Annotated in this window: 49 protein-coding genes and 2 pseudogenes (1 of these 51 only partly in view); 27 read left to right on the forward strand and 24 right to left on the reverse strand. The window is 57.1% G+C overall.

Going from position 1 to position 57,288, the window contains the following annotated elements:
- Window positions 1-242: 242 nt before the first annotated feature.
- Together VB797_RS24070 and VB797_RS24075 are read right to left on the reverse strand one after the other, a co-directional pair.
- Window positions 243-1,364, reverse strand: coding sequence for a glycoside hydrolase family 10 protein (locus VB797_RS24070; protein WP_323240274.1), 1,122 nt, complete (start codon window positions 1,362-1,364; stop codon window positions 243-245).
- Window positions 1,365-1,410: 46 nt separating this feature from the next.
- Window positions 1,411-2,229: a phytoene/squalene synthase family protein gene (locus VB797_RS24075; protein ID WP_323240275.1), complete on the reverse strand. Its 819-nt coding sequence runs from the start codon at window positions 2,227-2,229 to the stop codon at window positions 1,411-1,413.
- Window positions 2,230-2,541: 312 nt separating this feature from the next.
- Here VB797_RS24075 and VB797_RS24080 point away from each other — a divergent pair, with 312 nt between their 5' ends.
- On the forward strand, window positions 2,542-3,213 hold the full coding sequence (locus VB797_RS24080; protein ID WP_323240276.1) for a hypothetical protein: 672 nt from the start codon (window positions 2,542-2,544) through the stop codon (window positions 3,211-3,213).
- 248 nt (window positions 3,214-3,461) lie between these two features.
- Here the strand turns inward: VB797_RS24080 and VB797_RS24085 are convergent, their stop codons facing one another.
- Entirely contained in the window at window positions 3,462-4,868 is a 1,407-nt protein-coding gene (locus tag VB797_RS24085; RefSeq protein WP_323240277.1) for a TldD/PmbA family protein, read from the reverse strand.
- Window positions 4,869-5,006: 138 nt separating this feature from the next.
- Between VB797_RS24085 and VB797_RS24090 the strand changes: the two genes are divergently transcribed.
- On the forward strand, window positions 5,007-5,609 hold the full coding sequence (locus VB797_RS24090; protein WP_323240278.1) for a hypothetical protein: 603 nt from the start codon (window positions 5,007-5,009) through the stop codon (window positions 5,607-5,609).
- Here VB797_RS24090 and VB797_RS24095 read toward each other — a convergent pair.
- A complete protein-coding gene (locus VB797_RS24095; protein WP_323240279.1) occupies window positions 5,593-6,810 on the reverse strand; it encodes an extracellular solute-binding protein in 1,218 nt (405 codons plus the stop codon). The two genes, VB797_RS24090 and VB797_RS24095, sit on opposite strands and share 17 nt — an antisense overlap.
- A gap of 37 nt (window positions 6,811-6,847) precedes the next feature.
- On the opposite strand from VB797_RS24095, the gene VB797_RS24100 reads away from it, so the two are divergent.
- On the forward strand, window positions 6,848-7,090 hold the full coding sequence (locus VB797_RS24100; protein ID WP_323240280.1) for a DUF2283 domain-containing protein: 243 nt from the start codon (window positions 6,848-6,850) through the stop codon (window positions 7,088-7,090).
- A 158-nt stretch (window positions 7,091-7,248) separates the two neighbouring features.
- On the opposite strand, the pseudogene clpB reads toward VB797_RS24100, so the two are convergent.
- From clpB to VB797_RS24130, 6 genes and pseudogenes are all read right to left on the reverse strand, one after another.
- Window positions 7,249-9,829: pseudogene (clpB, locus tag VB797_RS24105) on the reverse strand (ATP-dependent chaperone ClpB); the annotation flags it as partial.
- Between the two features lie 366 nt (window positions 9,830-10,195).
- Window positions 10,196-10,939, reverse strand: a pseudogene (locus VB797_RS24110) (carbon dioxide-concentrating mechanism protein CcmK); the annotation flags it as partial.
- A 54-nt stretch (window positions 10,940-10,993) separates the two neighbouring features.
- Window positions 10,994-11,707 carry a hypothetical protein gene (locus tag VB797_RS24115; protein ID WP_323240282.1) on the reverse strand — a complete coding sequence of 238 codons (714 nt, stop codon included), beginning with the start codon at window positions 11,705-11,707 and terminating at the stop codon, window positions 10,994-10,996.
- Between the two features lie 24 nt (window positions 11,708-11,731).
- Window positions 11,732-13,534, reverse strand: a complete 1,803-nt coding sequence (locus VB797_RS24120) for a ribulose bisphosphate carboxylase small subunit (protein WP_323240283.1) — start codon at window positions 13,532-13,534, stop codon at window positions 11,732-11,734.
- Between the two features lie 186 nt (window positions 13,535-13,720).
- The gene (locus VB797_RS24125; protein ID WP_323240284.1) at window positions 13,721-14,023 is read right to left on the reverse strand and encodes a EutN/CcmL family microcompartment protein; all 303 of its coding nucleotides are present in this window, start codon (window positions 14,021-14,023) and stop codon (window positions 13,721-13,723) included.
- Window positions 14,024-14,049: 26 nt separating this feature from the next.
- The gene (locus VB797_RS24130; protein ID WP_323240285.1) at window positions 14,050-14,391 is read right to left on the reverse strand and encodes a carbon dioxide-concentrating mechanism protein CcmK; all 342 of its coding nucleotides are present in this window, start codon (window positions 14,389-14,391) and stop codon (window positions 14,050-14,052) included.
- Window positions 14,392-15,072: 681 nt separating this feature from the next.
- Between VB797_RS24130 and VB797_RS24135 the strand changes: the two genes are divergently transcribed.
- The 4 genes from VB797_RS24135 (at window position 15,073) to pgeF (ending at window position 20,823) form a co-directional block, all read left to right on the forward strand.
- Window positions 15,073-16,920, forward strand: coding sequence for an NAD(P)H-quinone oxidoreductase subunit F (locus VB797_RS24135; protein ID WP_323240286.1), 1,848 nt, complete (start codon window positions 15,073-15,075; stop codon window positions 16,918-16,920).
- Between the two features lie 45 nt (window positions 16,921-16,965).
- The gene (locus VB797_RS24140) at window positions 16,966-18,483 is read left to right on the forward strand and encodes an NADH-quinone oxidoreductase subunit M (protein ID WP_323240287.1); all 1,518 of its coding nucleotides are present in this window, start codon (window positions 16,966-16,968) and stop codon (window positions 18,481-18,483) included.
- 87 nt (window positions 18,484-18,570) lie between these two features.
- Complete coding sequence (locus VB797_RS24145) at window positions 18,571-19,695, forward strand: CO2 hydration protein (protein WP_323240288.1); 1,125 nt, start codon at window positions 18,571-18,573, stop codon at window positions 19,693-19,695.
- A 240-nt stretch (window positions 19,696-19,935) separates the two neighbouring features.
- The gene (pgeF, locus tag VB797_RS24150) at window positions 19,936-20,823 is read left to right on the forward strand and encodes a peptidoglycan editing factor PgeF (protein WP_323240289.1); all 888 of its coding nucleotides are present in this window, start codon (window positions 19,936-19,938) and stop codon (window positions 20,821-20,823) included.
- On the opposite strand, the gene VB797_RS24155 is transcribed toward pgeF, so the two are convergent.
- On the reverse strand, window positions 20,810-22,129 hold the full coding sequence (locus tag VB797_RS24155; RefSeq protein WP_323240290.1) for a dihydroorotase: 1,320 nt from the start codon (window positions 22,127-22,129) through the stop codon (window positions 20,810-20,812). The two genes, pgeF and VB797_RS24155, sit on opposite strands and share 14 nt — an antisense overlap.
- Window positions 22,130-22,389: 260 nt before the next feature.
- Here VB797_RS24155 and lepB point away from each other — a divergent pair, with 260 nt between their 5' ends.
- From lepB to VB797_RS24170, 3 genes are all read left to right on the forward strand, one after another.
- Window positions 22,390-23,166, forward strand: coding sequence for a signal peptidase I (gene lepB / locus VB797_RS24160; RefSeq protein WP_323240291.1), 777 nt, complete (start codon window positions 22,390-22,392; stop codon window positions 23,164-23,166).
- A 115-nt stretch (window positions 23,167-23,281) separates the two neighbouring features.
- Window positions 23,282-23,722: a photosystem II protein PsbQ gene (psbQ, locus tag VB797_RS24165; RefSeq protein WP_323240292.1), complete on the forward strand. Its 441-nt coding sequence runs from the start codon at window positions 23,282-23,284 to the stop codon at window positions 23,720-23,722.
- 31 nt (window positions 23,723-23,753) lie between these two features.
- Window positions 23,754-24,824 (forward strand): FAD-dependent oxidoreductase, encoded by a 1,071-nt coding sequence (locus tag VB797_RS24170; RefSeq protein WP_323240293.1) that lies wholly within the window; start codon window positions 23,754-23,756, stop codon window positions 24,822-24,824.
- Here VB797_RS24170 and alaS read toward each other — a convergent pair.
- The gene (gene alaS, locus VB797_RS24175; RefSeq protein WP_323240294.1) at window positions 24,808-27,441 is read right to left on the reverse strand and encodes an alanine--tRNA ligase; all 2,634 of its coding nucleotides are present in this window, start codon (window positions 27,439-27,441) and stop codon (window positions 24,808-24,810) included. The genes VB797_RS24170 and alaS overlap by 17 nt on opposite strands.
- Window positions 27,442-27,774: 333 nt before the next feature.
- Between alaS and VB797_RS24180 the strand changes: the two genes are divergently transcribed.
- From VB797_RS24180 to VB797_RS24190, 3 genes are all read left to right on the forward strand, one after another.
- Window positions 27,775-28,734, forward strand: a complete 960-nt coding sequence (locus VB797_RS24180) for a diguanylate cyclase (protein ID WP_323240295.1) — start codon at window positions 27,775-27,777, stop codon at window positions 28,732-28,734.
- A 304-nt stretch (window positions 28,735-29,038) separates the two neighbouring features.
- Entirely contained in the window at window positions 29,039-29,632 is a 594-nt protein-coding gene (locus VB797_RS24185; protein ID WP_323240296.1) for a DUF1517 domain-containing protein, read from the forward strand.
- Between the two features lie 101 nt (window positions 29,633-29,733).
- A complete protein-coding gene (locus tag VB797_RS24190) occupies window positions 29,734-30,621 on the forward strand; it encodes a hypothetical protein (RefSeq protein ID WP_323240297.1) in 888 nt (295 codons plus the stop codon).
- 11 nt (window positions 30,622-30,632) lie between these two features.
- On the opposite strand, the gene VB797_RS24195 is transcribed toward VB797_RS24190, so the two are convergent.
- Window positions 30,633-33,434, reverse strand: coding sequence for a glycogen/starch/alpha-glucan phosphorylase (locus VB797_RS24195; RefSeq protein WP_323240298.1), 2,802 nt, complete (start codon window positions 33,432-33,434; stop codon window positions 30,633-30,635).
- Window positions 33,435-33,753: 319 nt separating this feature from the next.
- Here VB797_RS24195 and VB797_RS24200 point away from each other — a divergent pair, with 319 nt between their 5' ends.
- The 3 genes from VB797_RS24200 (at window position 33,754) to VB797_RS24210 (ending at window position 36,072) form a co-directional block, all read left to right on the forward strand.
- Entirely contained in the window at window positions 33,754-34,233 is a 480-nt protein-coding gene (locus tag VB797_RS24200) for a hypothetical protein (RefSeq protein ID WP_323240299.1), read from the forward strand.
- 175 nt (window positions 34,234-34,408) lie between these two features.
- The gene (locus VB797_RS24205) at window positions 34,409-35,122 is read left to right on the forward strand and encodes a hypothetical protein (protein ID WP_323240300.1); all 714 of its coding nucleotides are present in this window, start codon (window positions 34,409-34,411) and stop codon (window positions 35,120-35,122) included.
- A gap of 65 nt (window positions 35,123-35,187) precedes the next feature.
- Entirely contained in the window at window positions 35,188-36,072 is an 885-nt protein-coding gene (locus VB797_RS24210; RefSeq protein ID WP_323240301.1) for a hypothetical protein, read from the forward strand.
- A 90-nt stretch (window positions 36,073-36,162) separates the two neighbouring features.
- On the opposite strand, the gene purF is transcribed toward VB797_RS24210, so the two are convergent.
- Complete coding sequence (purF, locus tag VB797_RS24215) at window positions 36,163-37,659, reverse strand: amidophosphoribosyltransferase (RefSeq protein ID WP_323240302.1); 1,497 nt, start codon at window positions 37,657-37,659, stop codon at window positions 36,163-36,165.
- A gap of 217 nt (window positions 37,660-37,876) precedes the next feature.
- Between purF and VB797_RS24220 the strand changes: the two genes are divergently transcribed.
- Both VB797_RS24220 and VB797_RS24225 read left to right on the forward strand, forming a co-directional pair.
- Window positions 37,877-38,788, forward strand: a complete 912-nt coding sequence (locus tag VB797_RS24220) for an ABC transporter ATP-binding protein (RefSeq protein WP_323240303.1) — start codon at window positions 37,877-37,879, stop codon at window positions 38,786-38,788.
- Window positions 38,772-39,575, forward strand: coding sequence for an ABC transporter permease (locus tag VB797_RS24225; RefSeq protein WP_323240304.1), 804 nt, complete (start codon window positions 38,772-38,774; stop codon window positions 39,573-39,575). Before VB797_RS24220 ends, VB797_RS24225 begins: the two co-directional genes overlap by 17 nt.
- 393 nt (window positions 39,576-39,968) lie before the next feature.
- Here VB797_RS24225 and ilvC read toward each other — a convergent pair whose 3' ends face one another.
- Complete coding sequence (ilvC, locus tag VB797_RS24230; protein ID WP_323240305.1) at window positions 39,969-40,964, reverse strand: ketol-acid reductoisomerase; 996 nt, start codon at window positions 40,962-40,964, stop codon at window positions 39,969-39,971.
- Window positions 40,965-41,211: 247 nt separating this feature from the next.
- Between ilvC and VB797_RS24235 the strand changes: the two genes are divergently transcribed.
- Window positions 41,212-43,074: an ATP-binding protein gene (locus tag VB797_RS24235; protein WP_323240306.1), complete on the forward strand. Its 1,863-nt coding sequence runs from the start codon at window positions 41,212-41,214 to the stop codon at window positions 43,072-43,074.
- Here VB797_RS24235 and VB797_RS24240 read toward each other — a convergent pair.
- Window positions 43,040-43,555: a hypothetical protein gene (locus VB797_RS24240; RefSeq protein WP_323240307.1), complete on the reverse strand. Its 516-nt coding sequence runs from the start codon at window positions 43,553-43,555 to the stop codon at window positions 43,040-43,042. The two genes, VB797_RS24235 and VB797_RS24240, sit on opposite strands and share 35 nt — an antisense overlap.
- 102 nt (window positions 43,556-43,657) lie before the next feature.
- Window positions 43,658-44,071, reverse strand: coding sequence for a hypothetical protein (locus VB797_RS24245; RefSeq protein ID WP_323240308.1), 414 nt, complete (start codon window positions 44,069-44,071; stop codon window positions 43,658-43,660).
- Window positions 44,072-44,134: 63 nt separating this feature from the next.
- Between VB797_RS24245 and VB797_RS24250 the strand changes: the two genes are divergently transcribed.
- On the forward strand, window positions 44,135-44,956 hold the full coding sequence (locus VB797_RS24250) for an NAD-dependent epimerase/dehydratase family protein (protein WP_323240309.1): 822 nt from the start codon (window positions 44,135-44,137) through the stop codon (window positions 44,954-44,956).
- Window positions 44,957-44,972: 16 nt separating this feature from the next.
- Here the strand turns inward: VB797_RS24250 and VB797_RS24255 are convergent, their stop codons facing one another.
- Window positions 44,973-45,629 (reverse strand): cytochrome b N-terminal domain-containing protein, encoded by a 657-nt coding sequence (locus VB797_RS24255; protein WP_323240310.1) that lies wholly within the window; start codon window positions 45,627-45,629, stop codon window positions 44,973-44,975.
- Window positions 45,630-45,767: 138 nt separating this feature from the next.
- Here VB797_RS24255 and VB797_RS24260 point away from each other — a divergent pair, with 138 nt between their 5' ends.
- From VB797_RS24260 to VB797_RS24270, 3 genes are all read left to right on the forward strand, one after another.
- Window positions 45,768-46,616 (forward strand): DUF6671 family protein, encoded by an 849-nt coding sequence (locus tag VB797_RS24260; protein ID WP_323240311.1) that lies wholly within the window; start codon window positions 45,768-45,770, stop codon window positions 46,614-46,616.
- Between the two features lie 97 nt (window positions 46,617-46,713).
- Entirely contained in the window at window positions 46,714-48,237 is a 1,524-nt protein-coding gene (locus VB797_RS24265) for a TldD/PmbA family protein (protein WP_416350928.1), read from the forward strand.
- Window positions 48,234-49,610 carry a TldD/PmbA family protein gene (locus tag VB797_RS24270; protein WP_323240312.1) on the forward strand — a complete coding sequence of 459 codons (1,377 nt, stop codon included), beginning with the start codon at window positions 48,234-48,236 and terminating at the stop codon, window positions 49,608-49,610. Before VB797_RS24265 ends, VB797_RS24270 begins: the two co-directional genes overlap by 4 nt.
- Before the next feature lies 1 nt (window position 49,611).
- Here the strand turns inward: VB797_RS24270 and VB797_RS24275 are convergent, their stop codons facing one another.
- Window positions 49,612-51,021 carry a GAF domain-containing sensor histidine kinase gene (locus tag VB797_RS24275; RefSeq protein WP_323240313.1) on the reverse strand — a complete coding sequence of 470 codons (1,410 nt, stop codon included), beginning with the start codon at window positions 51,019-51,021 and terminating at the stop codon, window positions 49,612-49,614.
- Between the two features lie 554 nt (window positions 51,022-51,575).
- Here VB797_RS24275 and VB797_RS24280 point away from each other — a divergent pair.
- Both VB797_RS24280 and ispD read left to right on the forward strand, forming a co-directional pair.
- On the forward strand, window positions 51,576-51,965 hold the full coding sequence (locus VB797_RS24280) for a hypothetical protein (protein WP_323240314.1): 390 nt from the start codon (window positions 51,576-51,578) through the stop codon (window positions 51,963-51,965).
- Between the two features lie 25 nt (window positions 51,966-51,990).
- Entirely contained in the window at window positions 51,991-52,668 is a 678-nt protein-coding gene (gene ispD, locus VB797_RS24285) for a 2-C-methyl-D-erythritol 4-phosphate cytidylyltransferase (RefSeq protein WP_323240315.1), read from the forward strand.
- 406 nt (window positions 52,669-53,074) lie between these two features.
- Here ispD and VB797_RS24290 read toward each other — a convergent pair whose 3' ends face one another.
- Window positions 53,075-54,010, reverse strand: a complete 936-nt coding sequence (locus VB797_RS24290; RefSeq protein ID WP_323240316.1) for a methylenetetrahydrofolate reductase — start codon at window positions 54,008-54,010, stop codon at window positions 53,075-53,077.
- A 219-nt stretch (window positions 54,011-54,229) separates the two neighbouring features.
- Between VB797_RS24290 and VB797_RS24295 the strand changes: the two genes are divergently transcribed.
- On the forward strand, window positions 54,230-54,583 hold the full coding sequence (locus tag VB797_RS24295) for a cupin domain-containing protein (RefSeq protein WP_323240317.1): 354 nt from the start codon (window positions 54,230-54,232) through the stop codon (window positions 54,581-54,583).
- On the opposite strand, the gene VB797_RS24300 is transcribed toward VB797_RS24295, so the two are convergent.
- From VB797_RS24300 to VB797_RS24310, 3 genes are all read right to left on the reverse strand, one after another.
- Window positions 54,568-54,930, reverse strand: coding sequence for a TIGR02588 family protein (locus tag VB797_RS24300; protein WP_323240318.1), 363 nt, complete (start codon window positions 54,928-54,930; stop codon window positions 54,568-54,570). The two genes, VB797_RS24295 and VB797_RS24300, sit on opposite strands and share 16 nt — an antisense overlap.
- 88 nt (window positions 54,931-55,018) lie before the next feature.
- Complete coding sequence (locus VB797_RS24305; RefSeq protein ID WP_323240319.1) at window positions 55,019-55,885, reverse strand: TIGR02587 family membrane protein; 867 nt, start codon at window positions 55,883-55,885, stop codon at window positions 55,019-55,021.
- 122 nt (window positions 55,886-56,007) lie between these two features.
- Window positions 56,008-56,484: an NUDIX hydrolase gene (locus VB797_RS24310; RefSeq protein ID WP_323240320.1), complete on the reverse strand. Its 477-nt coding sequence runs from the start codon at window positions 56,482-56,484 to the stop codon at window positions 56,008-56,010.
- Between the two features lie 64 nt (window positions 56,485-56,548).
- On the opposite strand from VB797_RS24310, the gene VB797_RS24315 reads away from it, so the two are divergent.
- Window positions 56,549-57,073 (forward strand): hypothetical protein, encoded by a 525-nt coding sequence (locus VB797_RS24315; protein ID WP_323240321.1) that lies wholly within the window; start codon window positions 56,549-56,551, stop codon window positions 57,071-57,073.
- A gap of 21 nt (window positions 57,074-57,094) precedes the next feature.
- Here VB797_RS24315 and VB797_RS24320 read toward each other — a convergent pair whose 3' ends face one another.
- On the reverse strand, window positions 57,095-57,288 hold the 3' end of the coding sequence (locus VB797_RS24320; RefSeq protein WP_323240322.1) for a Crp/Fnr family transcriptional regulator. 505 nt of this gene lie beyond the right edge of the window; 194 of the gene's 699 nt are visible here — the last part of the coding sequence; its start codon lies off the right edge, out of view — the gene reads right to left on this strand; its stop codon occupies window positions 57,095-57,097.

The following is a 57,288-nucleotide window of genomic DNA, read 5'->3' on the forward strand; positions in this document are numbered from 1 at the left end:
TAAGTATTTAATAAAACTCGATAGATCGCGTACACTGAATCCGCTTCCTGCTTTATCATATTTTTTAATGGAGATTTGGAAACGCACTATCAACAAATAATTTAGACTTCAGTTTCTATATATTCTTTTCAATCTGATGTTCAGATTGGTTTTTGATAATACAGTCCTTATATCACTACTATTTCACTTTCGTAAATTTACCTACGATAATCGAATAGCATAACTATCACTCAGAATTAGACCTACTCTCGCGCATCTATGCTTCTGTGAACATCTCGCGCATAGTACGCTTTAAGAAAGCTGGCAATCTCCCCGTTGTTCTGCCGCAAGCCCTCAAAGAAGAAATAGACCTCGCCTTGGATGCCGTTTTTGCGGTTGTAGTCAATGGCACGCTGGAGCTGAGTCGCATCGTTTTCGGTGCTGCCAGCCTTGATCACGATGCCTGGAAAGATGCGGTCGAGCTGGCTGGGATACTGCTGCACCAGCTTGTCAAGCTCGCGGGCATAGCTGCTGAAGTCGGCGCGGTAGATCTGGGGATGCAGCGTATCGACCAGCCCACCTTTCATCCAGCTTTGGACATCTTGCAGGTAGTAGTCCAAGGCCCAGGGTGAGAGATTGGGAGCCATAGAGAGCAGCAGATCAGGATTGATCGCTTTGACTGTACTCCGCAGCCTTGCCAAAAAATCGGTCAGCTTGGCGGCCCGAAAGTCGCGCCACTGAATCCAGGCAGGGTGACTCGGCGGCTGATCGGGCCGCTTGATCCAGCCCAGTCGGTGAGACAGCCGGGGCGGAGCCTGCGCGTACTGGGCGGTAAACTGGGTGATGGTTGCGGCATCATAGCCGCCGTTAAAGGGCGTAGCGGGCAGCCGATCATCGCCCTGAAAGCCCGCCACCGGATACTGCAAAACTTCGCAGATCAGGCTAATCAAAAAATTCTGCACTTCGGGGTCAAAGGCATTCATCCAGACCAGCGGATGGCCGCTGCGATTTACCAGCAGATGGCCCGCTTGATCCAGCCCGCCCCACTGCGGCTTATGGCTGAGAATATGGCCGCCGCTGAGATCTGCAGAGCAGGCAAAGCCATATTCAAACCAGGGAATGACGCTGAGGCCGACTGCGCTGGCTGCTTCTAGCATCTCCTGGAGCGGATCGCGGCTGCCGTAGAGCGGATCAATCCCGTACTCAGCCCCAAACTGCCGCTGCATCTCGGCGCTTTTGTACAGCGTCCAGCCCTTGTTCCAGACCACCGGATAGACCGTGTTGAAGCCGCTCTCGGCCAGCAGATGCATCGCCCGCTGGATGCGCTCCCGCGACCGCAACACCTTGCTGGCTACGTTCGTCAGCCAGACCCCCCGGACGGCCATTGCCAAGTTTTCCAAGCTCCTCTGAGTCAGGTCACTTCAGGGTCAGCTACTTCAGGTTGACCACCCGCGCAATCAGGGCCAGCACGTCGGTACGGCTCAGCTTCTCTCGGCCGTCAGCCAGCGCTTCTAGGGTGCCATGTGCCAGCGTCAGCGGAATGCGGCAGAATGTGAGGGCGGGGCCATCCGGTAGCGCCTGCGTGTAGGCATCGGCCAGGGCCAGATTGCGGCGGGCATAGGCCGTCATTTGGGCGGTATTCCAGCCTGTGGGAAAAAACGTGACGCCGCGCTGCCGATCTTCTGAATGGTTGCGCAGAATATTCACGGCCTGCAGCCCGCGCCCAAATCCAATCGCCTCCGTGCGGTTGGTGGTTGTGCCGTCATACCAGGCCCAGAGATCCGAGAGCAGCAGACCCACCGCTCCCGCGACGCCAAAGGTATAGCGGTCGAGATCGGCCTCGCTCTGCACCTGCCAGTTAACTTCAGCCCAGAGAGCCATCCGATCAGACATGGCGGCAGTCGCGTCCCAGATGCGGGGAGCAATGCCTTCGGGAGCCAGGATAGCCCATTCGCGCAGTCTGAGGGTGACTTCCGGCAAAACAGTGTGGGCTGCTCCAAAGCCGGTGGCAAAGGCATCTAGATCAAAGCCATTCACCCCAGACTGGAGCGTCTGGCTAATAGAGCGCAAGAGCTGGGCTTTGGTGGAGCCGCTGAGTTCGGCGTGATCTTCAATTTCGTCAATCGCTCGCATACAGAGATAGGCCGAAGCCACAGCTTCCTGGAGGCCGGACGGTAGCTGGCTGATGGGAATATAAAACGTGCGGCTGGTTTCTTTGAGAATTTCTAGGGCATCTCGACGCAGATCCATCTGTCTCTCCTAATGTACTCCTCACAACGTAAGCTGAGCCAGCCTGCAATTCTTCCGAAGCTGGATTGGCTTCAGCTTACGTGACAAGATACCCTCTTGTTCTGAGCCTGTCCATAGCTGGCCTAGAAGCTAAGCAAAACCGGCAGCAGCAGGTAGGTTTCGACCCGGTTTTAGCCCAACTCCAGCAGGTTTCTTCTCATCTGATGCTGATAATGGCAGACTGGTATTGTAAAAAGGATAAATCCAGCTTTTCAGCGCCCTACCGGCTCCTGATCTGCCCTAACCTGCGTTCCAACCTGCGCCCCAACTGCCATGAAGCCCAAATTCATTCTCCAAGCCGCTCTATTTACTGCTGTTTCAGCTCTGGGATGGCTGCTGCCGCTAGCTCAGGTGCGAGCCGATGAGCCAGGGCCTGCCGATGAGTCGGTGCCGGCTGATGAATTATCGCCCGTCAACTCACCCAGCGGCCAGGTGATTCCGTTTGCCTGCTACAACCGAGCGGGCAACCTGGTTTTTGTGACGGTCAACCCGCAGGATACGCTGGGCTGGGATCTGGGCTGCCGCGAGGTGCAATATACCAGCTCCGACGTTGATTCACCGCCAATCGACTACTTCCAGTGCTTTAACGTGAACGGCAACACGGTTCTGATCACGGTCGATGCTAAAGTCGCCAGAGATTTTGATCTATACTGCCGGCGGGTGGGAACGCGGCTCAGCAATCCCGTGGCGGTGCGTCCAACTTTCTATGAGTGCTTTACCGCGACCGGCGATCTGGCCTTTACCACGAGCTACCCTCAAGATACCTTTGGCTGGAAGCCGGGCTGCCGCGAATTGCAGTATCAGGCTGGATTTGTGGCCGAGCAGTCAGTCTTGCCCAGCAGCAGCTACGAATGCCTGGATACCAGCGGCAATGTGGCCTTTATTACTACCAATCAGCAGGAGGCCCGCCGCTGGCGGATTGGCTGCCGTGAGGTGAGGCTCTAGCAGCTGCTAGCAAGCCAGAGATTCGGGCCCAGAAAATACTAGAAAATTAGAAAATAAAAATAAAGGACGGCTTCGACCTATTGTGGCTGAATCGCCGTCCTCAGCTGATTGCAGACTAGGATCCAAAAATTGAATCGAAGCTTGCTCCAGAGTAGGCAGTTTGCCCCAGCAACCTGGTATCGCAAACTACAAAATTTCAGAATTCATGAGCTAACTACATTTCAAGATGCTGCTTTTGCATGATGCGGCTAGATCTCTTCCTCCGCCTCACCGCCCACCACCACCTCCCGAATCCGCAGGCTGGGGCCGCCGCAGCCCACCGCGAGGCCATTCTGTCCGCCCTTGCCGCAGCCGCCCGACTCATCCCAGTAGAAGTCATCTCCAATCGCCTCAATGTCGGCCAGCGTGCTAAATACATTGCCGGATAGGTTAACATCCCGCACGGGTTCGGCAATTTGGCCGTCGCGGATCATCCAGGCTTCACCCGCCGCAAAGGTAAACATCTCGCCGTTGGTCATGCCGCCTATCCAGTTGCGGGCATAGACGCCTTCTTCAATGCCGGAAAACAGGTCGGCTACGGGCGTCTGACCGCGCTCAATCCAGGTGTTGGTCATGCGCACCACGGGCGGGTAGTGGTAGTTGAGGCAGCGAGCGTTGCCTGTGACGGCTTCGCCCAGCTTGCCGGCAGTCTCGCGAGAATGCAGCCGTCCCACCAGCACGCCGTCTTGAATTAGCTGGGTGGTTGTGGCCGGCACGCCCTCGTCGTCATAAAAATAGCTGCCCCGATGTCCAGCCGGCGCGGCCCCATCAAAAATCTGCAGCTCTGGTGAGCCAAACCGCCGCCCCAGCGTCATCACCTCCATCAAGTCAGGATTCTCGTAGATCATATCGGCCTCCGAGAGATGGCCGAACGCCTCATGCACAAACAGCCCGGTCAAAATTGGGTCAATCACCACCGTGTAGGTATTGCCTTTGACAGCAGGCAGCGACAGGGCGTTGACGGCCCGCTGAGCCGCAAATCGCACCTGCTCGTCTAGCTGGGTCAGATCTTCGTAAGCTTTGCGAGAGCCGGTGGTTTCGCGGCCGGTCTGCACGGTTTCGCCATTGCGGGCGGTGGCGGCAAATCGCATCTCCACGTCAATCCAGGACTGCTCAATCAGCGTACCGTCAGAGGTGGCCAGCACCACCCGCTGATTGCTGTCGCCGTAGCGCACGGATGTCGTGGCGATCCGGTCATCGACGCTGCGCAGAATTTCGCCGTAGCGGCTGCAGAGCGCTTTTTTCTGCACCAGCGGAATCTGGCGCGGATCGGTGCCCAGCAGCGGCAGTTGACAGATCGCCTGGATCGGCTCAACCGGGGCCAAGATCGTTTCCTCATCGCCCACCAGCCGCGCTGCCGCGATTGCCGTCTCGATTTGTTCTGCTAAACTGGCCAGCCGGTTGAAGCTGGCAAAGCCCCAGCCGCCCTTGTAGCAAGCCCGCACCTGCCCGCCCACTGACAGCCCTTCGCTCAGGGTTTCGATTCTGTCGCCGCGCAGCAAAATATCGGTGCCTTCAGCTTCTTCCAGCCGAATTGCCAGATAGTCTACCTGCGAGCGGTAGCGGGCAATCAGATCGGCCAGTAAATTTTGAGTATCAGCGAGCGGAGTCGGCATGTTGAAGAGGTCTCTGCGAAGATTTGAGGGTTACTTGAGGGTTGAGTTTGAGGGTTGAGTTTGAGGATTGACAGGTATCTTAAATTTACAGCTAATCTGATAGAGCGCATCTTTTGTAACCCGTCTTGTAGAGTAACCATGCCGGATCTCTGTCGCTACAAACAGCATAGCGCCCTGCGTCACCTGATTGGGCTACCGCTGCTGGCAGTTTGGCTCAGCCTTGGCTCCGCAGCTCTGGCCGTTGACCGCGCCACGCTGGAGCTATTGACCGCGCCGCTTGAGCCAGCTCTGTTTCTGCCAGATGTACCGCTAGATCCGAGGATCGGCACGCCTGATCAAATTTCTCAAACTGGCCTGACGCCGCCCAGCCTCTGGTGGAAGCGCGACCAGTTTGACAGCAATTTGCTCACCTACTGGCTGTCCTATCCAACCGAGGCCGACAATCCGGGGCGGGTTGATCTGATCGTGGATCAGCAGGTCTGGGGCGGCTACAACTACCTGCAGCGCTATACGTTCATGAATCGGTTTGGCACGACGGCCAGCGACTTTGGCTACAACATGCGCGTGTTTAATCTGCAGGGTGAGCTGTTGGGAGCCTACATCTGTCAGTTTGGCAATCAGATTGACAATCCATTTGATCTGCGCTCTGACAGTCCATTTCAACCAGAGCCGGACTGCAATGTTTTTCTTAATCCCTACGGCAGGGGCGCATTTCGGGGCAGCGTTACTGGCGCATTTTGACCCAGAGACGGCGATAGGATTCGGCATCGCTGAGCGGCAGCAAAAACTCGCTGCGATCAATCACCTCTGGCGGCGGCAGCAACACCGTCCGCTGCTGCAGAGCGTTAGAAAGCTGGGCTCGATTAGCCAAAATCACGGGAGAAGCCGCACTGCTGAGCAGCGAAATCTGAGCGGCAATGTCCGGCTGCCAGCAGAATTCTAGCCACTGGGTGAGGCTGGGGTTAAGGCTGGGATTGAGGCTGACAGAGGTACCTGCCTGGTTCTCTGCCGCCTGATTTTCTACCGCCTGGGCTGCTGGGCGCACCCAGAGATCGGCACTCAGCAGGCTGCCGCTGGCGGGCGCTACTGCCGCAATGCGCCGATCCCGGTCGGCCAGCGGCAGCACTTCGCTAGACCAGCCGACCGCCAACCAGCTATCGCCGAGCAGCAGCGGCTGCAGATAGTCTGTGGAGCTATAAAACTTGACCTGCTGCTGGAGCTGCTCTAGCTCGGCGGCCAGCGTGGGAGCCTGATCTAAATTACTCAGATTGGCGGACTGGCCCAGCTTTTTGAGCGTCAGGCCAAGGGTGGCTCTGGCGCTGTCTGGCAGCGAAATCTGCCGCCGCAGTTCGGGTCGCCACAGGTCTGCCCAGTCGGTGGGCTGCCAGCCGAGCCGCTCAAACCGCTCGACGTTATAGGCGATTACCAAACTGCTCCAGCGATAGGGCGCGCCCCAGATTTCCCCGGTTGGGCTGAGCTGTCCCTGGCGGTCGCGGCGCACGAGCTGCTGCATGGCGGTGGGCAGCTGCTGCCAGCCGCTCAGCGTTTCGAGGGGCAGGGGCTGAATCAAATTCTGCTGGATGGCGGCGGCTAGCCAGTAGTCGCCCAGCAGGGTCAGATCATCAACTGGCAAGGGCCGATCGGTCCCTGGAAGCTGAATCCTAGCAGGAGCCGGCGGATTTTTCCAGGTTTGTAGCAGCTTAAACAGATCGGCGAGCTGCGGACTGACGACAAACCTAACGGCCTCTAGGCCGGCTGCCGCATCTGCTGCATCTGCTCTCTCGACCTGTAGACGGCGCTGAAACTCCTGCAAAATCTGCGCTGGCACAGACTGGGCCAAAACCCGCACCCGCAGACCCTGATCGGAGGCGCGGCATCCCCCCAGGAGCTGATTCAGGCCAAACAGCCCTGCTGCTAGGAGGAGCGATCGTCGGTTTAACATAAAATTCTCGACTACAATCTTCGGGATAGGCGATTTGATGGCGCAGAACCAGCCAGAGGAGGGAGGAATGAAGATCATCTACAGCCCCGCGACAGACGTAATGCGAATTATATTTCGCGATGTGCCGGTTGATGACTACAACGAAGAGCAGCCGGGCATCAAAATGGACTATGACCTAGATGATCAGCTGGTGGCGATCGAAATTCACAAAGCCTCGACCTTGATGGATGATCCGCGAGTGCTTGATCATCAGATTTTGCCATCAGATTTTGGAAGCTGAGGCATCTGGCGAGGCATCCAGCGTCAAAACGGGCTCAGCCGACTCCTGCGCGTTGCTCTCTAGAATTTCTGGCACTTCTGGTACTTCTGGCATCTCTGGCTCATGGCTGCCGTTGAGCTGGGCTTCTCTTTCAAATACCAGATGATGATCCACCAGATCGATCCGAACGGTATCTCCCTCGCTGAAGGTGTTTTCCAGAATTTTGGTAGCTAGCGGATTCTCAACTTCTTTCTGGATGGCGCGCTTCAGTGGCCGCGCCCCATAGACCGGATCGTAGCCGACATCAGCAATGTAGTTTTGGGCGGCGGCGGTGATCTCCAGGTTAATCTTCTGATCCGTCAGCAGGCGACGCACTCGCTGGAGCTGGATGCCAACAATCTGGCGCAGCTCTTTGAGGCTGAGCGGATGGAAGAGGATAATATCGTCAACCCGATTTAGAAATTCGGGCCGGAAATGGCCGCGCAGGGCTGTCATTACCCGACGCTGCATCTCTTCGTACTGGTTATCATCTCCGGCTACGTCCAGAATATATTCACTGCCAATATTGCTGGTCATCACCACGACCGTATTACGGCAGTCCGCCATGCGCCCCTGGGAGTCGGTAATCCGGCCATCGTCCAGCAATTGCAGCAGAATATTGAATACGTCGGGATGGGCTTTTTCCACCTCATCCAGCAGCAGCACCGAGTAGGGATGACGCCGAATGGCTTCAGAGAGCTGACCGCCCTCTTCGTAGCCGACATAGCCAGGCGGAGCCCCCACCAGCCGCGCCACCGAGTTTTTCTCCATATATTCGGACATATCCAGCCGCACCATTGCATCGTCTGAGTCAAACAGGCTTTGGGCCAAAGCGCGGGCTAGCTCGGTTTTACCCACCCCGGTTGGGCCGAGAAACATAAACGACCCGATGGGCCGACCCAGATCTTTCATGCCGGCCCGCGCCCGGCGGATGGCGGCTGAAACGGCCTCGACCGCCTCCTGCTGCCCAATCACCCGCTGATGCAGGTAGCTTTCGAGCTGTAGCAGCTTCTGGCGCTCAGATTCCATCAGCCGGTTGACCGGGATGCCCGTCCATTTGGCGACGATTTCGGCAATGTCAGCTTCGGTCACCTGCTCGCGCAGCAGCGTTTCGCCCCGCTTCTGGATCTCGACTAGGCTGGCTTCTTTGGCTTCGAGATCGCGGTGCACGGCCTCTAAGCGGCCATATTTGAGCTGAGCGGCAGTGTTCAGGTCGTAGTCGCGCTCGGCTTTGTCGATCTGGCGGCGCAGCAGCTCCTCTTCCTGGCGCAGGCTGTTGAGCTGGTCGATCAGCGCTTTTTCGGACTCCCACTGCGAGCTGAGCCGGGTTTGCTCTTGCTGCAGCTCGGCGATTTCTTGGGCAATTTTTTCCAGTCGATCCTGCGAGCTGCGGTAGGTGCGAATCACCATCGCCGACTGGCCTTCGCCCTCAATCGACAGCTTTTCCATCTCTAGCTGGATCAGGCGGCGGTCGATGGTTTCGAGTTCGACCGGCTTGGAGGTGATCTCCATTTTGAGCTGCGCGGCGGCTTCGTCCACCAGATCAATCGCCTTGTCTGGCAAAAACCGGTCGCTGATGTAGCGGTCAGAGAGCGTCGCGGCGGCCACCAGCGCTGAGTCGGCAATCTTGACGTTGTGGTGCACCTCATAGCGCTCTTTGAGGCCGCGCAAAATCGAAATCGTATCCTCCACGTTGGGCTGATCGACATAGACCTGCTGGAAGCGGCGCTCCAAGGCCGCATCTTTTTCGATATATTTGCGGTATTCATCCAGCGTCGTGGCCCCAATGCAGCGCAGTTCGCCGCGTGAGAGCATCGGCTTGAGCAGGTTGCCCGCGTCCATCGTGCCCGACGAGGCACCGGCTCCCACCACCGTATGCAGCTCGTCGATGAACAGCACCACCTGTCCTTCGGAGCTAGTGACTTCGCGCAGCACCGCCCGCAGCCGATCTTCAAACTCACCCCGGTATTTGGCCCCGGCAATCAGCGATCCCATATCGAGGCTGATCAGGCGGCGGTCTTTCAGCGATTCGGGCACGTCGCCGTTAATAATCCGCTGCGCCAAGCCCTCGGCAATCGCCGTTTTGCCGACGCCCGGCTCGCCAATCAGCACTGGATTATTTTTCATGCGGCGCGAGAGCACCTGCACCACCCGCCGGATTTCTTCGTCGCGGCCAATCACCGGGTCGAGCTTGCCCTGCCGCGCTGCTTCAGTCAGGTCGCGGCCATATTTTTCCAGCGCTTGATAGCTGGTTTCGGGGTTTTGATCTTTGACCTTCTGGCTGCCGCGCACGGCCTTGACGGCGGCCTCTAGCTTGCGGGCATCCACCTCAAAACTGCGGTAGATCCGGCGTCCGGCCCGGTCGTCTTCGGCCAGTGCCATCAGCAGATGCTCGACTGAAATAAAGTCGTCGCTCAGAGACTGGCGGGCTGTTTCCGCCCGATCGAGCAGCGTATCGAGACCTTGCCCCAAATAGAGCTGGCTGCCAGAACCACTGCGCGGCTGCCGCTGGGCAAAGGTTTCGAGCTGCTGCTTAAATTTGGCGGGGCTGATTCCGGCCTTGGTGAGAATGCTGGGGGCGGCGCCTTCCTGCTCTAGCAGCGCCAAGATGACATGCTCAACCTCTAGCTGCTGGTGCTGATACTGGCGGGCCACATCCTGGGATTTGACAACTGCTTCCCAGGCTTTTTCGGTGAACTTGCTAGGGTCGGTGGGCTGCATGGTGAAATAATCGTGAGATAAACAGAATAAATCGCTTGATTTCTAGCGGCTTTGGCGACTTTAGTATAGCAACCCTGCTCGAATGCCGATGAGCCGCCGGAAGCTGATTGGATGGCCTAGCAGCGGCTCATCGCCTCACCTGCCTGCCTGCATTCTTTGCCTCCGCAGATGCTAGTCAATGCTCTCTTCGGGCAGCTCAAACGGCTTGGCGCGGATGATGGGCGCTCGCGAGTCTGGTTCTTCGGGCTGGAGCACTTCGGGTTGAATCACTTCAGGCTGAATCACTTTAGGTTCTTCGGGCTGGAGCACCTCTGGCTGGAGTACCTCTGGCTGAATCACTTCGGGCTGCATTGCTTCAGGGAGCTGCACGCGCTCTGGCTCAGGTACAGCTAGCTGGCGCAGGTCGGGCATGGCTAGCGGCTCTGACTGAGAGGCCAGCTCTTTTTGAGTCTCTTTGATCGAGATGGGCAGCGCAATCGGCTGTTCGATCCAGCAGCTCGCGGTGGGCAGCGTTTCTTCGAGATCTTCTAGCGGGCGAGGAATCACCATCACCGAATGCAGCTCGCCAATTCGGTCAGCCTCATGCATGCCCGCCTCTACCGCCACCGTCACGTCTGAGATCCGGCCTCGAATCACAGCGGTGCAGAGCCCGTCGCCCACAATTTCGTAGCCGGAAAGATAGACCTCGGCGGCTTTGAGCATCGCGTCGGCAGCGCCCACCATGGCCGGAAAACCGCGCGTTTCTAGCAGCCCCACCGCCTGATTGCTCAGACGACTGTAGCCTTGCTCTGCGGCCATTTGAGCCAGCCGGTCGCTAATCGGCAGCACCGCCTCTAGGTTGGCGAGCGGTCTGGGGATCACGGCGCTGGAGACGAGTTGACCAATGCGTTCAGCAAAATCGATACCGGCATCAATCGCCAGCCGCACATCTGAAATGCCGCCGCGCACCACTGCCGTACAGTAGCCGCTGCCCGTTTTTTCGTAGCCCACCAGCCGCACCGAGGAGGCTTTTAGCATATTGTCAGCCACCCCAATAATCGCCGGAAAACTGCGGGTTGAGACCAGGCCGAGGGCGCTTTCGCTATCGATGGGCAGACGAGATGAGGTCATGGCGGATGGCGTCAGTGGAGTTCCACTTGGAGTTCCACTGGGTAGCGAATGGGGCTACGGCGGATTGGGCGGACTAGAATCATCGGTCGGCTTTTGGAGCAGCTGCCGATGCGGAAACATCGCAATCATAATGCGTTCAACATAGGCTTGACCATAAACCTGCGCCGGAGGTTTGGCAATTGGGGCGGGAAGATGGGTCGAATTCTGCGCTGTTTCTAAAGGCGGTGTGGCAGGCGGTGCGGCAGGCGGTGTGGCAGGCTTAGCTCCATTGCTGCTGAACCCGCTCCTGAATCCGCTGATAAAGCCCGTTTTAAAGTCGGGAGCCGGTTCAGGCAGTGGATCAGTCGCCCAAGGATCAGCAGCTAGATCAGCCTCAGCCGGGGGGACAGCCGGAGCGCTAGCTTCCAGCACAACCCGCCGTCCGATATCGCCCATCAGCGAGTTGGGCGGCAAAATTTCACCGGCAGCAATCGAGCAGTTCCAGACGGTGCTGCAGGCGCCAATGCAGGCATCTGGGCCAATTTGCCCCCGTCCCAGCAGCAGCACAGCTCGCCCCAGCGTCGTTCCCAGCTCAACCGTCAGGTTACCCCCGCAGGCATGCAGCACGGCACCCTGGCCAATGCAGACGCCGGCAGCAATCGTGAGGCAGCAGCCCGGATCGGCTTGCAGCAAAACATCGGACGCAATCGCTGCGCTAGGATGCACCACTACATCTCCACTGATGTAGATCTGGCCGCTGAGGGCTAATTCTAAAGACGGCGATTGCATAGCATCTGCAGAACCTGTCCCAGACTAGGGGCGCTGCACCATCACCTCAGAAACTCGACGCTTGGTTTTGGTATCGACGCCGATCAGCCGCACATATTCACCGCTATGCTCGGCCACGCAGGTTTCGATTGCGGCCAGCACGTCGCTGTCGCGGCTAGACTGAATCGAGGCACAGCTCGTCCAGGAGTTGATCCGAAACCGTCGGCTGTCTGCATATTCGGCAGCCACGCGATAGCCCTGAGCCAAGAGCTGCCGGACTTCGGTGACAACTTCAGGGCTGAGCTTGCCGGCAGTTTGGCCGGCATGACCTGCTCCATGACCTCCTGCATAGCCTCCCACTGCCGGACTGCCGCCGGTGCTGCCTGTGTATAGCGGCGGGCTGGGCTGATAGTTACTGGGCTGATAGCCTGATTTGGCTTGGCTGCCGCTACCGTTAGTGGCAGGAGCCTGACCTGCGCCGTTCGATTCTCCCGGACGCTGCACGATCATCTCTGAGATCCGGCGCTTGGCTTTGGGATCGATGCCGAAGACGCGCACATATTCACCGCTATGCTCGCTCAAACAGGATTCGAGGGCGGCAATTGCTTCGGCGGGGCGGCTGGTCTGGATGGGCGAGCAGCTATGCCAGGAGCTGATCCGAAAGTGGCGATTGTCCGCATGTTCGGTGCCAATCTTAAAGCCCTGATTAATAAACTGATGCACTTTCTCGATTACTTCTGGGCTGAGCTTGGAGGAACCGCTGGGGCTGCTGGAATAAGAGCTGGCGTAGCTGCTAGAGCTGTAGCTGCTGTGGCCGCCCGACGAGCTGTAGGCTGGAGCCGGAGCCGGAGCGCTGCGAACGCCGCTGCCGTCAGGCCGCTGGATCACGAGTTCTAGCACCCGGCGCTTCACTCTTGGATCAACGCCAATCAGCCTCACATAGTCGCCCTGATGCTCGGATAGACAGGTTTCGATGGCATTCAGCACTTCTGCATCGCGCGTCGAGTGAATTGGCGCACTCGTCCAGGAACTGGTCTGAAATCGGCGCTTATCGGCATATTCGGCACCAACAACCATGCCTTGGGAAAGCAGCTGGCGAACCTGATCAACAATTTCTGGCGCTAGGCGAGTGTTTTGCATGGGACTAGAGGTAGTGGAATGAACAGAATATTGTGAAGGACTGGCTGAGGCCGATCCCTGTGAGCCGCTGTAGCTGCGTTCGAGCTGCTGCCGGATTGGAGCCTGCGTGATTTGCTCGGCGCTATGCGCTCCCGACCGGAAAGCGGTGTTAACGCCCATCAGATGTTGGGCAAAGCGCCGATCTGCTTCCTGCACGTCGGGCAGGCGGTCAGCCTGCTGCTGGCTGGTAATAATTGCCCCAGAAGGTACGAATTTGCCAGCAGGGATTTCGACATCCTGAATCAGCGCATGCATCATCACAATGCAGTGGTCGCCAATTCGAGCGTTAAAAATCGTTGAGCGAAAGCCGATAAAGCAGTGGCTGCCGATATAGGCTGGGCCTTGAATCAGCGCCATATGCGTAATGGAGCTGCCCTCGCCAATCCAGACCGAGTAGGGATTTTGATCTGCCCCCACCACGCGCCCTTGCTCGAGGCTATGAATAATCACGCCATCTTGCACCTGACTGCCTGAGCCAATGTGAAAGGCGCCGCCCTGATCGGCGCGGATCGAAGCTCCGGGGCCAATTAAGGCATGCTCACCCACGCTGACATTCCCAGTCAGATTTGAGAAAGAATGCACGTGAGCTGTTGACGCAATCTGGGGCTGCGCCAACTGAGCAGCTTTCCCGGACGATGAAGCAGATGTTGAAGCAGAAGCGCTTGCCATAGGATGATCTTTTGCTTTGAAACAGCAGCGTAGCGAACCTGTAACCGAAACTCTGTGCTAGCGCCCGATTCAGCCTGCACTAGACGAACTAAGCCATCTGGTGCAGTTGAGCTGCATACTAGTAACTAGATCTAGATTCTAGATATAGCTGCCTCTATAGCTCAGCTCTAGCAAGCCTCAGCAGCCCTAGCGATCTTGGTCTCGCTTGCTGTACAGCCGCAGGTTTTCGACGCTAACTGTGTCAATGATGCCGACGATTAGCGCATCAATTGGGCGCGATTCGTTGCCCTGAATCTGGCGAGCCGCGCTGCCACGACTCACCAGCACCCATTCGTCGATTCCCGCCCCGACGCTGTCAGCCGCCACCTCATATCGCGACAGCGGCTGACCCTCAGAGTCCAGAAACTGCACCAGCAGGAACTTCACGCCCGTCAGACTACGCTCTTTTTGCGTGCTGACCACCGTGCCGCAGACCTTGGCAATTTGCATGAGCCTTTACCCAATCGGGGGGCTCACTAGGAGCGGCTGATCGGGCGGATACCGCTGACGCTCTCCCGGAAGGCTTCGACGGCCTCGGTATAGCGGATGGGCAGCACATACTCCAGGTTCTCGTGCGGACGCGCGATGATGTGAGTGGAGAGCACTTCACCCCCGTTGACGCGCTTCACGTTTTCAATTCCGGCTGCGATCGAAGCCTGGACTTCCGAGACATCGCCCCGCACAATCACCGTGACGCGACCGCTGCCAATTTTTTCATAGCCCACCAGCGTGACGCGGGCGGCCTTCACCATCGCATCTGCTGCCTCCACCACCGCAGGAAAGCCCCGCGTTTCAATCATTCCAACAGCAATCGGCATTTAAGATCTCTCCAATATCCCCAATATTCAACGAGCAGCTGTAAACCTCACAAAACCGGAGCGGGGCCCATTTTTGACGGAAACCCCAGTCTAATTTTTAAGCGTTCCAGACCTTCCAAACCTAACAATACAGGTCAGCGTAGACGCATAGCAACATAACTTTGGATAATTGTTTTTATGTGAAACATAATCCTGGCTTATGCTTTTCTGCCCTCAAGTCGCTTCTACCTGACTTTTATCTGTCCCTTTCACCTGTCTGCCAACAGCACTTAACAGCAGCATTGAAAATAGAGCCGTGATGCGCTTTTTCTGGGCATACTGCAAAACCATCTAACTGCTGTCAAAGCTGGCTATCTAGAAGCTGTCTGGAAGCTGCCCGAAAACAGCTTAGGATCTAATTAACTGCATTATGTAACCGCATTATGTAACCGCATCACGTCGGCTAGACGCGCTGTTCAATCTTCGCCTCACTCGCTCAACTCAATCCGTAATATAGGTATGGATTATACCATTCCCCTGTCTGCCTTTATATTGCAGATTGCTGCTGAAGTTAAATGAATTTTAAAGCTACTAAAGATAAAAAATTTATTAAAACGATACGAGAAGAAGCCTTGATTCACAGGGTGCTAATATTTAGCAATTGAAGGCTGTACAGGCATCATCACAGGAAACGCAGGATTGATGAATCAGCTCCTTTACCAGACTAGCTGGTGGGTTCCAATCTATGGCCTGGGGGGAGCCGTGCTCACTCTCCCCTGGTCGGTTGGCTGGGTGAGACAGACAGGGCCCAGACCTGCGGCCTACATCAATATTTTGATGACGGTGCTGGCGCTGCTCCACACGGGGCTCTTGCTCTGGGCGATTTGGGATATGCCACCTGAGCGACTGCTGATTCCCTGGCTGAGCCTGCCGGGGTTTGATCTCTGGCTCACATTTTTGACCTCGCGGATCAGCGTCGGGGCGGCCTTTGTGATTACTCTGCTGAGCCTGCTGGCGCAGGTATTCGCTTTGGGCTATCTGGAGAAAGACTGGGCGCTGGCTCGCTTCTATGCGCTGATGGGTTTCTTTGAGGCGGCGATGACGGGGCTGGCGCTGAGCGATTCGCTGTTTCTCAGCTATGCCCTACTCGAGATGCTGACGCTTTCCACCTATTTGCTGGTGGGCTTCTGGTACGCCCAGCCGCTGGTGGTGGGGGCGGCGCGCGACGCTTTTTTAACCAAGCGAGTCGGCGATCTGCTCCTGCTGATGGGCGTGGTGGCGCTCTCCAATCTGGCTGGCAGCCTCGACTTCACCCATCTGGCGCTCTGGGCCGAACAGGTGCAGCTCAACCCGCTCACGGCCAACCTGCTGGGCATCGCGCTGCTGGCTGGGCCAACCGGAAAATGCGCTCAGTTCCCGCTCAATCTCTGGCTCGATGAAGCGATGGAAGGGCCGAATCCAGCCTCAATTCTGCGCAATTCGGTGGTGGTAGCCTGCGGGGCCTATGTGCTGATTCGGCTGCAGCCCGTGCTGGCTCTCTCGCCGCTGGCGCTAGAAATTCTGCTGATTTTGGGAGCGCTGACGGCGATTGGCGCTTCGCTGGTTGCCATTGCCCAAATTGACATCAAGCGCGCCCTCTGCCACTCCACGAGCGCCTATCTGGGCCTGGTATTTTTGGCGGTGGGGACGCAGCAGGACGGGCTGGCGCTGATGATGCTGTTGACGCATGCTGTTGCCAAGGCGCTGCTGTTTATGAGTCTGGGTTCGGTGATTTTGACCAGCAGCACGCAAGATTTAACCGAAATGGGCGGTCTGGGCTCGCGGATGCCGGCTACCGTGGTGGCCTATGTGGTCGGCGCGGCTTCGATGCTGGGGCTGCTGCCGCTGGGCTGCTTTTGGGCGATGCTGGCCTGGGGCGAAACGGTTTGGGCCAGCTCTCCCTGGCTCGTCGGCGTTTTGCTGGCCGTGAATGGCCTGACTGCTTTTAACCTGGTGCGGGTGTTTGGCCTGGTGTTTGGCGGTCAGACTCAGCCCAAGACCAGACGCGCGCCTGAAGTGGGCTGGCTGATGGCGGTGCCGATGGTTTCGCTCACGATCGTGGCGCTGCTGCTGCCGCTGCTGCTGCGTCAGTGGCAAATTTTACCGAGCTGGCAGCAGTTTAACCCGACGCTGCTGCTGCTGCTGCTGGCGGCGGCGGGGCTAGGGGCGGGGCTGGGAAGCTGGCTCTACCTCAACCCGCGCATTCCAAAACCTGTGAATCTGGTCTGGCCGTCGGTGCGCGAGGGCTTAGCCTATGATTTTCGGATTGGCCAGCTCTATCAGATCAGCGTGGTGCAGGCTGTGGTGCAGAGCGCCAGACTGGCCGCCTGGTTTGACCGCTATGTGGTAGATGGACTGGTGAACTTTGTGGGCGTGGCCTCCATTTTTGGCGGTGAGAGCCTGAAGTATACGGTCTCAGGTCAGTCGCGCAACTATCTGCTGACGCTGTTTGTGGGGCTGCTGCTGGCGCTGGCGGCGATTGGCTGGAGCGATGGGAGCAGCTACCGGTAGCTGCAGGGCCGCTTGATTTTGATTTCACAAAGAAGGAGCCGCTGTATGCTGAGCGTTTTAATTTGGGCGCCGGTGCTGGGAGCGCTGTTGATTAGCAGTCTGCCGCAGGCGGTGGCGGTGGCGCGGGCCCGCCAGATTGCGCTCGGAACTGCCAGCCTGGTGCTCGTTTGGTCGCTCTATCTGGCCAGCCAGTTTGATCTGAGCAACCCTGGCATGCAGTTTGCCGAGGCGCTGCCCTGGATTGAAAGCCTGGGGCTGTCTTATCGGCTAGGAATGGACGGGCTCTCTCTGCCGCTGGTGCTGGTGAATAGCCTGCTGGTCTGGATTGCGCTATTTAGCAGCGACCCGCAGATTAGCCGCCCCAAGCTCTACTATGCGCTGATGCTAATTTTGGGCAGCGCCGTGGCCGCAGCCTTTCTGGCCCAAAATCTGCTGCTGTTTTTTCTGTTCTACGAGCTAGAGCTGCTGCCGCTCTATTTGATTATTGCCATCTGGGGCGGGGCGCGGCGCGGCTATGCGGCCACCAAGTTCTTGATCTACACGGCTTTTTCGGGCGTGCTGATTCTGGCCGCTTTCTTTGGCCTCTCAGTCCTAAGCGGCACCGCCAGCTTTGACTATGACCTGCTGCAGCAGCAGACCCTGCCCCTGACCGCACAGCTAGTGCTGCTCACCGCGCTGCTGATTGGCTTTGGCATCAAGATCCCAATTGTGCCGCTGCATACCTGGCTGCCGGATGCTCACGTGGAAGCGCCCACCCCGGCTTCGGTGCTGCTGGCTGGGGTGCTGCTGAAGCTGGGCACCTACGGGCTGCTGCGATTTGGGCTGGGGCTGTTTCCGGAAGCCTGGACGGTGATTGCGCCGGGGCTGGCTCTGCTGGCCGTGATCAGCGTTTTATACGGCTCGTTTGCGGCGATTGCCCAGACGGATATGAAAAAAATTGTGGCCTACAGCTCGGTGGGTCACATGGGCTATATTCTGCTGGCGGCAGCGGCAGCCACTCCGCTCAGCCTGCTGGGGGCAATTATGCAGATGGTGAGCCACGGCTTGATTTCGGCGCTGCTGTTTTTGGCTGTGGGCGTCGTCTATGCCAAGACTGGCACCCGCGATATCAACCAGCTGCGGGGGTTGCTCAATCCGGAGCGCGGCCTGCCCGTGATTGGCGGCCTGATGATTGCGGGGGCGATGGCCAGCGCTGGCATTCCAGGGATGATGGGCTTTATTGCCGAGTTTGTGGTCTATCGCAGCAGCTTTGAGGTTTTTCCGGTGCAGACGCTGCTGAGCATGATTGGCACAGGGCTAACGGCGGTTTATTTTCTAATTATGATTAACAAGGTGTTTTTTGGTCGCCTGCCCGAAACTCTGGCAAATCTGCCTCGCCTGCGCTGGCAGGATCGGCTGCCCGGCGTGATTGTGACGCTGCTGATTATCTGGCTGGGCATTCAGCCGAGCTGGATGACGCGCTGGAGTGAAGCGACCGCGACCGCAATGGTGCATGATCGGATAGAGCGTCTGGCGGCCCAGTTGCCGCCTGAGTCGCTGCCTGAGCTATTACCTCTGCCTTGAAGGCCCGACAGTCTCGGTTCGCTAATCTAACGGTTATCGTCCAGTTATTATTCAACAGTCACTCCTCATTCATTCCTCGATGCTGCCATGGTGCTCGCCACTCCTGCCTCAACCCACCCCCTCGCCGATATTTTGACTCGTCTGGAGCAGGGCGGTGCGCTGCTGCCGGAATCGCCCGAAAACCTGCTGGAAGTGGTGGGTATTCTTACAAGCTATGGCCATGTGCTAGATGCCTATCAGCGTAACCTCACCTATATTGCTGAGCATCAGTTTTTGGTGCTGTTTCCGTTCTTTAAATATTTCAACGGTGAGGTAACGCTGCAGAAACTGCTGAAGCACTGGTGGCATGATCGGCTCAACTACGAGTTTGCCGAATACTGCATGAGGGGAATGTTCTGGCATGGCGGTACGGCGCTGGATAGCTATCTCGATAGCCCTGAATTTCAGCAGCGGGTGGAGCAGGTTTTGGCGGCCAAGCTGCGCGGTAATCTGATGATGGAAGGCTTAAACCGGCTGTTTCCTGACTTTTTGCCAGAGCAGGTGCGGCTGCTGAGCTACCACAGCGCGCTGGGGCAGTTCTGGAACGTGATGAGTCAGATGTTTTTGGCGCTCTCAGATCGCTATGAGCGGCGCGAAATTAGCAGCATTAAAGATGTGGTGGATCATATCCGCAACGGGCTAGTTGCCGCCGCCGCTCAGCCGATTACCTATGCTGTGACGGTGGCCGGCCAGCCCTATGAAATCATCCCCAAATCTGCAGGGCTGCAGTTTTTGATGGATACAGCAGTGCCTTATGTTGAGGCGGTGTTTTTTCGCTCGTTTCCATTCTTTGGTACAGTCTCTTACAACGCTCAGGCGCATCAGATTTCGGCTGAGCAATCTGACTTCAACTATGGCGTACTCTACGCCGATCCGCTGCCGGTCGGCGGGGCCGGGATTCCACCTACGCTGCTGATGCAGGACATGCTGCAATATCTGCCAGACTATCTGCAGGAGCTTTATCTGCGCGGCCCGCGTAAGCGAGATGATCTGCGGGTAAAAATTTGCCTCAGCTTCCAAAAGTCGATGTTTTGCGTCACAACTGCCGCAATCCAGGGACTTGCTCCGCATCCGCTCGATACCGCTGACCCTGACCAACAGCAGACCAACCGCCGCTATCTAGAGCAGTGGCTCGACCGAATGATAGATTCGCGCCTGCTGTCGCTCAATTGAGCCATCAGGATAGACAGATGCTGCCAAGTAGACAGAAACGGTATCCGATTTGTTAACTAATCGATATTCACTATATTCTTATAGGCGTTTGCTTAATGCTCCAATCTTTATCATCATGAACTTTGAATGGAGGTAATTTCAGTTAACCTTTGATTCAGCTAATCTCTGATGCATCTGATCGGTAAGACTCGCAGAGTTGCGATACCCTAAACGAAGCAAGCTGTTGATCTGGCGCAACTCATGCAAATCTGGCATTGGCAAACTGTTTATCCGCAGGCTGAAACGCAGGCCAAAACGCAGGCCGCAGCTAGAGCCTACCTCACCTGCGACTTACTCAAAGACTGGGCGCATGGCTTTTTTACCCGGCAGTTTTGGCCATCGCCGCCAGAAGAGTTGGTGAGCCTGCTGCCGCTGGAGCGGCGTCCCTCGGTGTATCGCCTCAAGCAGGTGCATGGCAACCGGGTGTTGCGCGCTGCCGAGCTGACCGAGATGCCCCCTACCGACTCTAAGGCCGAGTCTAGGGCCGAGTCTAGGGCCGAAGCTGACGGCTTGGTTTCAACCGCGGCAGATCAGGCGGTTTGGGCCTGTACGGCAGACTGTACGCCGATTCTAATCGGCGACCTGAGCACGGGGCAGACGGCGGCAGTTCACGCAGGCTGGCGCGGCACGGCAGCCAAAATTTTGCCCGCTGCGGTAGCGCAACTGCAGGCCCAGGGCAGTCAAATTGCGGACTTGCGAGTGGCGATGGGGCCAGCCATCGCCGCAGCGCAATATCAGGTCTCAGAGCAGGTTGCGGCAATGGCTGGCGCGACGCTAGTTGCTGAGGCCAATCTGGAGCTGTTTGCCCAGCCCGAAACCGCCGCCAGCCCGGAGCTAGCCCAGTTTTGCCAGCGGCTGCTGCAGCTGCCTGACTCGCCCGTTTTGCCTGATCCCCAGCCTGGACGCCTGCGACTAGACGTGCCGCAGGTGAATGCGCTCCAGCTGGCCCAGCTTGGCTTTGAGCCTGACCAGGTGGCAATTTCGCCCTACTGCACCTACCAAAATCCAGAGCTGTTTTTCTCCTATCGGCGCGAGAAGCAGAAGAAAGTGCAGTGGTCAGGCATTGTGAGTGGGGCTAGGAATTTGTAAAGGCCAGCGGTCTGCCGCGTACCGCTAGATTGAGCTGGCCTTGGTCATAGACCACCTGACCTCCCACAATTGTGGTAACGGCCCAGCCGGTCAAGTTCCAGCCCTCGAACGGGCTCCAGCCACATTTAGTCTGCAGCTCCTCGCGCTTCAGAGGCCGATAGCTGTCGAGATCCACCAGCACCAGATCAGCGTCATAGCCGGGAGCGATAGCGCCCTTGTTGGGGATGCCATAGGCGGCGGCAACGGCGGTAGACATCCAGTGCGACACCTGCGGCACGGTGCAGCGGCCCTGCATCGCCTGGGTCAGCATGACGGCTAGCGAAGTTTCAACGCCCGGCATACCTGAAGGGCTGCTGGGGTAGCCTTTCGCCTTTTCTTCTAGCGTATGCGGGGCGTGATCAGTGGCGATAAAGTCAATCACGCCGTCGCGCAACGCCTGCCACAGCACTTCGTTGTCGTGAGCCGAGCGGATTGGCGGGTTCATTTGGGCCAGCGTGCCGATCGTTTCGTAGGCGCTGGTATTTAGCACTAGATGCTGGGGCGTCACCTCCGCCGTCACCCAGGTGGGCTTGTCCTGCCGCAGCAGATCGGCCTCCTCAGCGGTGGACATATGCAGAATATGCAGACGGCGGCGGTAGCGCTTCGAGAGCTTGAGCGCCAGCTGCGTGGCCAGCAATGCCGCCTGATTGTCCTGAATCTGCGAATGCACTGCCGGGTCGGTGCGGCCTGCAAACTGCTGCCGTCGCTCTAAGATACGCGCCTGATCTTCGGCGTGAACCGCAATCAGGCGGCTGCCCTCGGCAAAGATTTTTTCTAGCAGCGCCTCTTGATCGACCAGCAGCGCGCCATGCATCGATCCCATAAAGATCTTGATGCCGCAGGTGGGGTTGACCGTGAGAATATCGGCCAGATTGTCAGCCGTGGCACCAATAAAAAAGCCGTAGTTGACCAGCGATTTCTCGGCGGCTCGACGCAGCTTGTCGTCCAGCATCGCCTGATTGATGGTGAGCGGCTTGGTGTTGGGCATTTCCAAGAAAGAAGTCACGCCGCCTTTGGCACAGGCGCAGCTCGCCGTAAACAGGTCTTCTTTATACTCCTGTCCCGGCTCCCGGAAATGCACCTGCGGGTCAATCACCCCCGGCAACAAAGTCAGGCCCGTCGCGTCAATTTCTCGGTCGGCTGCCTCTGAAATTTCTGCCGCCACCTGAGTAATTTGATGGCCGCGAATTTGCACGTCTCCCACCAAAAAATCGCCGTCAGGCAGCAGCAGTCTAGCTTGGCGGATCAGCAGTTCAGAATTTGTCATGGCATCGTCATGGCAATAGCAGGATCATGGCATAGCAGGGGCGAAAAATAGCGGGTCAAAACCGAAAACGCTACAATCAGTCTTTGGCGGCTCTGGTCAATTCTAATGACAAACCTGATTCAAAGCAGGATTCAGCAGGAATTAGGGCCGAATCCCGGCTGATGGTCAAAGTTCGCAGATCACCAGTTAGAATTCATTCAAGTCTAAGCCAGATTGCTCATCCCAACATCGCCCGAACTAGGGGAAATTTGCCCGAACCCATGCCTACGAATTCAGACTCAGATTTTTCTTCAGAGAACCCTGTTAAATCTTCAAAGCCTGATCCTGCCGCCAAGCCCACCGGCAAGCCGCCGCATCCAGAAGCGGAGGAAGGCTGGAAAGAGATTGTCAAAACGATTGGTCTGAGCCTGCTGCTGGCGCTGGGCATTCGCCAGTTTGTGGCTGAAGCCCGCTACATTCCCTCTGAGTCGATGGTGCCAACGCTGCAGATCAACGATCGGCTGATTGTTGAGAAGGTGAGCTATCGGTTTCACGATCCAGAGCGCGGTGATATTGTCGTGTTTATGCCGCCGGATGCTGCCGCCAAGTACTGTCTGGGCGCTCAGAACGCTGACGTCAGGATTAAAGATGCCTTTATCAAGCGAGTTATCGGGCTGCCGGGCGATAAGGTTGAGGTGCGAAACGGCGCGGTCTTGATCAACGACCGGCTCTTGCAGGAAAACTATATTGCGGCCAAACCAGACTACGAGCTGCCGCCTAGCGTAGTGCCGCCTAATTCTTATCTGGTGTTTGGCGATAACCGCAACAATAGCTGCGACGGGCATTTTTGGGGGCCAGTCCCGCGTGAAAACCTGATTGGGCGAGCCGCCTTCCGCTTCTGGCCGCCTAACCGAATTGGCAGCATTACCGAGCAGCCGGTCGAAGGTGCCGCCCTGCCTGCGGCTGAACCTGGACTGCCGCCCATTACCGCTCCGGTTGCGCCGCCCTCCGAGCCGCCCTCTGAGCCGCCCTCTGAGCCTCAGCCTGCCCAGCCCTAGCCCAGCCCTAGCTTAGTCATGAGCCTCAGACTGACAAGACTCTTCAACCTGGAGCAGCTTGCTGATAAGGTCAGAGTGGAGCGCGGTTGGTAGTTTGATAAGAGAGAATTTAGACATGGCACGTTACCGTTCGATTCTGACATTCGTTTTAGTAATTCTGGCGGCTGCTTTGGTGAGCTGCGGCGGCCCGCCTGTTGCCCAAGGGCCACTCTACAGCACGGCTCAGCTGGAGCAGATCCAGCGCTACAGCACCGATATTCAGACCCTGCGCGACCGGATGGACGAACTTTCGCCGCTAATTGAGGCCGAGCAGTGGAACGACGTAGGATCTTTCATTCACGGGCCGCTGGGTGAACTGCGAGTGCGGATGGCGCGTCTGGCTCGCAGTCTGGAGCCTAAAGCCCAGAAGACGGCTCAAAGCTCAGCCAAAGAGGTGTTTGAGCATTTGATTGCGATCGACGAGGCCGCCCAAACCCGCGACTTTGACAAGGCAACCCGCAACTACCGCGAGGCACTGCGCGACTTTGATGCATTCTTTCAGCTGCTTCCAGGCTAGCTAAAACTTCACTAACCCTCACAAGGCACAGATGCAGCAGGCGATCATTGTAGGCTGCGGTATCGTAGGTGCGATGATTGCCTATGAGCTAACGCAGTCTGGCTTTCAGGTAACGGTGCTGGATCGTCAGCCTCCCGCTCAGGCTGCGACTGGAGCCGCGCTGGGCGTGCTGATGGGCGTGATTAGCCAGAAGACGAAAGGCAGAGCCTGGACAATGCGCCAGCTCAGCACCGCGCGATACGCCAAGCTGATGCCTGAGCTAGAGGCGGCTTTGGGTCGCGCGTTGCCCTGGAACCCGCAGGGAATTTTGAAGCTGGGCTTTGCGGCGGAAGATAAGGCGAAATGGCAGGCGCTGGTTGAGCTACGGCAGCAGCAGGGCTGGCGACTCGAACTCTGGTCGCCGGATCAGGTGCAGGCCCGCTGTCCGCAAGTGCAGTCGCCTGTACAAGCCGGACTCTATTCGCCGCAGGACTGCCAGGTTGATCCGACGGCGCTGACGCTGGCGCTGGTAGAGGCGGCTCAGCGACAGGGCGCTAGCTTTGAGCTTGACGTCGAAGTTCAGCGGCTCTCGGCCAATGGCAGACTGCAAACTTCAGCAGGCGATCTGGGAGCCGATTGGATTGTAATCGCGGCGGGTCTAGGCTCTGCGCCGCTGCTGCCGATACCACAGATAACGCTAGCGCCCGTGCTGGGACAGGCAATTCGCGTCAAGACGAGGCAGCCATTGGGCCAGCCGCAGTTTCAGCCGGTAATCACGGGACACGATATTCATCTGGTACCGCTGGGCAACAGTGAATATTGGGTAGGCGCGACAGTGGAATTTGATCCGGCTGAGAACGCGCCCATCCCAGAGCAGCTAGAGGCAGTCTGGCAGGGAGCCGTTGCCCTCTGGCCAGGGTTACAGACTGCGATACGGCTGGCAAGCTGGTCAGGACTGCGGCCACGACCTGTAGATCGGCCTGCGCCCATCGTGGAGCCGCTGGCGGGCCACCCGCGAGTGCTGCTGGCGACCGGGCATTACCGCAACGGCGTGCTGCTGGCTCCAGCCACCGCCCAGATTATCCGCGAGCTGATCGCTCCTCAGCTCACGGCTCAGCGCTGAGACCAGACCGTAGCTCCTCGCGGGCCTTCTCTAAGGCCAAGGGCAGCTTGTCGGGTTCGCGTCCGCCAGCCTGTGCCAGGTTGGGTCTGCCGCCGCCGCCGCCGCCGCACAGCTTGGCTAGCGCTCCCACAAATTTGCCAGCCTGGATGCCGCGACTGTTGACTGACTTGCTAAAAGCCGCCACTAGACTCACTTTTTCGGGTTCAGAAACCGATCCCAAAACCACTGCGCCCTCGCCTAGCTTTTGCAACAGCGACTCGGCCACCGTTTTCAAAGACTCAGCGTCAACTGCCGCCAGCTCAGCCACCAGCAGCCTAAACGCGCCGATGTCCTCCACCTGCTGCAACAGCCGATCGGATTTGGCCAGCGCCAGCTCTGACTTCAGCGCCTCAAGCTGCTTTTGGCTGGCTTTGAGTTCGGCTTGCAGGGCCGTCACCCGCTCCGGCAGCTCTTCTGGCTTAGCCTTGAACCGATCGCTCAGCTCGCGCACCACCTGATCCCGCAGATTCAGGTATTCCAGCACCGCCGGCCCAGCCACCGCCTCAATCCGCCGAATGCCAGAGGCGACGCCCGATTCCGAGATGATTTTGAACAGGCCAATTTCAGCTGTGTTGCCCACATGCGTACCGCCGCAGAGCTCCATCGAAACGCCGGGAAAGTCGATCACCCGCACTTCGTCGCCGTACTTTTCGCCAAACATGGCAATCGCGCCCTTGGCTTTGGCCGCCGCAATCGGCATGATGCCCACTTCGCCTTGATGCGCCTCGGCAATCCAGAGGTTTACCTGAGACTCAATCTGCTGCAGCTGCTCTAGCGTCACCGGGCGCGGCAGGTTGAAGTCAAACCGCAGCCGCTCGAACGAGACCAGCGACCCCGCCTGCGCGATATTCTCATCCACAATTTGCCGCAGCGCCGCCTGCAGCAGATGAGTTGCCGTATGGTTGGCCTGCGCCCGCCGCCGACAGGCCAGATCGATCTGCGCCGTCACCCGCTCGCCTACCTGGATCGCGCCGCGCTCTACCTTGCCGTGATGCACAAACAGACTGCCGCCCTTCTGCACATCCTCGATCCGCACCAGCAGATCCGCGCCGCTCAGGTAGCCCCGGTCGCCAATCTGACCGCCCGACTCGGCGTAGAACGGCGTTCGATCTAGCACAATCTGCACCTGAGCGCCCGCTGTAGCGGACTGCACGGGCTCTCCGGCCACCATCAGCACGGTCACTGTCGCTTCGCTGGCCGACTGGCTATAGCCCAGAAACTCGGTTTCGTTCAGGTCGGCGGCCAGACTGTCGAGGCTGCCCTGCGCCGTCAGGTCGATGGTTTCATGGGCGTCGCGGGAGCGCTCGCGCTGGGCCTGCATTGCCGTTTCAAATCCCGGCTGATCGACTGTAAAACCCTGCTCCTCGGCAATTTCCTGGGTTAGCTCTAGCGGGAAGCCAAAGGTGTCATAGAGCTTGAAGGCATCCGCTCCGGCAATTTCGCCGCCAGTGGGCAGCTCGGCCATCAGTTCAGCCAGCAGCTTCTCGCCGCGCTCCAGCGTTTCGCGGAACTTGGCCTCTTCGAGCTGCAGGCTGGCTTTGATCGACTCGGCCCGCTGCCGCACGGTTGGGTAGGCTTCCTCCGAGAGCAAAATCGCCGTCTCGGCCACCGCTGGCGTGAACTCGCGCTCAATCCCAATCAGGCGTCCGTGGCGCACCACCCGCCGGATCAAGCGCCGCAGCACGTAGCCCCGCCCTTCGTTGCTGGGCGTAATGCCATCCGCAATCATATGCACCACAGCCCGGACGTGATCGCCAATCACCTTCAGCGACACCTGAGTAGCGGCATTGGCGCTGGCATAGTCGAGCTGGGCGATGGCTGCCGCCGTTTTAATAATCGGCAAAATCAAGTCGGTTTCGTAGTTGTTGGGGACGCGCTGCAAAATCTGCGCCATGCGCTCCAGTCCCAGCCCGGTGTCGATGTTTTGGGCCTGCAATGGCGTCAGATTGCCCGCCGCATCCTGGTTATACTGCATGAACACCAGGTTGTAGAACTCAATAAACCGGCTGTCGTCTTCGAGATCAATCTCGTCGCCCCGCTCTGGATGAAAGTCATAGTAAATCTCAGAGCAGGGGCCGCAGGGGCCAGTTGGGCCAGACTGCCAGAAGTTATCTTTCTCGTCCATCCGCTGAATCCGCTGGGCCGGGATGCCGATCTGGTCGCGCCAGATCGCAAAAGCCTCCTCGTCCTCGCGAAATACGCTCACCACCAGTCGCTCAGGCGGCAGGCCAAATACTTCTGTAGATAACTCCCAGGCCCAGGCAATCGCCTCTGACTTGAAATAGTCGCCAAAGCTGAAGTTGCCCAACATTTCAAAAAACGTGTGGTGCCGAGCCGTGCGGCCCACGTTTTCGATATCGTTGGTGCGGATGCATTTCTGGGAGCTGGTGGCCCGCTGAAACTCGGCCTGCCGCTGACCCAAAAAAATCGGCTTAAACGGCAGCATCCCGGCAATGGTGAGCAGCACGGTTGGATCTTCCGGCACCAGAGAGGCGCTCGGCAGAATCTGATGCCCTCTCGCCGCGTAGAAGTCAAGAAACGTCTGTCGAATTTGCGCGCCGCTGCGAGGAATGGCCATGAGGTCAGCAAGAGAGAGGTATGATTTCCTATTCTCAGTCATGTTGCCAGATTCGACAAAATTTATTCAGGCGGCTCCTGGGCTGGCTCAACCTCTAGGCTGGCCGATGACGCTGAGCAATAGCTTGTTATCATGGGCATGATAGGTAGGAAGAATGGTAGAGCTCCTGTAGAGCTCCTGAGAGTTGCTTTGAAGAGCGCTCTAAGTCAGCTTTAGGCCGAAGTTTGGGCCGAGGTCTGATGCTGCATAAATCCTGAGCTAGAGATTCGTGATATCTTACCGAGGCTCTCAGAATCTGACCGGGCTACTCAGAGAGTAGTTGGCTAAACGTTGATGGATGCTTCAATTCTTCTGATTGGGAACGAACAGTTCCACAATCTGCTGCTTGCCTCAGTTAGAAAAATCCAGAATCTTGTCATCCAAACTATGACCGAGCCGCTAGAAGCAATGCCGCTGCTTTTGGCACAGCAACAGCAGCCTGAGCTATTGCTAATTCAGGCGACTCAAGCGGAAAGCTTAAAACTCTGCCAGCAAATTAAGGCCGAGAGTCGGCTAGCCCGGATCTACTGCATTGTCATTGAAGACCAAGATCAGTCTAGCCGCCCTGAGCTGGAGCTGAGAGCTGCTGCCCTCGAAGCAGGCGCTGACGCCTATCTCTATCTGCCCCACAGTCTAGAGGCTGGGATTTATGATTCACAGCGGCTGCTGCAGGCGCAGATTCGGGTCGGCCTACGGCAGGTGCAGACCTATCGTGAGCTGATGCAGACCAACGACATGCTCTCAGCGATTGCGCTCTCCGATCCGCTGACTTCTCTCAACAACCGCCGTGCCTTTGAGTGGGAGCTGCCGCGTCAGATCCAGAACGCCCGTAGCCGCAGCGTTCCGGTTAGCTTGATTATGCTAGACGTAGACTTTTTTAAGGTGATTAACGACACGCATGGCCATCTGACGGGCGATCAGGTGCTGAAGTTTTTAGCGGCGCGGCTGCGGCACAATCTGCGGATCTACGACACGCCCTTTCGCTATGGTGGCGAAGAGTTTGTGATCATTCTCAGCAATACTGACGCCCAAGAAGCGCTGCAGATTGCCGCGCGGCTCTGCCAGATTGTCAGCGAACAGCCCTTTGCCGTTGAAGAAACGCTCGATCTGACGATCACCATCAGCGCCGGTACCGCTACGCTCCAGCCCGGTGACGATGCCCAAGGGTTTGAGCTGCTGCATCGAGCCGACCAGTATCTGCTTCAGGCCAAAGGCCAAGGCCGCAACCGCGTGGTGGGGCATAAGTCTGAGTAAGTCACGGCTATTTGGCTCAAGCAGCAGTTTGAATAACTTTTGACCCGCTGAGGTGACGCCAAAACTGCCCTAAAACTGACGGAGGATGAGACTCGCAGCAGGCTATAAGCCGCGCCAGCTCTGACTCACTCTCGGCTGGACTCTGCCTCTGAATAGAGGCTCAGTCGAGAAATCCGTATTGAGCGAGATTTAAATTGCTTTATAGAACCGCCTAGAATGGGAATGCCCCGGCAGCGCTCTCAGTCTTAACGCCTGAGCAGGCAGTAGAGAGAATGAGCAGGATATAACCAGCAGGATATTGAACATGGGTGCTTGGCGCGATGGTCTCAATCGGATGAGTGGCAGAACGCGGATTGCTGTCTGCCGCATTTTGCTGCATCTAGCGGGTGCAGAGGTGGCGCCGTTGCTAGGCGTGCTGAATCAGACGGCCCGCGAAGCGGTTGAGGCAGAAGGCGATCTGCCCGTTTTGGCTGAAGGTCTGGCTCAGGTTTGCCAAAGCCTGCTGCAGTATGATCTCTACTGGCGTTCGGCAGCCAACGAGGGCGATCTGTTCTGGAATGAAGCGGATGCGGGCGACTATGTAGCCGAGCTATTTACTGACTCTGCCCAGCGCTATGGGGTTGAAATTCCGACTGAACCCAACGACGAAGATCTGCTGTCGCTGCCCGTGACGCAAAACCTGGTGGTTATTTTAACGCTAGCCTATGAGGGTGAGATCGCCGCCCTCGAAACCGATCTAGCTGATCTGAGCGCCCTCCGCACCGGACTCAAAGCGATCATTAGCCTTGCCCCCAATCGAGTCCGGGCGGTGCAGCTGCATTTCTCTCCTGCCGAACTGGGCGACTTGCTCACCGCTGAGCAGCTAATTATGAACTTCCCAGAGCTGATTCCCCTTTAAACAACTGGCTGAAACACGGCTGAAACACTAGCTCTAGGCTGCACCAGCCTGCTGGCTTTCGTGACCAGCTTTCATCTCTGCCCTCCTTACCCTGTACCCTCATGAATTACCCAGCTATGATCCGCAAATTTTTAGTAATTTCTATGGCGTTTGGCCTGTCGGTTTCAACCTTTGCCTGCGCTGACGATTCGACTGCGCTAAACTCGACTGATCCTGCGCCTGTAGCAGCCACCCAATCTGCGGCCCCTGCCATTGCGGACGGCAGCTACCCGGTGCAGCAGGCCACCTATGATGATGGCAGCGGTGAATATACGCTGATGCTGCTTGATACTCCCGCGGGTACACCGCCACTCTACCGAGCTACAGATCTGCAAATGGCACGACTAACAGACGCAGAAATCAAGGCGGGTCAAAAGCCTTACTTAAGAGTGGAAAATGCGCAGCCCGTACTCTACCTCAGCGAAGATTTCCGGATCGAGTATGTGCATAATGTCGTCGAAACCCAGACCAACCCGCAGACGGGGCAAGAAGAGAGCGTTGTAGTCCGGCGTGAGTCTAACTTCTGGTCGCCTTTTGCGGGAGCGCTAGCGGGTCAGGCAGTCGGCAATTTGCTGTTTGCCCCTCGCTACTATGTGCCCCCCATCTATTCTCCAGGACGCGTCATGACGGGCTACGGCGGCTACGGCAGCAGCTACAGCGATGCGGTCAGCAGCTATCGCACTAAATACAACGCGCCGCCCGCTGCGGTCAAAAATCAGCAGAGCTTCCGCACCACCGGCCAGCTGCGCCGTTCGCCCAACCCTGTTAATTCAACGACCACTAAGTCTCCCAGCAAGTCTCCCAGCGTCAATTCGGGCAACCGCTCTACCGGATCAGGCTATGGTTCAACCGACCTGCAGCGCTCCAAAACTCGTCCCAGCAGGACTAGAAGTTCAGGTAGCTTTGGCAGCGGCGGGGCAAGACGCAGATCGGGTGGACGCAGACGCTAGCTCAGGCGCAGTCAAGCCTCGTAGGCAGTAATGCTGTGATCAGAGGAGAACTGGCCGCTGTTGGCTACCGTCAAAATCGACATCCAGACCCAGTTTTTTTGATCCTGACAAACCTGACTGACGCGCTCTTGAGCCGCTATGTAGGCCGCGTAGTCAGCCAGGATCAGCTCTGGGTCTTGCTGCAGCAGCCAGTCGGTGAGCGACCGGAATCTGCCATCGCCCTGTGAAAAGTAGCCCGACGCAATCAGATCAATCGCCTGCCTCAAGTCTGGATTGCCGTCATATTGCGCTTTGGGTCTATAATCTGCTCGGCAACGCTGAACTTCTGCGACCGTTAAGCCAGCTAGAAAAATATTTTTAGCGCCAACGGCCTGCTGGAGTTCCAGATTGCCATAGCTCGGCATGCCGATGGTCACGGCTCCGCTCATTGCAAACTTCAGCCCTGCCACCGTCACGGCTGATTCACCCGCTAGCATGAGCTGTTCGGCTAGATCTGCTGCTGGATAGAGCCAGCGCATGAGCTGGAGATTGCCGTCTGCCAACAGCACAACCTGCAAGCGCCCCTGTAGAGCGGCGTCTTGATTGATCGTGGTGGCTACTGCTTCGATCAGATCTGCCGTCATCTGGGCCACCGGATCGGCAGTTGGCTGACCGACAAAGATGCAGGTGCGCGGCAGGGAGCGGTGCATAAACCGCTGAATCGTATCCGTGCTGGAGTTGGTTTTGATGCGGGCATAGAGCGTGACCACATGCAGCAGCTGCAGCAGCTGCCGCGACCGAGATTCAATCGCCCCAGCCTGGATATCAAACAGACTGCTGGGGTTGACTGTCAGGCCGGTTTTCTGCTGAATTTTCTCAGCCAGAAGCTGCTTGGCCGCTCGGTGCACCTGCCACCAGCGGCTGCAGAACTCAGCCTCTTTGACGAGCGGCTGCAGCCGCTGGAGCTGTTCAGGATGCGTAATCCAGCTGTCATCCAGCCATTGCGTGATCAGCTGAGCTAGGGCCGGATGCGTTTGCAGCAAAAACCGCCGGGGCGTAATTCCCATAGTCTGGGGCTGAAATTTGCCGGGATAGAGCAGGCTAAACTCTGACAGCTGATCTTGCAGCCACTGAGTTTGCAGCGCGCCGCTGCCGCTGAGCCGATGGCTCCCAACTGCCGCTAGATGGCTCGTCCGCAGCCAGTCAGCCTCAACCAGCGAGAGTCGGCCAATTTGCTCCTCGTCCGGGCTGCTACGCTGCAGTCGGGCCGCATCTAGAAAGCGGCGGTTGATTTCGTGGATAATTTCGAGATGTCTGGGCAAAAGCTGATGGAGCAATCCCAGCGGGTAGTTGAGTGCATGGCCGCGCGCCTCTACCCAGTCATGTAGCCGACAGCAAGTCATCGCCTGCGTGATTTCCCAGGCCAGATCCCAGCCGAGCTGCTGCTGATCAACCAGCTGATGCATCAGTTCGGCAATGGCCAAACCTGTAGCCGTACCGTTGAGCTGCAGCAACCAGTGCTGAGGCAAGTCTGTCAGCGGCAGTGCCTGCAGATGCTGCCGCAGCAAGTCCTGTACGGCGCAGGCAGCCAGCAGAAAATCTTGCCGCAGCTTTAGCTCTGCTGGGTCAGCGTTAGCCAGCGGACTGATAGCCGGACTCACCTGCCAGAGCCGCAGTAGGCCAACCCTGGGGAGACTGGGCCCCTCATGATCCAAATCTCCCGCTAAATCTCCCGCTAAATCTTTCGTCGGATATCCAGATATCGGCAGGTCATAAGGCAAAGCTCTGGCGATTTCAGCAGCCATCCAGTCGTGCCGACAGTGCCCTGCTGCATCAATATAGACCTCGGTATATCCGCCAAATTTCACCTCCAGGCTTTGCTCAGGCTGCGGCAATGCCCAGGGATTGGGGTCAGCAGCGGCAGGGTTAAGCTGGGAATGCAGCCCGTAGCCTATCGCAGGCATCTGAGCGGTTGTCAGCGATTCGAGTTCGCTGCCAACCAAACAGCCCAATGCCTCATCGTCCCAGCCCAGCGCCCGATCTTGCTGACAGATGGCAACGAGATTCAGCCCCAGCTCAGTCAGCCCTTGCTGGATCGGCTGCGTAATGTTCAGGTTGGTAAAATGGTTTTCTAGCGGCATTCCCAGCGAGTAGGCGGACGCAATTTGTACTACCTGCCGCTTGCCCTCGACTGGCGCATAGTCCAGCCGAATTTGCAGCAGGCGATCGCGCAGCATCTCAGCTAGGAGGGCATAGCAGTCTGCGGCGGTCGCGCTTTGGATTGACTGGCCGCGTCGCGCCAGATTAGTCGTAAATGCCTGCTTAAAAACCGCAATATCGCTATTTGAAATCAGATCGCCTAGCGGTATGAGCGGCAAAATGGCTGGCTCTTCGGTAGCAGTACCAGCAGTTTTACGGGACGGCCCCGTATCTTTTAGCTCTCTTGCTGCCGAGCTAGCCGGTTCGGAATCTGTCATTGCCGCATCTGCTATTGTTTTGGCCTGCGGGTTGGTAATCTGTATCTCTGGTATGTCTTTAATAGGCTGCTGATTATCAGTCGCTGTATCTGCTGGCATTTCAGTTTGGTCTCCCATAAGGCCGTTGAGTTGAACCTGTGCAGGCACTGCAGTCAGTTGTGATGTGCTGATAAGTGGCTCTGCGCTGAGATCTATATGGGCTGACGGCAGCTCTTCTCCAACCAACCCCGAGGAGTCAGCAGTTGGCTTTGAGCGTGAGCCTCTCAGTAGCCCTAACCCTAGCAGCAGCAACGGCGACAGCATTGCAAGATCCAAGAATTTCATATGGCTCTCGAATAACGATTCAACCTGATTCAAACTAGATTTCGACGAGTTGGCGAACTAAATTGCCAAATTATCCAAAAAATAAAAAAATATTAGATAGCTAAGTTCTAGAATGCACAATTAGAATCAGATTATGGTGTGTTTATCAATACATGTTATAAATCACCTCGCGTTTAGACTTTTAAAATACGTCGAATACTTCAGAAATCTGACTTATAACTTTATAACTAGTGAATTCTAACTAGTGAATTCAGCCCAGAAAAATAGCTGACACCTGATTTTTTTAGGCTTGAAAGTGCTAAGTCCTAGAGTTTTCTCAACTAACTAACCTAATCAACAGGGGATTTAACAGATGGCAACTTACACATCGGAAGAAATGAGCAAGGTTGCTGAAGCGCCGATGATGATTGGTATGGCGGTGGCTATGGTCGATATGGGAATTGTCTCGACGGCCATTGAAGCAGCGGCAATGTCCAAGCAGATCGCTGGGGCCGCTACGAAATATCCCAACAACTCGATCATTCAAGCTGTGTTTTCAGATGCGGCGCTCAAGAGCGGCACTGTGAAAATGGAGAAGCCTGACATCCAGCCCGAAGATGTGCAGTCCGGTGCGGTCGTTGACAAAGCTCTGACCACGGTTGATGCTGCAGTCGCAGCGATTGGCGATAAGGCCACGCCCGTAGAAATCACAGAATTTAAGCAGTTTGTCTATGACTGTGGCGATGCGGTGGCCAATGCAGCAGGCAGCGGTCTGTTTGGCTCAGGCAATCCCAAGGTGAGCGATAAAGAAGCCGCCGCGCTAGCCAAAATCAAAGCTGCCTTTGCGGTTTAGGCACAGCATTCAGGTTGCCCTGCAGTCAGCATCTTGTAGTTAGCATCTAGAGCGACTTCTGCAATCTATCTAGAGCGAGATTTCCAGATAGATTGCGTTCCTTTACGAGACTGACGACCCTGGCGAAGTATTCCGTTAAGATCCAGGTATTCTGCTTTATTTTCAGGAGATAAAGATGAAATTTGCTCGCTGGCTCAGGGCATTTGCCCCCGTTGTGATGAGCTTGTTGCTGCTTGTAACCGCCTGTTCCAAAGCACCTTCGCGCTATGCGGACGTGCAGAAAGAGACGACGGGACGAGGCGCACAGGCTGCCGTTGTGAAAGCGGCTGAACAAGGTTCGACCTTTAACAAATTTTTTCCAGATGCGACGGGCGACTACGAAGTGGTGCCGGCCCAGGAAAAAAAAGGCTTTGCTGAATATAAGCTCAATAAAGACGGCAAAAACGTCGCGATGCTATCAGTCAGCGATACGGCCAATTTACCCGCCGCCGCCTTGAAGTATCAGACCGCCACCGAGTCAATTGCGGGCTACCCGTCCGTCAACCAGGGCACGATGTCAACCGGACTGCTGGTGAACAGCCGCTACCAGGTGAAAGTGCTCTCCCGCGATCCCTCTTTCAGCCAGGAGGATCGCGTGGCCTGGCTGCAAAAGTTTGATCTCAGAGGCTTGGCCAAGCTGGAAGGGGCTGAAAAGCTGACCAATCTGCCGACCACCGCCACGCAAAAGGCCAAGGCGGTCGTGAAGCAATCCACCGACGATGTGAAAGCTGACATCAAAGATCTGCAGGCTCCAGCCGTACCTCAGCTTCCAGGCTTGAAGCAACTGAAGGACTCATTCAAGGATTCAGATAACCTGCCGCCCGTGCTCATTCCCCAGCCTGCGGCTTAGCCAGGTTACGCATCTCTAGCCTGACTGAGGCTATTTCTGCACTTTTTAAGAAAAGGAGCTGCATTGTGAGTAAACCCGTATACGAATTGGTGGATGATCTGCCGAAAGGTGGACTAACGGTTTCCGCTCTCAAATCATTGGACTTTGTGGTGCCCGGTCAATGGAACAACCTGGTTGGATTTGATAATACGATCCGCACGGTCACCGGCGAAACAGACGAGTCCCTGATTCAGCAGATTGGCGAGCGGGCTGTGACGCTCTACAACGACAAGTCGCAGGGCTACCAGAGAGCGCTCTGGCTGTATGAGTCGGTTGATTCTGCCTCGGGACTGCTGGGCACCGCAGCCCTGGCTAACCGCATCGGTCAAGATACGTTTTTGGGATTTTTGAAAAACCTGACGCCTAAGCCAGAGCGGGCCCAGAGCATTGATCTGACCGTGAAGCTGGTGACCGAAATCGTTGCCTTTTGCCAAATCAACGGCATTCCGGGCGACAGCATTGGCGACTTTTTGGCTGCCCTCAAAGACTACGGCGGCGAGTCGCTGATGCGGATGGCGGCGCTGGTCTGCTTTGACGGCGTGATTCCGCTGGGCGCTGGCTTCACCGAAAAAGCGCTGTCGATGCTCAAAGGCATGAGTCCCTCTGATGTGAGCAGCAACCGGACATTTAAAGGCGTAGAGGAGCTGATTCCGGGCGGCAACGATGCCGGCAAGCTGAATTTCATCACCGAGAGCTTCGAGTCTACCAAAGGCTGGATGGATAATTTTGTCTCCTCAAAACATCTGACCCAGCAGGGCTTGGTAGATAACCTTTCCAATTTTGTCGAGGTCACGGGCGACAAAATGGACTACGTGGGCGCTTTCCTCGATATGTCGGTGAAATACTACCGGCATACGGGCGTCCAGACGTTGACTCGCCGCTTGGTCGAACGCGCCGTCGCCGAAATCTAGGCAGGATTGCTCAACCTAAAAGACAAATCGGCGCTGCTAGGTTAAGTCTAGCAGCGCCGATTTTAGCTGAATTAAGAGGTGAATCAGGCTTCAAGCTGAGGTTGAGACGGGCTGTTTTTCCAGCACCAGCTTTGAGCGCTTCACCTGCTCGGGCACGGGAATTGGGTAGTCGCCGGTGAAGCAGGCCGAGCAAAAATGCTCTGGGTTTTCGCCCGTGGCGCTCAGCATGCCCTCCCAGCTCAGATAGGCCAGCGAATCCACACCAATCTGCTCGGCAATCTCTTCTACTGATTTGGTGGCGGCAATCAGCTGATCCTGGCTGTCGGTATCAATGCCGTAGAAGCAGGGATGCGTCACGGGCGGCGAAGAAATTCGCATATGCACCTCGACCGCGCCCGCATCCCGCAGCGCCTTGACGATTTTGCGGCTGGTCGTGCCCCGCACCAGCGAATCATCCACAATCAGAATGCGCTTGCCCACCAGCACGTCTTTGAGCGGGTTGAGCTTCATCCGAATCCCAGACTCGCGCATGGTCTGCGTCGGCTGAATGAACGTCCGCCCCACGTAGCGATTTTTGATCAGCCCCTCGGCGTAGGGAATCTTCGACTGCTGCGAAAAGCCAATCGCCGCCGGAATTCCAGAGTCGGGCACGCCCATCACCAGATCGACCTCTACGGTGGATTCAATCGCTAGCTGCCGCCCAATCCGCAGCCGGTAGCTGTACAGGCTTTCGTCATGCACAATGCTGTCAGGCCGCGCAAAGTAGATCATCTCAAAAATGCAGAGCTTGCGCTGCGGCTGAGCCGCCCAGTGAAACGAAGCCAGCCCCGCTTCGGTAATCCAGACCAGCTCACCCGGCTCCACGTCCCGCAGATAGTCAGCGCCAATGATATCGAGCGCGCAGGTTTCAGAAGCAATCACGTAGCGCAGCGGCGTACCAGCGGCTCCTTCTAGCGTGCCAATCACCAGAGGCCGCACGCCGTTGGGGTCGCGCACGCCCATCACGCCTTCCGGTGTGCCAATCGCTAAGCTAAAGGCTCCCCGGCAGCGATGCAGGGCGCTAATTGTACCCTCCAGCCAGGCCTTGCCCTCGTTGATTGCCCCCGCAATCGCAAAGGCAATCATCTCCGAGTCAGTCGTGGTGAGCAGCTCCACGTTGGCCTCTACTAGCTCGTCGCGCAGCTCGGCCGTGTTGACCAGATTGCCGTTGTGGGTGAGCGCCAGCGGCCCCAAGCGCGTTTCAACGATGGCCGGCTGAGCGTTGACGATCCGGCTCGAGCCCGTGGTGGAATAGCGCGTATGTCCCACCGCCAAGTCACCTGGCAGCTCTTGCAGGATCTGCTCGCTAAACACCTGCGATACCAGCCCCATATCCTTGTGAGAATAGATCTGCCCGTCTTTAAAGGTGGCAATACCCGCCGACTCTTGACCGCGATGCTGTAGGGTGTAAAGCCCAAAATAGGTGAGTTTGGCAACATCTTCTGCGGGCGCATAGATGCCAAACACACCGCAAGCTTCTTCGGGTTTATCCGGTCGCTCTTGATCAGCAGGAGCAAGTAACGCGGAATCGTCAGAGGTTGGCATCATAGAAGCGTCTGGTTCCCTTGGATATATCAGGACTAGTGAAAAGCCTAAAGCGGCAGAATCAGAAGATTGCCCCATTCGACAACTTAATGATTCCTTAACAAATATTACTTTACAAGCGTAGCGCAAACCCAAAGCTGGCGACCAGAAATCTGCCCTGCTCAAATCTCGGTCAAATTAAGTTAGATCAGGAAGAATAGAGAAAAGCTTATGCGCGACTATGCTGATTTTAGAAGCCCAAAACCTGCAAAAAACCTACCGCAGCCGTCGCCAGGTCTTTACGGCGGTGGCAGATGTCTCGCTGAAGCTAGCCGCTGGCGAAGTGCTGGCCTTTCTGGGGCCAAATGGCGCTGGCAAAACCACCACGATCAAAATGATCGCCGGCCTGATTCTGCCCGACTCAGGCTGGGTGACGGTGGCTGGCCGCAATCCGCATCAGGACGTGCGGGCGCTGCGGGCGATTGGCGCAGTCTTGGAGGGCAACCGCAACCTTTACTGGCGGCTCACCCCAACTGAGAACCTGGAGTATTTTGGCGTGCTGCGGGGGCTAACTCGTCGGGTGGCGCAGCAGCACAGCCGCGATTTGATCGAGCGGTTTGAGCTGGGCGACAAGCGGCAGACGCTGGTGCAAGATCTTTCGCGCGGCATGCAGCAAAAGCTGGCGATTGCCGTGGCGCTGATGCATGATCCACAGCTCTTGCTGCTAGATGAGCCAACGCTGGGGCTAGACGTGGAGGCAACCGCAAGCGTCAAGCGACTGGTGCGCGAGATTGCGGCGGAAGGCCGGGCGATTTTGCTGACCACGCATCAGCTTGATATTGCCGAGGAGCTCTCGGATCGGGTGGCGGTGATTAACCAGGGTGAAATCGTCGTCGAGGAGCCAACCGCCGAGCTGATTCGCCAGTTTTCAGACGGCGCCTATTTGATTCAGTTAGAGCAGCCGCTCGACCCGCTGCGAGCTAGCAAAATCACCGCTCTGGGCGCAATGGCTAAGGCGCAGCAGATCACGATTCGCGACCCGGATATCCTCTACTCGGTTCTAGAGATTCTGCGGCCGCTGCCGATTCTGACAATGGGACGACAGCAGGCCAACCTGACCGATATTTTCCTCAGCTTTGTCCGAAAACCCTAGCGATATTTTTTTGATGCTCTCTCTATTTTTGGCTGAATTCAAGCGGAGTTTTGTGCAGCTAAGGCGCTATTCGTCTGAGCTGATTGGCGGCGTGGTGGGCACGACGATTATTTTTTACGGGCTGTTTTTGAGCACGCAGTATATTGCGGGGCCGGGATTTCAGTTTGGCAGCAGGCTAGACTCGATTATTGTCGGCTATGTGCTCTGGGCGCTGATGCTGTTTATTATGGGCGATATTGCTGGCGGCCTGCAGCAGGAGGCGCGGACGGGGACGCTGGAGCAGCTATTTCTATCGCCCTACAGCGCTTCGACGGTGTTTTTGCTGCGGGCAATTTCCAGCCTGATTTTGAACCTAACAATTAACCTGGGCATCTTGCTGCTGATTATGGCGCTGACGGGCAGCAGGCTAGCCTTTCCGCCGACGCTACTGCCGCCGCTGCTGGCGGTTTTGCTGGGAGCTTACGGGATTGCCTTTGCGATGGGGGCGCTGGCGCTGACGCTGAAGCAGGTGCAGCAGGTGCTGAGCGTGTTTCAGTTTGGCTTGATTTTTTTGTTTACGGTGCCGGTGGAGAGCTGGACGGGCGGCGCTAGGTTTCTGGGTTGGCTGCTGCCGATGGCGCCGGGGGCGGGGTTGCTGCGGGGGGTGATGGCGCAGGGGGCGGCGTTGGACTGGGGAATTTTGGCGGTGGCGCTGCTGAATGGCGCGGTTTATTTCGCGGCGGGGGTGGCGCTGTTTGGCTGGGCGGAGCGGCGGATGAAGAGATTGGGGAGGCTGGGGGGATATTGATTTGACTGTCTAGTTGAATTTACTAAGATGCACTGAGAGATCTGGGCTACCGAATCGAAATGCTTGGGGGCGTTTGCCCCCAAACCCCCAGCAGGGACGGCAGTCCGCCCCTGCACCCCGACTAAGGGGAGATCTGTCGGCAACTAGGTTCCGCTTCGCCTCGTGGGGTTTTAAACTTGACCCTCCGTGTCGCGAGGCCGGAAACCTGCCCTGAATCTTGTGCTGCGCAAACCATAGAATGCCACCCTGCAACGCCATACCCTATCTCTGGCGCTCTACAGATACGCCACTTTGTGAGGGGGTGTCGGGGGACGACAGCGTCCCCTGACGGGGGTTTGGGGGCTTGCCCCCAAGCATTTGGCTCGCCGCCAAGTCTTTAAACCCGCCTAATCCCTACACTTTCTTCAACCAGCTAAACATCGCCCGCAAATCCTTCCCAACCTCCTCAATCGGATGCTCAGCCTCCTGCCGCCGCATCGCATTAAACCCAGGCTTACCCGCCTGATTCTCCAACACAAACTCCCGCGCAAACTGCCCCGACTGAATCTCGCTGAGGATCTTCTTCATCTCCGCCCGCGTCTCATCCGTCACAATCCGCGGCCCCCGCGTCAAATCCCCATACTCCGCCGTATTCGAAATACTATCCCGCATCTTCGCCAAGCCCCCCTCCACCACCAAATCCACAATCAGCTTCACCTCATGCAGGCATTCAAAATAAGCCAGCTCCGGCTGATACCCCGCATTCACCAGCGTCTCAAACCCCGCTTTAATTAGCGCGCTCAAGCCACCGCAGAGCACCACCTGCTCCCCGAACAAATCCGTCTCCGTCTCTTCTCGAAACGTCGTCTCCAAAATTCCTGCTCGCGTACCGCCAACGCCTTTGGCATAGGCCATCGCCCGATCCCGCGCCTGCCCCGTCGCGTCCTGATAGACCGCAAACAGGCAGGGCACACCCTCACCCTGCGTATAAGTCCGCCGCACCAGATGCCCCGGCCCCTTCGGAGCCACCATCACCACATCCACATCCGCCGGCGGCAGAATCTGCGCAAAGTGAATATTAAAGCCATGCGCAAACGCCAGCAGGTTCCCCGCCTGCAAATTCGGCGCAATCTCATGCTTATAGATCGTGCCCATCACCTCATCCGGCAGCAAGATCATAATAAAATCAGCCGCCGCCGCCGCATCCGCCACCGACTTCACCGTCAGCCCTTCCGCCTCAGCCTTAGCCGCCGACTTGCTGCCCGGATAAAGGCCGACAATTACGGTCATGCCGCTGTCTTTGAGGTTGAGCGCATGCGCATGTCCTTGCGAACCATAGCCGATAATCGCAATCGTCTTCCCGGCTAAGAGATCCAAATTCGCGTCAGCATCGTAATACATCCGAGCCATAAAAATTCTCCGTCAGCAGGCATAGTAGATTGGGCTGCATAGGCGTTTTATCATATCAAAAAGTGCAGCACCTGCGGCTGTTTCGCCAAGAAACTCATCATTGAGCCAGCGATTGCGCTGGCTTCAGCCAGCTTGCAGCGCTGCGAGCTAGATCAGTCCGGCGGGTATTCTACCTAAGAGACCATGCTAAGAGACCATGAGTCAGGTGAAAGACTCGGCCTAGTAGCTCTATAGCGAAACTGTGAAAATGACCGATGCCCGTGAACCGTTCCAAGGCGTCCTGCGCCTAGTGCCCACTTCTCCGCTGGCCCCCGCCCAACCAGCCGTTCGGCCAGCCGCGCAGGTGCGGCTGCGCAACCTGAAGGTGAATCAAAAGATTGCGCTTAGCTATGCTTTCTCGCTAGGGCTAGCCGTTATGGGTACCTTGAGCGGCTTCTTGATCGGCAATTACTTTCACCAGAAAGCCTCTGCTCCGCAGCAAGAGCTAGCGCAAGAGCTAGAGTTGCTCAACCAGCTCCAAATTAGCCTGCTGAAAATTCGCACCCACCAGATTGAGTTCGTGGCGCTGCTCGGCCAGCCCGCAGATCTGCAAGCCGAATACCGCGAGTTTCTCCAGCATCACGCTAGCTTTCAGCAAGCCTGGAATCAGCTCAGACGCACAAAATCGCTCGATACTTCCCCCGACCTAGCCGCCACCCAGCGGCTGCTGCTGCGGCAAACCCGCTCGCTGGATGAATATGTGGGGCAAATCTCGGCGCTATTGCTGCCCGCTCAAACCGCAGATGCCCAGCTCTCTGCTCAGAAAATTCAGCAGATTCGCAGTCAGTTAATTGGCGCCAAAGACCGCAGCATGACCCTCCAGCTCGAAGCGTTTTCGAGTCAGCTCGTGCCGCTGATTGCTCAGGTGCAGCAAAAGCACGCGCAGGCCACCGCCGCCGTGATTCGCACGGATGCCTTTCGCAACCAGATTGTAGCGCTCAGCATGCTGGTCTCAGTTTTGGCTGCCGCTATTCTCTCCACCTGGCTGAGTCGGGCAATTGTGCATCCGCTCCGCACCACCACCCAAGTCGCCCAGCAGGTGACGCAAGATTCCAATTTTGAGCTTCAGGCTCCCGTCACCACCACCGACGAAGTGGGCATCCTGGCCGAAGCGCTCAACCAGCTGATCCGGCGCGTCAAAACGCTGTTGGCCGAACAGCAGGCCGCCACCGCCCAGACCTTGATTCAAAGCGAAAAAATGTCGAGCCTGGGGCAAATGCTGGCGGGCGTTGCCCATGAAATCAACAACCCGATTACCTATATTTACGGCAATCTGGCTCCCGTCACCGAATATATTGACGGACTGCTCGATCTGATTCACGCCTACGAAACGCTGCCCGCCGCGCCTGCGGATCAAGCCACAATTCAGGCCAAGATCACTGAGATCGACCTGGAATTTATTGAAGAAGATTTGCCGCGGCTGCTGCAATCCATGCGGCTTGGAGCTGAACGCACCCGCCAGATGGTGCTGAGCCTCCGCAGCTTTTCCCGCATCGATGAGCAGGAAGCGCAAGCCGTTGACCTGCATGACTGCATTGACAGTACGCTGCTGCTGCTCAACAACCGGATCAAAAACGGCGTGCAGATCGATCGAGAGTACGGCGAGCTGCCGACCATTGAAGGCTACGCCGGATCGCTCTATCAGGTGTTCATGAATCTGCTCAGCAACGCCCTAGATGCCCTAGACGAACGAGTGACGCTCTGGGATCAAGACAGTACGCTAAAGGCAGAAGATCAGCCGCAGATCACGATTGCCACCCGATTTTTAGCCAGTCAGCCAGCCAGCAGTGTTCAGGTCAAGATTGCAGACAACGGCGCTGGCATTGACCCGACGCACCTGAGCAAAATTTTTGATACCTACTTCACGACCAAGCCAATTGGAGTCGGAACCGGACTGGGACTGGCCATCAGCCGCGAAATTATTTTTAGCAAGCACCACGGTGAAATGCACTGTCAGTCGCAGGTGGGGCAAGGCACTGAATTTACAATTACGCTGCCGATTAAGCAGCCCCAACCTGCGGCCAGCGACAGCAGCGCTACTTCGAGCCAGTCGGCAAAAACGGGCGCATAATTAAAAATCCTGCCCCAAACGCCGTCAAAATAATCGCGATCACCGTCAGGATTAGCCAGAGGCTATTCATTCGGCCCGTTGGGGCTTGCGTCGTTGCCTGAGACAAGACAGGCTGCTCGGCCACCCAGTCAGGCTGCGGCTCATTGGGACGCAGGCTAGCCGCCACCGCCGTCGCCGTCGCTGTCTCTTGCCAAGTCGGGTGAGTCGCCGCGCTACCCGTCTGCCCTGGGATAAAGCTAGGCTGGTTCTGAATCCAGGGCTGCAGACTAAAGGCCAGCCGCTGCATTTCCTGGAGAATCTGCTGATGTTCGCGCTCAAGCTGCTGATTCTTGCCGTTGAGCGCATCAATCATGGCGCGGGTGGCTTGCAGCTCAGCAGCCAGCTCGCGATAGACCGAAATGGGCACTGAAGGAGCAGGCGGCATGGGTGCAGCAGAGCGGCCAGCTGTAGCTTGCGGAGCGCGGGCTTGATTTGATTTCATGGGGTCTACGAACTAGGAAACCTATTTGCCCATGAATCTTAGTTGAAGTTCTTTTTTTTGGCATAGGTTTTGTGCGGCTTTAATTTTGCCTTTGATTTGGCGCTAGGAAAACTGCTTAATCCAGCCGCGCCGCATCAGCCAGTCGATCAGCAATGCCGCCAAGCCAAACAGCAGCAGACTCTCTGCGACCTGCAGCCCAATTTGCAGAGCCGCCTGCCAGTCCAGCCGCAGACTCTGAGCTAGAGCCAGCCCCCGCACCAGCCCAAACGCTAGCACCGCCCCCGACTGCAGATGCGAGTTGCGGTCGGCTCGGATCACATAGCGATAGGTAACGCCAAACAGAAAGCCGCTCAGCAGCGCCACTGCGGTTTGCAAACCCAGCGCCGCCGGAGCCAGATTCAGCCCCAGATTCAGCCAAACCTGCCCAGCTATAGCTAAGCCAACAGCGCTAGCCGCCGCCGCTGCGCCCGCCAGTCCAGCCTTGAGAGATTCGATTCGCTCAGCTGCTTGATCCATTCAAGCTCCCCAAATTGCCCGCTAAATTTGTGATAGGGTGACAGCGTTTCACAGCGCTACTCTATGAACGTTACCATTCTTGGCTGCGGCTATGTCGGCTCCGCAGTGGCCCAACGCTGGCAGCAGCAGGGCTTAAGCGTCACCGTTACCACCACGCGACCCGAACGACTGCCCGCGCTCTCGGATATTGCCAATCGTGCAGTCGTGGTGCAGGGCAACGACGCAGCAGCCTTGCGAGAGCTGCTGCAAGATCAGCAGGTTTTGCTGCTCAGCGTCGGGGCGCAGCATCGCTCGGCCTATGCAGAGACCTATCTGGACACAGCCAAAACGCTGCTGCAGGTCTTACCCGCCAGCCTGCAGCAAATTATTTACACTGGCAGCTACGCCGTCTATGGCGATCAGCAGGCCAACTGGGTCACGGAAGCCTCGCCCATTTTTCCGGCCAACGAAAACGGTGAGATTCTGGCCGAAACTGAGCGGCTGTTGCTGAGCGCTGCCAATCGGCTCAGAGATCGGCTTAAAGTTTGCGTCCTGCGCTTAGGCGGCATCTACGGGGCTGGACGTGAGCTGGTCAAGATCTTTAGCGGCATTGCCGGCACGACTCGTCCGGGCGACGGCAGCGAGGCCAGCAACTGGGTGCATCTCGACGATATTGTGGGCGCGGTCGAGTTTGCCAGAGCCCAGCAGCTCAGCGGTATCTACAACCTGGTGCAAGAGCCGATCACAACGGGCGGGCTGTTTGAGCAGATCCTGACAAAGCAGAATCTGCCGCCGGTCGTCTGGGACAGTAGCCAAACCAGCAGTCGCCCTTACAACGCGCGGGTATCAAACCAAAAGTTACGGGATGCAGGCTATCAGTTCCTGCATCCCGTAACCCAGCCTTAGCCAGCGCTTGAGCTAGCTATCGGCTGGTAACCAGCTCTTTCTCAGCTGCAGCCACCGCCTCCAGTGCCTCAGCCGTCGCAAGCTGGCGGATGTTCTGCCGCTCTTGATAGACCAGAGCCGCTAGGTGAATGACCGAAAGCGTCAGGGCAGCCACCGACAGCAGATAGCTGTGAATCGTATACATATGGGCCACAGTCGTTGTAGTGATGCCGTCGCCACCCAGGAAGACCGCCTTCAAAATCGGCCCTAGCACCGGCAGACTGCCCAGCGTTCCCATTTCGATCTTCAGCCGCCAGTAGCCAATTTGATCCCAGTCGAGAATCATCGCCGTCCAGCCCAAGCCAATCGCCGAGAGCGCCAAAAATCCGCCGCTGAGCCAGCCGGTAAACCAGGCAGGCTGATGCTGACGGCCAAAGAACATCACGAAGATTTGCAGCAGCGCCACGTAGATCAGCGCGTTGCCGGCAGTATTATGCAGACTCCGCACCAAGCTGCCACCCTGCACCTCCTCAGTAATGCGCCGCAGCGACTCAAATGCGCCCTGAGAACTTGGAACATAGTAAAACGACAGCAGAATGCCCGTGATTGCCGCCACCAATACCAGCGTTAGCGAAACCACGGCTAGCACTGTGGCCAGCCGTCGCAGAATCCAGGCAAAATTAATTGTTCTCATAGCGGCTCTCCCGGCTCAGTGGCATCATCAAATAAATTTAGAATTATTGATTAATGTAACAAGATTTTAATATTTCTGGCTGCGCCAAATGGCAGAATTTCAGCAGATGATTAAAAACAGGTTTTGCTGTGAGCCCTAATGTCTGACGCTGACTTAGTTCCGCTGGCTAATCGAACGGCAGTTCTGGCGACGATGCATGGCAAAGAGCAGGTGATAGCGCCGCTGCTAATTGAGCTAGGAATCTCGGTGCTGCTGCCGTCTGAGCTGGATATCGAGTTCAATACCGATCAGTTTGGCACGTTCAGCCGCGAGATCAAGCGGGCCGGGAGTCAGCAGGAAGCCGCCCGCATCAAGGCTGAGCAAGCCCTGCAGCTCACGGGCTTGAATCTGGCGATTGCCAGCGAAGGTGCGTTTGGGCCACATCCAGCGCTGCCCTATCTGCCCTGCAACCGCGAGCTGGTGCTGCTGCTAGACCCAGAAAACCAGCTAGAAATCTGGGGCGAAGCGCTCTCGACGCAGACAAATTTTGCTCAGGCTGAGGTGCGTTCGCTGGCCGAGGCCGAGCAGTTTGCCGAGCAGATTGGGTTTCCGCAGCATGGCTTGATCCTGAGAGCCGAAGATCAGCTGATCAAAGGCATCGTTACCGCCAAGCAGCTAGCAAGCGCCGTGCAGCAGCATCTCGCGGCATCTGGCTCAGTCACGCTGGAAACCGACATGCGCGCCCAGTACAACCCGCAGCGGATGCAGGTGATCTCTCAGGCCACCCAAAATCTGGTGCAGAAAATCCGCCAGATCTGCCCTAGCTGCGGCTGGCCGGGGTTTGATATTGTCGAGCGCCAGCCTGGACTGCCCTGCGCCTGGTGCCGTCAGCCCACAGAGCTCACTTTGGCAGATATCTATGCCTGTCAGCACTGCGGCCACCGTCAGGTTAAAGCGGCTGAGGCGAGTCAGGCTGATCCGGCCCACTGCGCCTACTGCAATCCTTAGAATAGAGTGATTACGCAGCTTCAAATACTTTGTGCTGAGGCTGCTGGCTTTAAACTTAACTAGCTCCAATCAATCCGAGAAACTTAAGACGCGATACATGGTTGCTGAACTTTCAAACAATCTGGCAAACAATCTGGCAAACAATCTGGCAAACAATCTGGCAAACAATCTGGCAAACAATCTGGCAGACAGGCTGGTAGAACAGCTAGCGGCGCTAAAGCTGTCGGCTGACTGGGTGGGAATTCGGATGGTGAAGGAAACGGTGGGGTCGCGCTCGGTTAGAGACGGCCAGCCGCAGCGCAACGGCAAATCGACCAGCCAGGGGGCCATGGTGGAGGTGCTGGTCAACGGTCAGATTGGCTACGGAGCCACCAACGATCTCTCAACTGCGGGTCTGCAGGCCGCCGCTGAGCAAGCCCAACAGCAGGCGATGGCGGCCAGCCGCTGGGCGGTTCATGCCCTGACGCCAGCCGTCCGTCCCAAAGTGGTTGGGCAATATGCCTCGCCCTATGTGAAGCCGCTGGACGCCCTCTCGCCTGCCGAGATCAACGAGTTGCTGGTGCAGCTCTGCCAGAAGCTGAAAGTCTCTGACCAGATCGTGCAGACCACCGCGATGGCCGTCACCAACGAAACCGAATCCTGGTTTGTCAGCAGCAACGGCTCTGAGGTCTACCAAAAGTTTTCGCTGCTGGAAACCCACTTTGGCGCAACGGCCCAAGACGGAGCAATTGTGCAGCAGCGCAGCCACAACGGTCAGCTGGCACATTGCTACCAGGGCGGCTGGGAGCTGTTTCTAACGCCCGATCTATGGCAGCAGGCGCAGCAGATTGGCGCACAGGCCGTCGAACTGCTCACCGCCACCGAATGCCCCAGCCTGACGACGGCGCTGCTGCTGGCTCCCGACCAGATGATGCTGCAAATCCACGAAAGCGTCGGGCATCCGCTGGAGCTAGACCGGATTTTGGGCGACGAGCGCAACTACGCCGGCGGCAGCTTCGTCAAGCCCCAGGATTTTGGCTCGCTCTCCTACGGCTCCGAGCTGATGAACATCACCTTCAACCCCAGCGTCCCCGGCGAATTTGCCAGCTACAGCTTTGATGATATCGGCGCAGCCGCCAGCCGTGAATATCTGATCCAGTCGGGCAAGCTGCTGCGTGGCTTGGGCAGCCTGGAGAGTCAGGCAAGATTGGAGCAGCCTGGAGTCGCCTGCGCGCGGGCCTGCTCCTGGAACCGTCCGCCGATTGACCGGATGGCAAATCTCAACTTGGAGCCTGGAACCGCCTCGTTTGCGGAGCTGATTCAGGACGTGGAGCATGGCGTGTACATGGAAGCCAACCGCTCCTGGTCAATCGACGACCAGCGCTACAAGTTTCAGTTCGGCTGCGAATACGCCAAGCTGATCGAAAACGGCCAGATCACCAAAACGCTGCGCAACCCCAACTACCGCGCCACCACGCCTGAATTCTGGCATCAGCTGGTGCGGGTGGGCGACGAATCTACCTGGCAGATGTATGGCACGCCCTACTGCGGCAAAGGCGAGCCCAACCAGGCAATTCGAGTTGGTCACGGTTCGCCCGCCTGTCTATTCGCCAATGTCGAAGTCTTCGGAGGTGGCGCATGAGTCTCGCTGAAATTCAATCTAAAACCCCAGCCGCTCAGCGCATAGGGCAGCTCGAACTGGTCTTTAACCGATTAGCAGATGCGCTATTGACCGAACTCAGAGCCGACGAGCAGCTGAAGCTCACCCTGCAGGCCGAGCAGAGTCAGTTTGTCCGGTTCAACGCCGCCAGAGTGCGCCAGACGGGCTGCATCACCGACGGCAGCCTAGCGCTCACCCTGATGCAAAACCAGCGCAATGCCTACCGCTCGCTTCCCTGCACAGGCGACTGGGAAACCGACTGGCCGCAGATGCAGCAAGCCCTGGTCGAACTGCGCCAAGAAGTCCCCGACCTGCCGGTTGATCCCTATCTGGTGCTGCCCACCGGCGACGCCACCAGCCGCGATATCCAGACTGGCCAACTGCTCAGACCTGATCTAGTGGCTGCCAGCCTCCTGCCCGAAGTGGCCGGACTCGACTTCACCGGCATCTATGCCGGCGGCTGCGTGATGCGGGGCTATGCCGACTCTGCCGGACAGCGCCACTGGTTTGCCACCGAATCTTTTGCGCTCGACTACTCGCTGTTTACGCCCGACAACCAGGCGGTCAAGGGCACGTTCGCCGGCAACCAGTGGGATCAGGCCGCCTACAGCGCCAAGCTCGCCGACTCGAAGCTGCAGCTCCAGCGGTTGGCCCAGTCGCCCAAGTCGATTCCGCGCGGCCAGTACCGCACCTATCTCGCGCCCAGTGCCCTGGCTGAAATCATCGGCATGTTTTCCTGGGGCGGCATCAGCGAGGCGGCCCTGCAGCGCGGCGATAGCGCTCTGGCCGTTTTGCAGCGCGGCGAAAAGCAGCTCTCGCCCTGCTTCAGCCTCAGCGAAAACTTTCGGCATGGGCTGGTGCCGCGCTTCAACGAATGGGGCGAAGTCGCTCCGGTCGAGCTGCCATTAATTGCGGCGGGTCAGCTCAAAAACACGCTGATTAGCTCGCGCACGGCCAAAGAATATGGCAAAGTCGCCAATGGCGCAGCAGGCGGCGAATATCTGCGCTCGCCGGAAGTCGCCCCTGGCAAGCTGGCCTCTGACCAGATTCTGGCCAGTCTCGACACCGGACTCTATCTTTCAAATCTGCATTACCTCAACTGGAGCGACCGACCCAGCGGTCGGATTACCGGCATGACGCGCTACGCCTGCTTTTGGGTGGAGCAGGGCGAGCTGGTTGCCCCAATTGAAAACCTGCGGTTTGACGAAAGCCTCTACCGCTGCCTGGGCGAGGCGCTGCTTGACCTAACCGAGACGCAGGAGTTTGTGCCGGAAGTGGGCAGCTACAGCAACCGCAGCTTGGGCGGCATCTGGGTGCCGGGCGCGCTGATTGAGGGGTTCACCTATACGCTATAGCCTACGGCTCGTCCGGCGGGCGGCTGGGCAGCTCAACCGTAAAGCGGGTGAGTCCAGCGTAGCTCTCGACGCGCAGCTGGCCTGCTAGCCGCTCGACCAGCCCTTTGGCCAGGGATAGCCCCAGTCCAGTGCCGCCCTGCTGCCAGCGATCATGGCCAGAGATGCGGTAGAACTTGTCGAAGATGCGGCTTTGCTCGGCGGCTGGAATTTCGATGCCGCTGTTGGTAACGCTGAACAAGAAAACAGGCGGGCGAACTGCTGCCGAGGCTTTGAGCAGCCGCGCCGAGAAAATAATCCGCTCTTCGGCGGGCGTATACTTGCAGGCGTTGTTGAGCAGCTCGCTTAGAATCCGCTCTAGATTGCCCAGATCAGTAGTCAGCGGCGGCAAGTAGGTAGCCAGATCAATCTGAAACTGCTGCTGCTGGAGCTTGGCTCGCTCGGCAAAAGGCTCGATAATGGGGGGCAGCCAAAACACAGGGTTGGTGGTGCTGATCACCAGGGGATCTATGCCGGCTTCTAGTCGGGACAGATCTAGCAGATCGTTGATCAGCGTGATCTCATGGGCTGTCTCATCTTTGAGGATCTTGAGGTAGCGCTGAAGCGGCGCGAACTGGGCGGGATCGATTTGCTCCAGGTTCATTTCCAGCAGCTGCACCGCCATTTTAATATTCGACATTGGCGTTCGCAGCTCGTGCGAGACGGTGCTGAGGAAGTCGTCTTTGCGCTGGTGCAGCTGCTCTAGCGCCTCAACCTGGGCTTGGGTCTGCTGATGCAGCTGAGCCTGCCGCAGAGCAATGGCGCACTGTTCGGCAACTTGCTGCACCAGCCGCAGTTCTGCTGGGCTAAAGCTCTGCGTTCTGGGCTTGAATAGCCACAGATCGCCCAGTACAGCCTCGGCATCTTGAATAGGACAGGCCAGACAGACCATCTGCGAGCGGGTAGGGCGTCCTCGGTGCAGCTCCAGCCGACAAAATTGAGCCGACTGACGCTGCAGCAGCTGCTGGTAGAGATGTAAGCTATCGAGCTGAACGGTCTGGTCAAGCGGCACCGGGATCTCAGAGCGGAGACATTCGTAGCGCAGGGTTGAACTGCCTGCTTTGAGATCGTAGAGCGCCAGGTTACAGCCTTTGACATTCAGCCCCACTGCCAGCTCTCGAACTACCGTCTGCAAAACCTGGTCTGGGTCGAGGCTGCTGTGCAGTCGCTCTATAATCTGACGCAGCAAGATTTCAAAGCTAAGCGCCTGCTGAAGTTGAGCTTCTGACTTCTGGGCTTCTGGCTTCTGGGCTTCTGGCCGCTGAGCGGTTGGGCTAGACGGCTCGCGATAGATTCCAGGCTGGGCAACGCAAGTATCTATGAGCTTGGGCAGAGGTGGCACGGCTCGAATCGAGGTGTTGCGACTGGGCTGCATGGGATCAGCAGTTTGAGAGGGCGATAATCATTCAGTTCTGCAGCTCTGTAGGTTAGCGATCTGGATGGATCTGACGAGATCGCTACCAGGATGATTGCAGGAGCTGAGATAGTCTTGAGGTGAAACAGTCTTGAGACAATTTGGCTTGAGACAAGTTGGATCGAGACTGTTTGCAGACCAATCTATTAAGCTAATTTATGAGCCAATTCATAGGCCGCGCTTCAGGTAGCTACGACAAGATGAGCTAAGTCAGCCTATAAGTCAGCCCATGCGATGAGTAGCCTACAGAATAGGCCGTTCACAAGACAGGTACTAGGACAAATACCACAGACCGCAGGCTGCACCAGATTCTCCATTTAATGTATAGCTTAACTGGACTAGCACCAAATTTTACTCAGCCAACCAGCGTACTTACGGAAACTACAGAAATTTGAGATATCAGCCTAGCTGGCAAGCTTGCTGGCCTACTAGAAAATACGGACAGAGTTTCAAGGGAAATGGTAGGGTGAGAAAACTGAGGTGAGGCGCACCCAGATGACGAGCGGAGGCAAACTATGGATATTAGCGGAGCATGGCTGGGCACCTACTGGCAAGGCGACAGCCCCACTCGATTTGAAGCAACGCTCGTGCTGGGTGACAACCGTCTCAGCGGCAGCATTCTAGATGACAATGCGCTAGGCGAGGCCCGCATCAGCGGCGAGGTGATTGGCCGCAGCATTCGGTTTACTAAGCGCTATCTCACCTCATCTCCCATGCCGATTGACTATGTTGGCACCATCTCCGAAGATGCCAACTCGATGTCGGGTAGCTGGCAGATTGACCAAAAGCACTCTGGCCGCTGGGAGGCTCACCGCTCCAACCAAGATCTGATGGCTGAGCTGCGCAACCGGATCGCTCAGAAAGTGCCGGCTGGCGTGAGTCAATCAGCTGTTAATCAGCTCTAATAGCCCGAAGGCAAGAGGATCTGCCATGCATCTCTTAATTCCCGCAGCTGGCTCAGGCCGACGAATGGGCAGCGACCGTAACAAGCTGCTGCTGCCGCTGCTCGGTCAGCCCGTGATTGCCTGGACGCTGCAGGCTGCGGCTCAGTCTGAGGCCATAGACTGGATCGGCATTGTAGGCCAGCCCCAGGACTGGCAGGACTTCCAGCAGATTCTGTCCCAGCTAAATCTGAGTCAGCCCGTCGCATTTATCCAGGGTGGCGCCACCCGACAGGCTTCGGTTTACTGCGGACTACAGGGATTGCCTGTGGCGGCTGAGCGAGTTCTGATTCATGACGGCGCGCGCTGTCTGGCCACGCCCGACCTGTTTGACCGCTGTGCGGCGGCGCTGCAGGACAGTCTGGGGCTGGTGGCGGCGGTTCCTGTCAAAGACACGATCAAGCTAGTGGGGGCGGATGGTCTGGTTGCCAGTACGCCAGACCGCAGCCAGCTCTGGGCAGCTCAGACGCCGCAAGGCTTTGAGGTGAACACTCTGAAGCAGTGCCATCAGCAGGGGTTGCAGCAAGGTTGGGAAGTCACAGATGATGCGGCTTTGTTTGAAAAAGCGGAGCTGCCTGTGCGCTTGGTGTTGGGTGAAGAGACCAACCTCAAGGTCACAACTCCAATGGATTTGACGATTGCCGCCTTTATTTTGCAGCATCGCTAGAGCCAGTCAAGCCCTAACCCTGCTAGCGAGTGAGAAAAACTTATCTTTGGCAGAGATTTGGCAGAGATTTGGCAGAGATTTGCCTGGCGAATCTTGTCAGAACTATCCGTGATATCATCTAGAGCCCATCTTTAGCGATACATTGGGCCAGTACCGATATCACGCTGCTCGGCTGAGTTCTTGAAACGGCTCAAAACCAAAAAAAACCCTCAAACAAAACTTGCTTGAGGGCTGGAGTTCCTGAAAATCGTCACTAGGGCCTATAATCGCAAGCTGCTAAAAAGATTACAAGAGGGGTGACACCCATCACTTTATTATGAAGCCCAGATGAAGCTACCCCAGTATCGATCAATACCGTCATTCAATACCGTCAGCGAGGAAGCCGCGCGGCCAGCTTGCCGCTGGCTCAGGCTGTGGGCTCAGTCACAGCCGCAATGCCAGCCCGGTCTAAAATTTGCGGAATTAAGTCTTCGCGCTTCACCGCCATCAAATGGACGCCCTGACAGAGCTGACGCGCCAGCTGCACCTGTTCAGCCGCAATCTGTACGCCTTCGTCTAGCGGATTGGCAGCCCGCTCTAGTCGCTCAATTGTGTCCTGGGAGATCTGCACGCCCGGCACGTTGCGGTTGATGAACTGGGCGTTTTTAGCCGATTTGAGCAGAAAAATACCGGCCAAAACTGGCTTGCCGCTGCTGGCTGCAATTTGATCCATAAATTTTTCGAGCCGCTCAAAATCAGAAATGAGCTGGCTTTGAAAAAACTGCGCTCCGGCCTCTAGCTTGCGCTCAAACCGCCGCTGTAGTCCCGACCAGCTCTTGCACTGCGGATCGATGGCGCCGCCCACCAGCAGCGAAGTTGCACCGTCAGGCAGAGGCCGGTCGTTGAAGTCTAGGCCGCGATTCAGCTTGTCAATCAGCCGCAGCAGCCGCACTGACTCTAGGTCAAAAACGCTGCGAGCCGTGGGGTGATCGCCCGCTTTGATTGGGTCGCCTGTCAGCGCCAGAATATTGCGAACGCCCAAAGCCTCAGCGCCCATCAGGTCGGCCTGTAGACCAATGGCGTTGCGATCTCGGCAGGCCATCTGGCAAATTGGCTCTAGCCCCTGCTGCTGCAACAGCACCGAAGCGGCCAGCGACGACATGCGCAACACGGCGCGGCTGCCATCGGTGATATTGATCGCATGGACACGCCCTTTTAGCAGCGCTGCCATTTCTAGCATATGGGCCGGGTTGCCGCCTTTGGGAGGCATCACCTCTGCTGTAATCAAAAACTCTTGAGCTTGAATCGCCTGGCGAAATCGACCGGCGGACGGGGGCAAATCAGGTGAAAGGCGGTTAGACATAGCAAAAGCTCTGTTGAGAAGCAGGGTATTAGATCGAGACTTGGAGTATTAAGACTTAGAACAGCAGCCTAGCAAGGTCGATCGCTTTCTGGCAGTTGAAACTAGCAATCTTGTTAAAAGAATCAAGCTTTTGCATTGTTTTGACCCCTGCTAGGTGTTCAAGGTTGCTGAAGGTTAAGCTCAAGGTTGAGCCATGAGTTTTGATGAGCTAGAAAAATCATGAAGCGGAGCGCCCTTGACAGTCTGCCTGAAGAATCAGTCTCTCATAATCCGGCAATCAAAAAAAAGGTGATGCTGCGTCTGGGCGATTTGCCGCACCTGACCAACTTCTCGCAAGCGCGGTTTGCTCCCGGCCAGAGCGCTGCTGCTCATGCTCATCGCGATATGTGCGAGGTGTTCTTTGTCGAATCGGGGCAGGGCCGAATCTTAATCAACGGTCAGGACTATCCGCTGCTGCCGGGCTGCTGTGTGGCGGTCGAGGCCCAAGAAGTGCATGAGGTGCAGAATACGGGGAGCGATGAGCTGGTGCTGACCTATTTTGGGCTGCGGGTGGCGGATCAGGGCAGCCTGTAGCTCGCGACTCTGAGGCTGAGACGGCCAGTTTGGGGATTCTGCTTGAAGATAAACGCGCCAGACTGCTGTTCGTGGCTCGCCAGAAAATCGATCTGCTGTTCGCCACTTTCCAAGATCTGATCTCCACTCTGATCTCCATTCGCCTGCCGCAGCTCACCGACGACCTGCACCGACTCGGCTGTACCGCCGCCTATATTTTCCACAGTAAACGGAATATAGAACTGCCCTCCCGATACCCGCATTGTCTCAGCCTGGACGCTCAAAATGGGCGGTTCGCGACTCTGCGTGATCCAGCTCAGCAGCACTAGCCCTACCAGCACTGCCACAATCAAGGCTGAAATTGCCAAGGTAATCCATTCCGCCGGGATTTTGAAAGGACGACGCGATCTGCGACCTGTGCTCATAGATGTGGAATTAAACTTTACTTGAGGTAATTCAAACAGCCAGTCGTCCTGCGGCTCCACCCACGGCTGCGGGCAAGCCCAGAATCAACGTTTGCGCCAGCCAGCTCGTCCAGGGATCGGCAAAGCTGAGGCGCTGAAAAAACCAGAGCATGGCGGCAGCGGCTCCCAGCGACAGCAGATAGGCCAGCCCGGTTTCCACAAACGGATTTTGAAACAGCCCCTCGGTTTGCAGTCGCCGCGCCTGGGTTGTGAAGTTGGCAGCAAACACAATGCTATAGGAAATCAGCAGCGAGGTGGCAATGATGGCCAGCAGCCAGGCGGGTGAAGTCGCAGCAGCCAGCATCGGTACTTCGTCGGTTGGGGCAATGTTAAAGGCGATGAAGATAGCGCCAATTAGCGTTGCGCCAATATCGGCTAGCGTGGCGTTGTAGTTATCTTGGGCAGAGCCGTCTGAATCTGCATCGTCTCCTTCCCGACCGCCCTGCATAATTGAGCGCGCGAGCGCCACGCCCAGCGCAAACGGCACGCCTTCCAAGACAATTTTGCCCAGCGCCTCGTTCAGCGGCGTTTGGAGCGTGATCTGCCGGAGCAGCAGCAGCAGCAGCAACGTACAAAAAACGCCGAGGGCTAGAGCTTCAACGCTATCCATCGCCGCCTGCCAAAATTGATCGAGTTTGAGCTGCCGGAATCCGCCAGTTCGGTTGAGCAGAAACAGAATAACGAAAGTGACAGCCAAAATTATCAGCATCAAGGACGGCTCAAGATAAGAGCCGATCCACCAGACTTCCATGGTGTAAAGCAGCGGCACGCCAAACAAAAAGCCGCCCGACATGCCGCGCACTAGCTCGGCGATTTCTTGCTGCCACTGGCGCTGGTTCGGTAGGCTAATCGGTCTCATTTAAGTAAGCTCTAGGCTCATCTAGAGGCTGATCCAGTCTCGCCAAATTTGGGGCAGCGAGAAACTGCCGAAAGTCAGATCTCAGCTAGATCTTTGGGCCAGACTAGATTCACCAGATCGAGCTAGACGATATTAAAATCGTGGCTGCCTAAATGCCGGGTTTCTGGAAAGCCTGCCGCTAAATCTTCCCAGAAATCCTGCTGCAGAATCTCTGGATAAACTACTAAATCGGGCAGCTCGGATCGAGAAATCCAGCGGCTTTCCTGAATCATCTCGGTGTCGGGTTCGGTGGGCGGCTGATGAGCCAGCGTAAGTTCGCCTGAATAGGCATCCGCCACTAAAAATAGCTCTAGATGCTGCACGCCTAGCTGCAGATCGCGGCATTCTCGAATGTAGGCGATCCGGCTACAGGTGGCTAATAGCCCCGTTTCTTCAAAAACTTCACGCTGAGCGCAGTCAAAAATCGTCTGATCAAAGCTCTCTAGCTTGCCGCCCGGCGGAATCCACCAGAGCCTGCCTGTCTGCGGCGTTTTGTGACAGACTAGCAAAATAGATTCGCCCTGAGTGATCAGCGCTGCTGCTCGAATTCGATGTTGCATAGGGTTCTCAGAAGCCTGAAGCTAAAGCTGCTTCACCACGGTACGCCAAATCTGTACGCAATCTGTGCGCAAGAGTACGCCAAACCTGTTTGTCAAAACAATGCTCAAGCTTTACGCACTGCTGCTAATGATCGGCCTCTGGCCCACTCCAGCAGCAGCACAGTCTGTCTCGCAGCCTTCCAGCCAGCCAGAAGCTGCTCCGCCCGCTTTTGACTTGAATACAGCAGGCATTTGCTGGCTCTATAATCTGTCTGGCTATCTGGCGCTGGATACGGTAGGAGAAGTCGTGCCCCTCCAGCCTTACTGCCAGCAGCAGCGCAACTGGGCTTGGTACAATTCTGCTCCGTTTTGGCAACAGTTTCGGCAGGTGGCAACGGTTGAAACGCTGCGCTACAGCCAGAGTCTCGATCCAGATGCTATCGAAGCTTATGGCCAAACCATTTGTCTGTTCTTCAAGGATGGCGGTAGCGCCGAGCAGCTCGCTGAAATTCAGTCTGATTCAACCTTTCCAGCCAAGTTTGAGCAAGCCGTCACCGTTGCTGCCCTCAACAGCCTGTGCCGGCAGTATCACCAGCTCTACAGGCTTTGATGGTGGTCGCCGCCGCAGAATTTACATTAGCGTGCGCTCTAGAGCTTCTGCGTCAGGGATACAGAGCAGATCGCGCTCTCGCTGAATTAGCCCTTTCTTCTCTAGCTTGCTGAGGACGCGAGTGACGGTTTCACGGGCTAGTCCGCTAAGGCTGCTCAGCTCTCGATGCGGCAGATTGGGAATTTCGATGCCCTGCTCGCCCGATTTGCCCTGCC

Source organism: Rivularia sp. UHCC 0363, assembly GCF_034931125.1.
Classification (GTDB): Bacteria; Cyanobacteriota; Cyanobacteriia; order Cyanobacteriales; family Nostocaceae; genus Rivularia.

Bases quoted from the DNA above. Each gene is read 5' to 3' on its own strand.
- VB797_RS24070 (WP_323240274.1), bottom strand. From the start codon at position 1,364: ATGGCCGTCCGGGGGGTCTGGCTGACGAACGTAGCCAGCAAGGTGTTG.
- VB797_RS24075 (WP_323240275.1), bottom strand. From the start codon at position 2,229: ATGGATCTGCGTCGAGATGCCCTAGAAATTCTCAAAGAAACCAGCCGC.
- VB797_RS24080 (WP_323240276.1), top strand. From the start codon at position 2,542: ATGAAGCCCAAATTCATTCTCCAAGCCGCTCTATTTACTGCTGTTTCA.
- VB797_RS24085 (WP_323240277.1), bottom strand. From the start codon at position 4,868: ATGCCGACTCCGCTCGCTGATACTCAAAATTTACTGGCCGATCTGATT.
- VB797_RS24090 (WP_323240278.1), top strand. From the start codon at position 5,007: ATGCCGGATCTCTGTCGCTACAAACAGCATAGCGCCCTGCGTCACCTG.
- VB797_RS24095 (WP_323240279.1), bottom strand. From the start codon at position 6,810: ATGTTAAACCGACGATCGCTCCTCCTAGCAGCAGGGCTGTTTGGCCTG.
- VB797_RS24100 (WP_323240280.1), top strand. From the start codon at position 6,848: ATGGCGCAGAACCAGCCAGAGGAGGGAGGAATGAAGATCATCTACAGC.
- VB797_RS24115 (WP_323240282.1), bottom strand. From the start codon at position 11,707: ATGCAATCGCCGTCTTTAGAATTAGCCCTCAGCGGCCAGATCTACATC.
- VB797_RS24120 (WP_323240283.1), bottom strand. From the start codon at position 13,534: ATGGCAAGCGCTTCTGCTTCAACATCTGCTTCATCGTCCGGGAAAGCT.
- VB797_RS24125 (WP_323240284.1), bottom strand. From the start codon at position 14,023: ATGCAAATTGCCAAGGTCTGCGGCACGGTGGTCAGCACGCAAAAAGAG.
- VB797_RS24130 (WP_323240285.1), bottom strand. From the start codon at position 14,391: ATGCCGATTGCTGTTGGAATGATTGAAACGCGGGGCTTTCCTGCGGTG.
- VB797_RS24135 (WP_323240286.1), top strand. From the start codon at position 15,073: ATGAATCAGCTCCTTTACCAGACTAGCTGGTGGGTTCCAATCTATGGC.
- VB797_RS24140 (WP_323240287.1), top strand. From the start codon at position 16,966: ATGCTGAGCGTTTTAATTTGGGCGCCGGTGCTGGGAGCGCTGTTGATT.
- VB797_RS24145 (WP_323240288.1), top strand. From the start codon at position 18,571: ATGGTGCTCGCCACTCCTGCCTCAACCCACCCCCTCGCCGATATTTTG.
- pgeF (WP_323240289.1), top strand. From the start codon at position 19,936: ATGCAAATCTGGCATTGGCAAACTGTTTATCCGCAGGCTGAAACGCAG.
- VB797_RS24155 (WP_323240290.1), bottom strand. From the start codon at position 22,129: ATGACAAATTCTGAACTGCTGATCCGCCAAGCTAGACTGCTGCTGCCT.
- lepB (WP_323240291.1), top strand. From the start codon at position 22,390: ATGCCTACGAATTCAGACTCAGATTTTTCTTCAGAGAACCCTGTTAAA.
- psbQ (WP_323240292.1), top strand. From the start codon at position 23,282: ATGGCACGTTACCGTTCGATTCTGACATTCGTTTTAGTAATTCTGGCG.
- VB797_RS24170 (WP_323240293.1), top strand. From the start codon at position 23,754: ATGCAGCAGGCGATCATTGTAGGCTGCGGTATCGTAGGTGCGATGATT.
- alaS (WP_323240294.1), bottom strand. From the start codon at position 27,441: ATGGCCATTCCTCGCAGCGGCGCGCAAATTCGACAGACGTTTCTTGAC.
- VB797_RS24180 (WP_323240295.1), top strand. From the start codon at position 27,775: ATGGATGCTTCAATTCTTCTGATTGGGAACGAACAGTTCCACAATCTG.
- VB797_RS24185 (WP_323240296.1), top strand. From the start codon at position 29,039: ATGGGTGCTTGGCGCGATGGTCTCAATCGGATGAGTGGCAGAACGCGG.
- VB797_RS24190 (WP_323240297.1), top strand. From the start codon at position 29,734: ATGAATTACCCAGCTATGATCCGCAAATTTTTAGTAATTTCTATGGCG.
- VB797_RS24200 (WP_323240299.1), top strand. From the start codon at position 33,754: ATGGCAACTTACACATCGGAAGAAATGAGCAAGGTTGCTGAAGCGCCG.
- VB797_RS24205 (WP_323240300.1), top strand. From the start codon at position 34,409: ATGAAATTTGCTCGCTGGCTCAGGGCATTTGCCCCCGTTGTGATGAGC.
- purF (WP_323240302.1), bottom strand. From the start codon at position 37,659: ATGATGCCAACCTCTGACGATTCCGCGTTACTTGCTCCTGCTGATCAA.
- VB797_RS24220 (WP_323240303.1), top strand. From the start codon at position 37,877: ATGCTGATTTTAGAAGCCCAAAACCTGCAAAAAACCTACCGCAGCCGT.
- ilvC (WP_323240305.1), bottom strand. From the start codon at position 40,964: ATGGCTCGGATGTATTACGATGCTGACGCGAATTTGGATCTCTTAGCC.
- VB797_RS24235 (WP_323240306.1), top strand. From the start codon at position 41,212: ATGACCGATGCCCGTGAACCGTTCCAAGGCGTCCTGCGCCTAGTGCCC.
- VB797_RS24240 (WP_323240307.1), bottom strand. From the start codon at position 43,555: ATGAAATCAAATCAAGCCCGCGCTCCGCAAGCTACAGCTGGCCGCTCT.
- VB797_RS24245 (WP_323240308.1), bottom strand. From the start codon at position 44,071: ATGGATCAAGCAGCTGAGCGAATCGAATCTCTCAAGGCTGGACTGGCG.
- VB797_RS24250 (WP_323240309.1), top strand. From the start codon at position 44,135: ATGAACGTTACCATTCTTGGCTGCGGCTATGTCGGCTCCGCAGTGGCC.
- VB797_RS24255 (WP_323240310.1), bottom strand. From the start codon at position 45,629: ATGAGAACAATTAATTTTGCCTGGATTCTGCGACGGCTGGCCACAGTG.
- VB797_RS24260 (WP_323240311.1), top strand. From the start codon at position 45,768: ATGTCTGACGCTGACTTAGTTCCGCTGGCTAATCGAACGGCAGTTCTG.
- VB797_RS24265 (WP_416350928.1), top strand. From the start codon at position 46,714: ATGGTTGCTGAACTTTCAAACAATCTGGCAAACAATCTGGCAAACAAT.
- VB797_RS24270 (WP_323240312.1), top strand. From the start codon at position 48,234: ATGAGTCTCGCTGAAATTCAATCTAAAACCCCAGCCGCTCAGCGCATA.
- VB797_RS24275 (WP_323240313.1), bottom strand. From the start codon at position 51,021: ATGCAGCCCAGTCGCAACACCTCGATTCGAGCCGTGCCACCTCTGCCC.
- VB797_RS24280 (WP_323240314.1), top strand. From the start codon at position 51,576: ATGGATATTAGCGGAGCATGGCTGGGCACCTACTGGCAAGGCGACAGC.
- ispD (WP_323240315.1), top strand. From the start codon at position 51,991: ATGCATCTCTTAATTCCCGCAGCTGGCTCAGGCCGACGAATGGGCAGC.
- VB797_RS24290 (WP_323240316.1), bottom strand. From the start codon at position 54,010: ATGTCTAACCGCCTTTCACCTGATTTGCCCCCGTCCGCCGGTCGATTT.
- VB797_RS24295 (WP_323240317.1), top strand. From the start codon at position 54,230: ATGAAGCGGAGCGCCCTTGACAGTCTGCCTGAAGAATCAGTCTCTCAT.
- VB797_RS24305 (WP_323240319.1), bottom strand. From the start codon at position 55,885: ATGAGACCGATTAGCCTACCGAACCAGCGCCAGTGGCAGCAAGAAATC.
- VB797_RS24310 (WP_323240320.1), bottom strand. From the start codon at position 56,484: ATGCAACATCGAATTCGAGCAGCAGCGCTGATCACTCAGGGCGAATCT.